A 56261-nucleotide genomic window follows, 5' to 3' on the forward strand; every position below is an offset into this window, starting at 1 on the left:
ACGAGCATACGGCGACCGCCAGGTCGCCGTTTCCATCACTGACTCCACGAGCATACGGCGACCGCCAGGTCGCCGTTTCCATCACTGACTCCACGAGCATACGGCGACCGCCAGGTCGCCGTTTCTGTGTTCGGGTCTCTGCTTCTCAGCGGCGGTCGTTCCGTGTGGCGGATGCGACGTGTTCGGCGTTGCCGTCGGCGTCGCGGTGGTGGATGGTGACGTGGTCGGGGAGGTCGCGTTCGAAGTCGACGGTTGCGCGGTAGTAGATTGCGCCGACGCAGTCTTGGCACGCTTCCTCGGGGTGGGTGGCGTCTAGGACGACGTGTGTCGTGTTCGTCTCGTCGACGTACGACGCCTCTGCTATCGAGAGTTCGTGGCAGGGGTTGGATGCGACGAACGTGCCGTGCACGCGGACGCGCTCGCCGTCGTACTCGATGGTCGCGTCGCCCCCGGCGTCGTTCGCGCACTCGCGGTCGTCGACGTCGACGCTGGTGCTCGCTATCTTGGGGTCGGTGCACGCGACGAGCGTGCTCGCGGTCCCGTAGTCGACGATATCGGTCTCGCCGAGTGCGTAACTCGTCCCGGAGTGGTTGCAGTCGAACCACTCGCGGCCGACCGCGACGGTGCCGAACGAGTCGCCGTCGACGAACGCGGTGAGCGCGTACCGCGTCGGCACCTGCAGTTCGATCTGGATGGTGTGGTCGGCGGGGACCGTGACGGGCCCGACGAACTCCGCCTCCTCGGTCGCGCCGTCGACGTGCGTGAATCTGACCTCGCGGTCGCGGTCGACGCGATTCCAGAACGTCAGCGAATGCGGCCGGTTCGCGTTCGGGAACGCGACGGATTCGCGGTCGCCGACACGGAACGTCTCGACTGGGTCGCCAGACGGGTCCCACTTCGGGTCCGTCGCGCGCTTGTCGCGTGCGTCGTCGTCGTGCGTCGTCTCCGTGATGGTCGTTCCCGGGGGGTCGTCGGGTTCGTGCGTGGTCAGTCCCGTTTCCGACCCGGTTCCCCGACCGGTCTCGAGGCCCTGGAGACAGCCAGCGGCGGCCGCTGCACCACCGGACGCGGCGAGTGCGGCGAGGAGCGTGCGGCGTTTCGTGCGTTTCTCGGTCATGCGGCTCATTGTTAGATGTCGTCGTTCCAGGCGGCGGCCGCGACGCGGCGGTCCTCGTCCCAGCTGCGGTGGTACACTTCGACGTGGTCGGGGAAGTCGTGCTCGTACCTGATGGTGGCCTCGTAGTCGATGGCGCCGACGCACTGCACGCAGCCGTCGTCGCTCGGGGTCGCCGCGACGACGACGCGCGCGGTCCGGGTCTTCTCGTCGTAGCTGAGGCTGGCGATGGCGAGGTCGTGACAGGGGTCGGGGGCCGGGACGGTGCCTTCGACGCTGACGACCTCTTCGCCGTAGCCTGCGACCGCTTGTTCGTCGTCGCGGTTCCCGCACGCGCCGTCGCCGGCGGTCAGCGACGCCTCGACGACGCTGGGTGCGGGACAGCCGGCGGCCGTGCTGACGACGCCGTAGTCCTCGATGGCGGACTCCCGGAGCGCGTATCGGCCCGCGGACTCGTTGCAGTCGAACGCGTCGCGACCGACGCGTATCTCGCCGAGCCGGCCGTCGTCGACGCTGACGAACACGTCGTACCGCGTCGGCACCTGGAGGTCGACCTGGAGCAGGCCGTCTTCGGGCACGCTCACGGGATGGATGCCTTGGAGCTCTTCGGTGCGGCCGTCCCCCCACTCGATGCGAACGCTGCGCTCGCGGTCGACCGCGTTCCAGAAGACGAGCGAGTGCGGCCGGTTGTTGTCGGGGAACGACAGGCCCTCGCGGTCGTTGATCGCGAGCGTCTCGACGGGCTCGCGCGCCGACGGCCAGTCCTCGCGGTCGTCGGTCGACCCCTGTTCGGTGGTCCGCTCGTCGTCGGTGGTCGCATCCGTGGTGGTGTCGCGGGTGGTCGTGGCGTCGTCGCGGGTCGTCGCAGCGGTCGTCGTCGCGCGAGTGGTCGTCCTCTCGTCGCCGGGCGTCCCGGTGCCCTGGAGGCAGCCGGCGGTGCCGACCGCGCCACCGGCCGCGCCGAGCGAGGCGAGGAGCGTGCGTCGCTTCATGCACGGAACGTCGACGGCCACGGGTGACTTTCTTCGGGTAGCTGAAACCCGCGTTTCACCGGAATCAGGGCGAGAGGCGTCGACGTGCGGCTACAGGACGGCGAGGAGTTCGTCGACGTCCTCGCGGGTGTTGTAGACGTGGAGGCTGGCGCGGACGACGCCGGCGGTCGGGATCGAGCGAATCTGGACGTTCGCGTCGGCGGCGCGTTCGACGGTCGCCTCCGGGTCGGGGTCGCTGAAGGAGACGAGCCCGGAGTGGTACTCGCGGGGCGAGACGAGCCGGTCGTCGCCGAGGTGCTCCTTGAGGTAGTCGGTGAGGTCGGCGTTGTGGGATTCGACGGTGTCCAGGCCGACGGATTCCATCATCTCGATGGCTTCTCGGAGGCCCGCGTAGGGCGCCGGGGCGACGGTCCCGAACTCGAAGCGCTTCGCGCCGCGCTCGTACTCGTAGGGGTCGGCGTAGGGGTCGACGAGGTTCCGGTACCCGAGCTGAGCGGGTTCGAGCGTCTCCGCGAACGCTTCGTCGACGTACATGTAGCCGGCGCCCCACGGGCCGAGGAGCCACTTGTGCGCGCTCCCGGCGACGACGTCCGCGCCCCAGTCGTGGACGGAGAACGCGTGCTGGCCCGTCGATTGAACGGCGTCGACGAGTACCCGTGCGCCGGCGTCCTGTGCGATCTCGGTGAGTTCGCGGACTGGGGCGAGCGCGCCGGTCGTCCAGCAGATGGAGGAGAACGTCGCGAGCGTCGCACCCTGGACGGCGTCGGCCCACTCGTCGGGGTCGATGCGGCCGCGGTCGGTCTCGACGACCCTGACTTCGACGCCGTACTCGTCGCGGAGTCGCCGCCACGGGAGGATGCCGGCGGCGTGCTCGGCGTCGGTGCGGACGACGACGTCGTCGCTATCCCAGTCCATCGCGAGCGGGAGGCGACTGATGCCGTCGGTCGTGCTCCCGGTGAGTGCGACCTCGACGGGGGCCGCGTCGACGTGCCCGGCGACGGTCTCGCGGACGTCCTCGAACAGGCCGAACGCGGGCTCGTACATCCCGGTGGTCGCGGGCGTCTCGTACTCGTGGTGCTCGTACCAGCCCTCGACGGCGTCGACGACGCGTCGCGGGCTGGGGCCGCTCGCGCCCGTGTTGAGGTACGTCGTCTCCCGGAGCACTGGCGTGTCCGCGCGGATGTCGGCGGGGTCCATGCCCGCAGTGTTGCACGCTTCGTACAAATCCCTGTGGGTCGGTTCCCGGGCGCAGGGATTCGGTCTGGACCAGACCCACCCCCGCTCGCGGACCACCCGGACTTAATTCGTCGCCGACCGCACGCTCTCGCATGCACTTCGACCACGCCGGCATCGCCACGACCGACGCGAACGACCTCGCGAGCCTCTACGTCGACCTCCTCGACGCCGAACGCGTCCACCGCGAGGAGTTCGACGGGATGCTCGTCGTCTTCCTCGAAACGGGCGACGGCTACCTCGAACTCCTCGAACCGCTCGACGAGGAGGGCGCCATCGCGCGCTACCTCCAGGACAGAGAGGGCGGCATCCACCACGTCGCGTACGCCACCGACGACGTCGAGGGCGCGCTCGCGAACGCCCGCGACCTCGGCGTCGACCTCATCGACGAGGACCCACGCCCCGGCGCGTGGGGCCACGACGTCGCGTTCTGCCACCCGAAGTCCACTGGCGGTATCCTCGTCGAGTTCGTCGAGCACTGACCGCGAACGAGAACCAGACCGCCGGCCGTCGCTCGACCGGTGACGACCGCGACCCGCTCAGCGCTTGCCGTTGCGCTTCGGGTTCGCCGGGCGCGTATCGAGCGCGTAGTCGTCGGGGTCGACGGGAACGAGACCCGTGTCGCGGTGGAAGTCGGCGTCCTCGGGGTCGACGAGCACGAAATCGGTGGTCTCCGCGTCGTCGGATTCGACGAGCACGAAGTCCGTCTCGACGTCCTCGATGACGGCCGGATAGTTCCGCGTCGGATCACCCGCCGGGACGAGGTCGGTGTCGCGGACGATGACGAACCCCGTCTCCTCGGTCTCGGGGTCCCGGACCACGAACCCCGTCTCGTCGCCGTTGACGACCGCGGGCCGGTCCGCATCGGACTCATCGACCGGCACGAGGTCGGTGTCGCGAACGATGACGAACCCCGTCTCCGCGCTCTCGTCCTCGTCCTCGTCGTCGCCCTCCCGCGTTTCGTCCGGTTCGACGAGCACGAAGTCCACGTCCCGCTCGTCGTCTGCTGCGTCAGGCATACGATAGATTACACCGGGACGGAACTTGAATCGTTCCCCGCTGGTGTTCGACCGCGACCCGCGGGTTCAGTGGTCGGCGACCGACGGCGTCGGTCAGTGCTCGTCGAGTTCGTCGAGCGCGAGCGCGAGCAGGTCGTCGACGTCCGCGGGGCGCTCGGTCCGCCACGCGGTCCGCGCGAGCTCCTCGTGCTGGACGTCGAGGGCGCCGGGGTCGGCGACCGTCGCGAGGAACCTGACCCAGACGCCGGTCGGCGCGCGCTCGCCGTCGTCGAACGTCAGCCGGTAGGCCGCGAGCGCGTCCACGGGGTCGACGGCGAGTCCGACCTCCTCGTGGACCTCGCGGACAGCGGTTGCCTCCGGCGTCTCACCGGGTTCGCGCCCGCCGCCGGGAACGTCCCACTCGGCGACGTCGTGGTCGGCGTCGTCCTCGCGGACGTCCGCGTACAGGACCGCGCCGTCGCGCTCGCGGCGGACGACCACGGCCGCACCGCCGAGCGCGTCCCGCTGCTTCGCCTCGACGAACGCGTTCGCGTCCGCCTGCTCGTACGTCCGGTCGTACACCGACAGTGGGCCGTACGCCGCCCGGAGTGCGTCGAGGTCGTACGCCGACTCCCGCGACGGCGACGGCGAGCCCTCAGGCATCGTCGTGCGTCGGTTCCTCGCGGCTGACGCTCGAATCGTCGCCGAGCGCGTCGGGTGTTCGTCCCTCGGCCGCGCCCTCTTCGGTCACGTCCGCACCGTCGAGCGTCTCCCGGACCCAGTCGCGGCAGTGGTCGTGGAGGTCGTCGGGGTCGGGCGGGGTCTCGAACCAGCGCGCTTCGAGTATCTCGTCGTCGCCGACGTCGAGCGCGGGTTCGGCCGCGTCGATGACGCCCTCGAAGTGGACGGTGAGCATCGTGAACGTCCGCTCGCGGTCGCCCTCGCGGTGGACCTCCGTCCGAACCGCCTCGTGGACGCCCGTCAGTGCGGGGTCGACGCCGGTCTCCTCGCGGACCTCGCGGCGCGCCGTCTCCGCGAAGTCCTCTCCGGCCTCGTGGCCGCCGCCGGGCGTCCCCCAGCGGTCGGGAGCGTCCGCGTGCCGGATGAGGAGCACGCGGTCGTCGACGTCCGTGACGAGCGCGCCCGCGTCGCCGCGCCACCCCGAGAGCGCGCGGTCGACACCCTCCGTGAAGTAGTCGGGCGCGTTCTCGCGGCTCGCCTCCCGGACCGGGAACTCGCCGAAGCGCTCGTGGAGCGCGGCGAGGCGCGTCGCCACGTCCGCCGCAGACACGACGCCGCCGAGGAGTTCGTCGCCACCGACGCCCGTCAACCCGACCACCTCCGCCTCACGCGCTCGCGGACTGCCTCGCGGTTCACGTACTCGGGCGGCATGGGCTTCGAACGGACACGAGGACGGGCCTAAGCCGCTTCGATTTCCGCCGGACGAGCCACGGAACGTCCCGCTCGGAGCGAGCCGACCGGCATCGAGAAGCCACCCGGACGCGTTCCGAGCGGCATGACCGAACCAGCAAGCGGTGGCGTGCGCGGACTCGGCGAGCTCGCGCTCCGCGTCGACGACCTCGACGCGATGACAGCGTTCTACCGCGACGTCGTCGGCCTGTCGGTCCTCCGCGAGTTCGACCACGCGACGTTCTTCGACGTCAGCGAGGGCTACGGCGGGCACACGACCATCGTCGCGCTCTTCGACCGCGCAGGCGAGGAGAGCGCGCTCGACGACCCCGACACCTCGTACACGCCGCCGGACGCCGCGGCGACGACCGTCGACCACTTCGCGTTCACCGTCGCGCGCGAGGACTTCGACGCCGAACGCGAGCGCCTCGAATCTCTCGGCGTCGCCCTCGAGTTCGCCACCCACGAGTGGGTGTCCTGGCGGTCCCTGTACTTCTCGGACCCCGAAGGAAACAGCGTCGAGTTCGTCTGCTACGACCCCGCGGTCGCGGACGACTGAAGCGGGCCGTCCGCTCGCGGCGTCGCTACCCGAAGCTCTCGACGTGGATGCCGTCGTCGTCGAGGCCCGCGTCGCGGAGCGCGTCCCGGACCGTCCCGCAGAAGTCGTTGAACCCGAAGACGAACGCGTCCCCGAGGTCGACGTGTTCGGCGGCCGCGTCCGCGAGCGCGCTCTCGCGGTCCTCGGCCGTCTCGTCGAGAAGTTCGACCGTCGCGCCCGCGTCGGCGAGCGCGTCGAGGCGGTCCTCGTGCGCGAACCCGTCGTCCTCGTAGACGAGCGCGACCTCGTGGCCGTGCTCGACCGCGCGCTCCGCGATGGCGACCGCCGGCCCGATACCCGGGCCGCCCGCGACCGCGAGCACGTCGCCGTCGTCGTCGTAGCACGTCTCCCCGAGCGGCCCCTTCATCGAGAGCTCGTCACCAGCCGCCAGGTCAGCGAGCCACGGCGACACGTCACCGTCCGGGTCGATCTCGACCGTCATCTCGAACGAGCCGTCAGTATTCGGCGACGAGATCGTGTAGTAGCGGTCCACCAGCTCGCCGTCGACCGGCGCCTGCACGACCACGAACTGCCCCGGGAGCGCCGAGAATCCCGCCGGTGTCTCCACGTCTATCGCGATCGTATCCTGCCCGACGTCGCGGACGCCCGCGACGACGACCTCGTACTCGTCCATACCCGAACGTTCCATGGTCGGACCAAAGGCCTTCTCACTCGCGCCCGAACGCCCCCGCTGGCCGCCGTCCCGACGACCTCCCGAGACCACCGACCATCACCGCCAGGCACCGGATTATCCAGCGGGTTGCCGGGTGTTTCAGAAGCCTTTTGCCAACTCCCACGGTAGCCCCACCACAACATGGCTGAGGACTTCAACTGGGCTATCGGAGGCGAGGCCGGCGACGGCATCAACTCCACAGGCAAAATCTTCGCCCAGGCGCTCTCCCGAGCAGGGCGCCACGTATTCACCTCGAAGGACTTCGCGTCGCGCATCCGCGGCGGGTACACCGCGTACAAGGTACGGACGAGCGTCGACGACGTGCAGAGCGTCGTCGACCGACTCGACCTGCTCGTGGCGCTCACGCAGCGGACCATCGACGAGAACCTCGACGAACTGCACGACAGCTCCGCGATCATCTACGACGGCGAACGCTCCTGGGAGGCCGACATCCCCGAGGAGATGTTCGCCATCGACGTTCCCCTGAAGAGCCTCGCCGAAGAGGCCGGCGGCGCCATCATGCGGAACATCGTCGCGCTCGGCGCGGCGTGCGAGCTCGCGGACTTCCCGATCGAGAACCTCGACGAAGCGCTCGAGAAGCGCTTCGGGGGGAAAGGCGAGAAGATCGTCGAGAACAACAAGCAGGCGGCTCGACTCGGCCAGGAGTACGTCCAGGAGGAGTACGGGAACGTCTCCACGGACGACTTCGACTTCTCGCTCGAGACGACGGACGCGGACTACGTCCTCCTGAACGGCGACGAGGCCATCGGGATGGGCGCCATCGCCGCCGGCTGCCGGTTCTACGCCGGGTACCCGATCACGCCCGCGACGGACGTGATGGAGTACCTGAAGGGCCGCATCGAGCACTTCGGCGGGCAGGTCGTGCAGGCCGAGGACGAACTCTCCGCGATCAACATGGCGCTCGGTGCCGCACGCGCCGGTGCGCGGTCGATGACCGCGACGTCCGGTCCCGGTATCGACCTGATGACGGAGACGTTCGGACTGGTCGCGACGAGCGAGACGCCGCTGGTCATCGCGGACGTGATGCGCTCCGGTCCCTCGACGGGGATGCCGACGAAGCAGGAACAGGGCGACCTCAACATGGCGCTGTACGGCGGGCACGGCGAGATCCCGCGGTTCGTCGTCGCGCCGACGACGATCGACGAGTGCTTCTGGAAGACCGTCGAGGCGTTCAACCTCGCGGAGAAGTACCAGGTTCCCGTCTACCTGCTCGCGGACCTCGCGCTCGCGGTCACCGAGCAGACGTTCTCCCCGGAGGCGTTCGACATGGACGCGGTCGAGGTCGACCGCGGTCGGGTCGTCGACGAGGACGACATCGACGAGTGGCTCGACGAGGAAGGCCGCTTCCAGCCCCACGCCGCCACCGAGGACGGCATCAGTCCGCGCGCGTTCCCCGGCACCGAGAAGGGCGCGCACATGAGCACGGGCCTCGAGCACAACGCGCTCGGTCGACGCACCGAGGAGAAGAGCGTCCGCCTGGAGCAGGTCGAGAAACGCCAGCGGAAGGTCGAGACCGCCCAGGAGCGCGAAGACTGGGACGTCCGCGAGTACGGCGACGCGGACGCGGACAACCTCGTCATCTCGTGGGGGTCGAACGAGGGCGCGCTCGTCGAAGCGCTCGACCTCATGGACGACGACCTGGACGTGCGCGTCCTCTCGGTCCCGTACATCTTCCCGCGCCCGGACCTCACCGAGGACGTGCAGGCCGCCGACGAGACGATCGTCGTGGAGTGTAACGCGACCGGGCAGTTCGCGGACCTCATCGAGCACGACGTCCTCGAGCGCGTCAAGCGCGTGAACAAGTACGACGGCGTTCGGTACAAAGCCGACGAGCTGGCTGCGGATATCACGGAGCGACTGGAGGGTCAAGCATGAGTAGCGACGTCAGATTCACTGATTTCAAGTCCGACAAGCAACCGACGTGGTGTCCCGGCTGCGGTGACTTCGGGACGATGAACGGCATGATGAAAGCGCTCGCGGAGACCGGGAACTCGCCCGACGACACGTTCGTCGTCGCCGGCATCGGGTGCTCGGGGAAGATCGGGACGTACATGCACGCGTACGCGCTCCACGGCGTCCACGGTCGCGCACTCCCCGTCGGCACCGGCGTGAAGCTCGCGAACCCCGACCTGGAAGTGATGGTCGCCGGCGGCGACGGCGACGGCTACTCCATCGGCGCCGGGCACTTCGTGCACGCCGTCCGCCGGAACGTCGACATGACGTACGTCGTCATGGACAACCGCATCTACGGCCTCACGAAGGGCCAAGCGTCACCCACGAGCCGCGAGGACTTCGAGACGAGCACCACGCCGGACGGCCCCCAGCAGCCGCCCGTCAACCCGCTCGCGCTCGCGTTCGCATCCGGCGCGTCCTTCATCGCACAGTCCTTCTCCAGCGACGCCCTCCGCCACCAGGAGATCGTCCAGAAAGCCATCGAACACGACGGCTTCGGGTTCGTGAACGTCTTCAGCCCGTGCGTCACGTTCAACGACGTCGACACGTACGACTACTTCCGCGACTCCCTCGTCGACCTCCAAGACGAAGGTCACGACCCCACCGACCGCGACGCCGCGAAACAGAAGATCCTCGAAGCCGACAAAGAATACATGGGCGTCCTCTGGCAGGACGAAACCGCATCCTCCTACGAAGACACCCACGACGTCGACACCAACATGAGCGAAATCCCCGACGGCGCCCCCGAAGACGGCATGGACCTCGTCCGCGAGTTCTACTAACCACCTTTTTCCTGCGGAGGGTGCGCCTGCGGCGCACCCCCGCTTGGAAAAACGTGGGCGAAAAACTCCCGAGCGCTCACTTCGTTCGCGCTCGGTGGGTGCGCTTGACGAAACCGCCCAGCGACCGCACCCGCAACCGCGACCGCACAGCGACCGCGCCCGCAACCGCGACCGCACAGCGACCGCGCCCGCAACCGCGACCGCACAGCGACCGCGACCGCGACCGCGCCGCCGCTACCGCGACCGTGTCGCTGCTGCGACTGAGGGACGGCGAGTTCGTCGGCGGAGGTTTACGTCTGCTGTAAACCTCTGGGTTGTGTGGTGGTCGGCCGCTTGCGTGCGGGGTCGTCGCTTGCCGAGGGGGTCGTGGTTGCGACGCCTGCCGACCATCGGGGGTGTTCGTTAGTCTTTAACCACCGCGAGCCGAATCAGCGCGCAATGAGTGCCCAGAGTGCGGAGAACGCGGACCTGACGACGGTCATCGGGCTGGAGGTCCACGTCCAGCTGGAGACGGACACGAAGATCTTCTGCGGGTGTCCGACGGAGCCGACCGACGACCCGAACACGCAGACGTGCCCGGTGTGTCTCGGACTCCCGGGCGCGCTCCCGGTGCTGAACGAGGCGGCGGTGGAGGCCGCGGTGAAGGTCGGGAAGGCGATCGACGCGGACATCCCGGAGGAGACGCGGTTCCACCGGAAGAACTACTTCTACCCCGACCTCCCGAAGAACTTCCAGATCACGCAGTACGACGAACCCGTGTGCGCTGACGGTGAACTCGAGATCAGCGTCGGCGGGGAGCGCCGCACCGTCGGCATCCGGCGCGCGCACCTCGAGGAGGACCCGGGGAGTCTCCAGCACGTCGGCGGGAACATCGACAACGCCGACTACACGCTCGTGAACTACAACCGCGCCGGCACGCCCCTGATGGAGATCGTGACGAAACCGGACTTCCGCGAGCCCGAGGAGACGCGCGCGTTCCTCGAGAAACTCGAGGAGGTCCTCGAGTACCTCGGCGTGTTCGACGCGAGCCGCGACGGCAGCCTGCGTATCGACGCGAACCTCTCGCTCGTCCCGAGCGACGAGGTCGACGACGACGGCACCATCAGCGAGGACGTGCTGGGCGCGGCGAACCGCACCGAAGTGAAGAACATCTCGAGTCACAAGGGCGCCGAGACCGCGCTCCAGTACGAGGAAGGCCGCCAGAAGGACCTGATGCGGCGCGGGCGCGCCGTCGAGCAGGAGACCCGGCACTTCAACGAGACGCACGGGTCGACGGTGTCGATGCGGTCGAAGGAGGAGGAGAAGGACTACCGGTACTTCGAGGAGGCGGACCTGCCGCCGCTCCAGGTGAGCCACTGGAAGGACGAGATCTCGATCCCGGAGCTCCCGGACGCGCGACGCGAGCGCTTCCAGGACGAGTACGGGTTGAGCGACGAAGCGGCGTCGAAGCTGACGTCGACGAAGCAGGTCGCGGACTTCTACGAGGACGTCGCCGCGGAGTACGACGCGGACCTGGCGGCGACGTGGGTCGCCGACGAACTCCTCGGCGAACTCAACTACCGCGACATGGCGGTGACGGACGTCGACGACCGCCTCGACGAGGTCAAGCGCCTCGTCGAACTGGTTGCCGCGGACGACATCACCGCGAAGAACGCGAAGGAGGTCGTGCTCCGCGGGATGCTCGACGACGGCGACGCACCCGACGACATCGTCGAGCGCGAGGACCTCGGGAAGACCGACGACGACGCGGTCGCGGCGGCAGTTACGGAAGCGATCGAGGAGAACCCCGACGCGGTCGCGGACTACGAGGACGGCGACGACGGCGCGATCAACTTCCTCGTCGGGCAAGTGATGGGGAAGACCGGCGGGAGCGCGGACCCGGGGACGGTGAACCAGAAGCTCCGCGCGGCGCTCGACGAGTAACGACCCGACGCGGTGCGGCAATCGGCTTGCTAGTCCAGGTCGGCGCCGGGGCGGTTGCCAACAACGCTTTCTCATTCGCTCTCGTCGTAGGTACTGATGAACGGGGGGTCCGGGGTCGAGTCTGACGCGGGCGTGGTGGGCGAACCCGTCGCGATACTCGTCGTCGGTGGGGACGACGAGCTCGCGAGGCGTCTCGAGTCACGGCTCGGTTCGGCGACGGAGGCGTCGGTCGAGGTGGCGAGCGACCGGACGGCAGCGCTCGCCGCGCTCGACGACGTCGATTGCGTGGTTCGAACCGGGCCCGTGAACGACGCGGACGCCGGCGAGTTCCTGGCGGCGGTTCGCGTCCGCGACGAGTTACTGCCGTGTCTCGCGTACGGGCCCGTCGAGGAGACGTGCTCGCTCCTGGAAGCGCTCGCGACCGGGTACACGGACGTCGTTCCGGCGACCGACAGCGGCTCGGTCGACGTGCTCTGCGACCGCATCGTGCGTGCGGTGACGGCGGCGCGGACGCGGTCGCGAGCGAACGAGCAGGCGGCGGCGTTGCGCGCGGAACGCGACCGGTTCGCGGCGCTGTTCGAGAACATCCCCGAACCGACCGTATTCTACGAGCTCGACGGCGACGACCCGGTCGCGTTGGACGTGAACCCGGCGTTCGAGGACGTGTTCGGGTACGACGCGCGGACGGTCCGCGGGGACGTCGTCGACGAGTACATCGTCCCCGACGACCTGCGCGACGAGGCCGCGGAGTTGAACGACCGCATCGCGGACGGCGAGCACCTCGACACGGAGGTTCGTCGGTCGACGACCGAAGGCGACCGCGAGTTCCTGCTGCGGGACGTCCCGCTCGTCGAGGGCGACCTGATGCGGGGGTACGCGATATACACCGACATCACGCTTCAGCGCGAGCGCGAAGCGCGACTCCGAGAGGCGACCGACCGCCTGGAAGCGCAGAACGAGCGCCTGGAAGCGTTCACGGGCGTCGTCAGTCACGACCTCCGACATCCGCTCTCGGTCGCGATGACGTACACGGAGCTCCTGGCGGAGCGATACGACGACGAGGACCTGAACGCCGTCGAGAACGCACTGGAGCGGATGGACGACCTCATCCAAGACCTGCTCGCGCTCGCCCAGCAAGGTGCGGCCGCACAGGACCGGGAACTCCTCGACCTGGAGACGGTCGCACGCGAAGCCTGGGCGGGCGTCGACACCGGCAACGCCACGCTCTCGGTCACGACCGGTGGCGCAGCGATCCGCGCAGACGAGAGCCGACTCCGGCAACTGTTCGAGAACCTGTTCGCGAACAGCGTCGAACACGGTTCGACTGGCTCCCGGACGTCGTCCGGGAACAGCGTGGAGCATGGCTCCACGAGCAGTCGGACGCAGTCCGACGACAGCGTCGAACACGGCGACGTCGCGGCTGCCGACGGCGCCGAACCCCTGGAGAGCGCTGACGGGGGCGCTGACGACGGCGAGCTACACGTGCGCGTCGGTACGCTCACCGACGACGACAGGGGGTTCTTCATCGCGGACGACGGCACCGGTATCCCCGCGAGCGAGCGAGGATCGGTGTTCGAGCAGGGATACTCGGGCGACGACGGCACCGGGTTCGGGCTCGCCATCGTGAAGGCGGTCGCGGACGCCCACGACTGGACGGTCACCGTCGAGGAGAGCGACGGCGGCGGCGCGCGGTTCGCGTTCACCGACGTCGACCTCGTCGCGTAAGCCGAGAACCCACCTCGGACACGCCGTGGGAGTCCCCCTCTCAGGCACACACACGCCGTGGGACTTCCCCTCTCACACACGTTGGTGTGCGCGTCCGCTCGCGTGAGCACGCGTCGGCGCGGGCGCAGTCGAGCACGCTCGCACGCCCCCGCCTTGGGTCGTCGCAGTCTGGCGATTTCGTCGCCCCGAAACGTTGAAACGGGCCTCCGCCGTATCCACGCTCAATGACAGCGACCCGGACCTCTGGGGGTGAGGCATGGAGTTAATCGTCACCGAGAAGGACAACGCCGCGAGACGCATCGCGGACATCCTCAGTGGCGAGAGCGCGACCGCCACGCGAGAGAACGACGTGAACGTCTACGAGTGGGGCGGCAAGCGCTGCGTCGGCCTGAGCGGGCACGTCGTCGGCGTGGACTTCCCGCCCGAGTACAGCGACTGGCGGGACGTCGAACCGCACGAGCTCATCGACGCGTCAGTCGAGAAGACGCCGACGAAGCAGAACATCGTCGCGACGCTCCGACTGCTCGCCCGGCGCGCGGACGTCGTCACCATCGCGACCGACTACGACCGCGAGGGCGAGCTCATCGGGAAGGAAGCGTACGAGATCGTGCGGGACGTCAACGACGACGTCCCCATCAAGCGCGTGCGGTTCTCCTCCATCACGGACCGCGAGGTCACCGAGGCGTTCGCCGAACCGGACGACATCGACTTCGACCTCGCCGCCGCGGGCGAAGCCCGCCAGATAATCGACCTCGTCTGGGGGGCGGCGCTCACGCGATTCCTCTCCCTGTCGGCGCGCCAGCTCGGTGACGACTTCATCAGCGTCGGACGCGTGCAGTCGCCGACGCTCCGACTCATCGTCGACCGGGAACGCGAGATCGAGGCGTTCGACCCCGAGGACTACTGGGAGCTGTTCGCGGAGCTCGCGACCGACGACGAGTCCTTCGAAGCGCAGTACTACTACCTGGACGAGGACGGGAACGAGGCCGAGCGCGTCCTCGACGAGGACGAAGCGGACGCGGTCCTGGAGGCGCTCCAGTCGGCGGCGTCGGCGACGGTCACGGACGTCGACCGGCGGACGCGCATCGACGACCCGCCCGCGCCGTTCAACACCACGCAGTTCATCCGTGCCGCCAGCAGCCTCGGGTACGCCGCCAAGCGCGCGATGAGCATCGCCGAGGACCTCTACACCGCGGGGTTCATCACGTATCCCCGCACCGACAACACCGTCTACCCGGAGGACCTCGACCCCGAAGAACTCCTCGACGAGTTCGTCGGGCACAGCGAACTCGGTGAGAGCGCCGAGAACCTGCTCGAAGCCGAGGAGCTCGCGCCGACGGAGGGCGACGAGGAGACGACCGACCACCCGCCCATCCATCCGACCGGCGAGATTCCGGTTCGGGGGAGCGACGTGGACGACGACGAGTGGGAGGTGTACGAGCTCGTCGTCCGCCGGTTCTACGCGACGGTCGCCGAGCCCGCGGAGTGGGAGCACCTCAAGGTCGTCGCGGACGCCGCCGACCACAACCTGAAGGCGAACGGGAAGCGCCTCGTCGAGGCCGGCTACCACGACGTCTATCCGTACTACTCGACGAGCGAGAACTACGTGCCGGACGTGAGCGTCGACGACGAACTCGCGCTCACCGACCCGCGGCTGGAAGCGAAGCAGACCCAGCCGCCGCGGCGCTACGGCCAGTCCCGCCTCATCGAGACGATGGAGGACATGGGTATCGGGACGAAGGCGACGCGCCACGAGACCATCGAGAAGCTCTACGACCGCGGGTACGTCGAGAACGACCCGCCGGTGCCGACCGCGCTCGCGAAGGCCGTGGTGGAGGCCGCGGAGGAGTACGCGGACCGCGTCGTCAGCGAGGAGATGACCGCACAACTCGAGCAGGACATGGACGCCATCGCCGCGGGCGAAGCGACGCTCGAGGACGTCACCGACGAGTCACGCGAGATGCTCGAATCCGTGTTCGAGAACCTCCGCGCGAAACAGGAGGAGATCGGGACGCACCTCCAGGAGTCCCTGAAGGCGGACAAGACCCTCGGCGAGTGCCCGGAGAGCGGGCACGCGCTCCTCCTCCGGCGGTCGCGTCGCGGCAGTTACTTCGTCGGCTGCGACGGCTATCCGGACTGCGAGTACACGCTCCCGCTCCCGAGCCAGGGGAAACCGCTCCTGCTGGACCGCGAGTGCGACGAGCACGGGCTCCGCGAGGTGAAGATGCTCGCGGGCCGCCAGACGTTCGTCCACGGCTGCCCGCTCTGCGCGAGCGAAGCCGCGGGCGAAGGCCCCGTCATCGGCGACTGTCCGGACTGCGGCGACGAACACGGCGGCGAGCTCGCGGTGAAGACGCTCGAAGCGGGCTCGCGGCTCGTCGGCTGCACGCGCTATCCCGAGTGCGAGTACTCGCTCCCGCTGCCGCGCCGCGGCGACGTCGAGATCACCGACGAGCGCTGCGAGGAACACGACCTCCCGCACATCGAGATCCGCGACGGCGAGGACGACGACGACCCCTGGGAGCTCGGGTGCCCGATCTGTAACTACCGCGAGTACCAGGAGCGCGAGTCCGAGTCCGGGACCGGTCTCGAAGCCGTCGACGGTATCGGCGCGAAGACCGCCGAGAAGCTCGCTGCCGCCGGCATCGAGAGCCTGGACGCGCTCGCGGACGCCGACCCCGACCAGGTCGCGGGCAGCGTCGACGGCGTCAGCCCCGACCAGGTCCGGACCTGGCAAGCGAAGGCCTGATTCGCCGGGCAGCCAGTCGTTCGTCGTTCCGAAGGTGCTTTACGCTCGCGCGGGACTTCTGGGGGTATGAGCGAGCCGTGGGCGGACTGGGAGCACGTCCTGAAACTGGACCCGGACAAGGAGTTGTACGAGGACGACACGTTCGCCGACGTGGCGGCGTGTGGGACCGACGCGCTCGAGATCGGTGGGACGCTCGGGATGACCGAGGAGAAGATGGTGTCGTACATCGAGGCGGCCGCGGAGTACGATATCCCGATCTATCAGGAGCCGTCGAATCCGAGCGTCGTGGTGGATACGCCGGCGCTCGACGGCTACCTCGTGCCCGTGGTGTTCAACGCGGGGGACGTGTTCTGGGTGACGGGCGCGCACAAGGAGTGGGTGCGTATCGAGAACGGGATGAACTGGGAGAAGACGACGACGGAGGCGTACATCGTGATGAACCCCGAAGCGAGCGTGGCCGAGTACACGGACGCGGACTGTGACCTCGCCGCGGACGACGTCGCCGCGTACGCGGAGGTCGCCGAGCAGATGTTCGGCCAGGACGTCGTGTACGTCGAGTACTCGGGGACGCTCGGTGATCCCGAGAAGGTTCGGGCGGCCCAGGACGCGCTCGAGGAGTCCACGCTCTTCTACGGCGGCGGTATCCACGACTACGAGTCCGCGAAGACAATGGGCGAACACGCGGACGTCGTCGTCGTCGGCGACCTCGTCCACGACCACGGCGTCGACGCGGTCACGGAGACCGTCAACGGCGCGAAAGACGCCTAAGACGGTCGACGGCACCGAAGACGCCTGGCCGGCAGATAGTCGCCGCGAACTGACAGCACCATCCCTTAATAGGGTGGTATCGTATCGCGGCGCATGATGCGCTCTCCGGTGGAAGCAGTGCAGGTACTGCATCGAACTGCTGCGACGCGGTGTCGGGTGAGTCGATGGTAGAGCTCCTGTTCTCGCTCGGGCGGCTCGCGGCGGCGTTGTTCCTCGTGGTCCTCAACGGGTTCTTCGTGGCGTCGGAGTTCGCGTTCGTCCGCGTGCGGTCGACGTCCGTCGACCAGATGGTCGAGGAGGGACGCGCGGGGGCGGGTGTCCTCCAGGACGCTCTCGAGCACCTCGACGACTACCTCGCGGCGACCCAGCTCGGTATCACGGTCGCGTCCCTGAGCCTCGGGTGGATCGGGGAGCCCGCGGTCGCCGCGCTCCTGGAGCCACTGTTCGGGTCGGTGCTTCCGGCGGAGACGACGCACCTCATCGCGGTCGTCATCGGGTTCAGCGTCGTGACGTTCCTCCACGTCGTCTTCGGCGAGCTCGCACCGAAGACGCTCGCCATCGCGGACGCCGAACGGATCGCGATCCTCTGCGCGCCGCCGATGAAGCTCTTCTACTACGTGTTCCTCCCGGGGCTGTACGTGTTCAACGGGACGGCGAACTGGTTCACGAGCCTCATCGGGGTGCCGCCGGCGTCGGAGACCGAGGAGACGCTCTCCGAAGAGGAGATCCGGATGGTGCTCGCGCGGTCGGGCGACAAGGGCCACGTGGACGCCGGCGAGGTCGAGATGATCGAGCGCGTGTTCGACCTCGACGACGTCACCGCGCGGTCGGTGATGGTGCCGCGCCCGGACGTGGTCTCCGTGCCGGCCGACGCGCCGCTGTCGGCGGTGCGGTCGCTCGTCGTCGAACACGGCCACACGCGGTACCCGGTCGTGGACGCCGAGACGGGCGACGAGACCGTCGGGTACGTCGACGTGAAGGACGTCCTGCGTGCCGGTGACGCCGACGCGAGCGGGTCGGTGACGGTGGGCGAGGTCGCTCGCGAGATGCCCGTGGTCCCGGAGACGATGGGCGTCGACGACCTCCTCGGCGAGTTCCAGTCCCAGCAGCGACAGATGGCCGCGGTCGTCGACGAGTACGGGTCGCTCGCCGGTATCGCGACCGTCGAGGACGCCGTCGAGGTGGTCGTCGGCGAGATACGGGACGACTTCGACGACGAAACCGCCGAGCGGGAGATCCGTCGTCGCGACGACGGCGCGTACGTCGCGGGCGGGTCGGCGCCGATTCCCGAGGTCAACGACGCCCTCGATTCGGAGTTCGAGGTGGGCGCGTACGGAACCATCGGCGGCCTGGTCTTCGACCGGCTCGGTCACCCGCCGGCGGTCGGCGACACCGTCCGGACTGGCGGGTTCGACATCGAGGTGACGGCGGTCGACGGGGCGCGCATCGAGTCGGTCGTCGTCACGGCCGCCCCCGACGACGAGGACGCGGCGAGCGAGGAGTGACCGTCGGACGCTCCCCCGAACGCCCCGGTCGTCGCGTGTGAGCACGGCGCGTACCGACGAAAGACTGTCTTTATTTGCCACCCTCGGGAACGAGTAGGTATGAGTTTCGAGAACCGGACGTACACGGCGGACGTGACACCTGGCGAGTCGGCGACGATTGCGGGCTGGGTGCACGAGGTCCGAGACCTCGGTGGCATCGCGTTCCTGATCGTTCGCGACAAGACGGGGAAGCTCCAGGTGAAGATAGAGAAGGACGAGATGGACGAGGAGCTCGTCGAGAGCGCGCTCGACGTCGCTCGCGAGAGCGTCGTCTCCTTCACGGGTGACGTGAAGGAGGAGCCGCGTGCGCCGACGGACGTGGAGCTCGTCCCCGAGGAGTTCGAGCTCGTCGCACCCGCGGACACGGAACTGCCGCTGGACCCGAGCGGGAAGGTCGACGCGGAGCTTCCGACGCGGCTCGACAACCGAACGCTCGACCTCCGGAAGCCCGAAGTGAAGGCGATCTTCGAGATCCGCGCGGAAGTCCTGCGTGCCGCACGCGAGTACTTCCGCTCGGTCGGTTGCACGGAGATCAACACGCCGAAGATCGTCGCGACGGGGACCGAGGGTGGCACGGAGCTGTTCCCGATCTCGTACTTCGGCGAGGAGGCGTTCATGAACCAGAGCCCGCAGCTGTTCAAGCAGTTGATGGCGGGCAGTGGCCTGGAGCGCGTGTTCGAGATCGGCCCGATCTTCCGTGCTGAGGAGCACAACACGCCCCGGCACCTGAACGAGGCGACCTCCATCGACTTCGAGGGGACGTTCTGCGACCACGAGGACGCGATGGACGTCGTCGAGGGCATCGTCGTCGCCGCGTACGAGGCCGTGAACGAGAACTGCGCCGAGCAGCTCGAAGCGCTCGACATGGCGGACGCGTTCGAGGTACCCGAGGGCGGGTTCCCGCGCTTGACGTACGAGGAGGCGCTCGACCGCATCAACGCGACGGGCGAGCTCGACGAGCGCCTGGTGTACGGCGACGACCTCTCCACCGAAGCGGAGCGCGCGCTCGGCGAGGAGATCGGGAGTCACTACTTCATCATGGATTGGCCGAGCGAGATCAAGCCGTTCTACATCAAGGATTACGACGACGACGCGGAGACGTCGACCGGGTTCGACCTCATGCATCCGTCGATGGAGCTCGTCTCCGGCGGCCAGCGCGAGCACCGCTACGACCCGCTCGTCGAAGGCTTCGAACAGCAGGGCCTGGACCCCGACGAGTTCGAGTACTACACGAAGATGTTCAAGTACGGCATGCCGCCGCACGCCGGCTGGGGCCTGGGCGCGGAGCGCCTCGTCATGACGATGCTCGGCCTCGGGAACATCCGCGAGGCCGTTCTGTTCCCGCGAGACCGTCAGCGGCTCAGCCCATAGGGCGGAGCCGCTGACAGGCGAACGGGAGCAGGGAGCGAATCTTCGATTCGCGACCGCGTTCCCGCGTGATTCCCAGTGGTCGAGCCCGGAGGGCGAGACCCTGGGAGCATGCGAGTGGCGCGTCAGCGCCTCTCGCTCAGTCGACAACGGCTCTCCCCGTAGGGGAGAACGTTGTCGGTCGGCGAGACCGAAGGTCTCGCCGAATCGCCAGCGTCTGAGTCCGTAGGGAGCGAGGTCGCGGAGCGACCTCGGAAACGCGAACGGCGACCGAAGGGAGCCGTGAGCGCGAAGACGTGGCGAGCCAGCGAGACGCTGACGCGTCTCGCGGTGACCGTCAGCGGCTCAGCCCATAGGGCGGCTGACAGGCGAGCGGGACTATCGAGCGGAGCGAGTGGTTCTTTCGGAGGTGTTCGGTGTGTGGGCCGTGGTGGCTGTTGCTTCGGAGTGAACTTGCTTTCACAGCATTCCAGGTTTATTTCACGTGTGTTTTTGTGGAACGACCTCGTGCGTGGCGGTATGGAACTCGTTACCGTGTTGTTCGTGCTGGCGGTGGTCGTCATCGTGGCGTGGTCGGGTGTCGCCGCGTGGGTGGTTCGCGAGGCGTCCGCGGCGGGCCCGGGGTCGGCCGCGAAGTGGGGGATGACGGTGCTGTGTACGGGGCCGGCGGGACTGGTCGCGTACCTGGCGCTCGGCAGTCCGAAGACGGGCGCGAGACGATAGGTCCTTGAACCGCGGGCGAGGTGTCGGTGGTATGGGCGAGGAAGCGACGGCGTTCGTCCCGGGGCACGTCACGGGGTTCTTCAGTTCGCATCCGGACGACGACCCGACGAAGGCCGGGTCGCGTGGTGCGGGGGTGACGCTCGCGGAGGGCGTGGACGTGACGGTACGGCCGGCGTCGGAGACGACCGTGTACCTGAACGACAGCACGATCGACGTCGAGCCGGTCGGGCGCGTACTGGACGCGCTCCAGGTCGAGGCGACGGTGTCCGCGGAGACGGACCTCCCGCTCGGGGCGGGCTTCGGCGTGTCCGGTGCGATGGCGCTCGGCGCGGCGCTGGCGGCGAACCGCGCGTTCGACCGGCGGCTCTCGGAGAACGAGCTCGTGACCATCGCGCACGGCGCGGAGGTCCAGTCGGGGACCGGCCTGGGTGACGTGGTCGCGCAGGCGAAAGGTGGCGTCCCCATCCGCCTGGAGCCGGGCGGGCCACAGCACAACCTCCTGGACGCGATTCCGGCACCGGCGCGCGTCGAGTACGTCTCCTTCGGCGAGGTGTCGACGGAGGAGGTGCTCGCGGGGAACACCGACCAGTTGAGTCAGGCGGGGAAGACGGCGCTGTCGCGAGTCGTCGGCGAGCCGACGCTCCGGTCGTTCGTGTACGCGTCGCGAGCGTTCGCCAGGGAGGCGGGGCTGCTCACGGACCGCGTTCGGGAGGCGATACTGGACGTGAACGACGTCGACGGGGAGGCGTCGATGGCGATGCTCGGCGACACCGTGTTCGCGCTCGGGACGGGACTTTCGGACGCGGGCTACGACCCGGTCGTGACGCGCTCGCATCCGGCGGGCGCGACGCTGCGCTGACGGCCGCTGCAATCGGTTCGGGGTCGATGCACGCACGAACACGAACGTGTTCTCATCGAAGAATAACCACTAGCGATTAGTATCCGAATATTATTACGGTTGATAGTCCTTCTGGCCAAGTGTGTTAGTCAATGTCTGGACTTCAGGGCGTCAATAACAGCCTGTTCCGGTTGTACGAGCAGTACGTGGGTGAGGCGGACTCGGCGAAGGACGTCTACGGGTACTGGGTGTTCATCGTGGGGTACCTCTCTGGGATGCTCGGCGTCCTCATCTACATCCTCGGGCCCGCGCAGGCGTCGGGGCAACAGTTCCTCCTTCGCGAGATATCGATAACCATCGCGTCGACCGGGCTCGCGGTAGCGTTGTTCGGAATCGTGCTCCTGTTGCCGGTGCGACAGCGCGGTATCCAGGCGAGCGTCGTCGGGCTCGCCGTCGCGCTCGGTGGCGTGACGTGGTTCGTGCTCGCGTACCCCGGTAGTTGGGCGCCGAATCAGGGGAATCCCGCGGTGATGGCGGTGTACGCGGTCGGCTGTGGCGCTCTTGCGGGGATCACCGCGCTCGTTCCGGTGTTGACCGGGGAGCGCGCGATGCTCGTGGAGAACGAGGGCATCGACGAGCATCCACCTATCATGCTCGGCGAGGCCGAGGAGGACGCGATGTTCGCGGTGCATCGCGACGACGCCGGCGACTGGACGTGGAACGTCGTGCACGAGGAGGCGATGGCGGCGGCGACCGGGAGCGCGAAGACGCGCCCGGACGCCGAGGACGCGATCGACGCGCTCAAGGAACAGATCGGGAACGCGCGACTGCTGGAGATCACGACCGCTGCGTTCCGGCTGTACGAGAACGCGGCCGAGGGCTGGCGGTGGATGCTGATGCGCGACGACGGGAGCGTCGTCGCGGAGAGTCACGGCGAGTTCGACGCGCGCGACGGCGCGGAGGGCGACGTGAGCTTCCTGAAGGACCGTGCGCCGACCGCGGAGGTCGTCGACATCGAGGGGGCGGCGTTCAACTATCGGCAGGACGACGACGGCTGGCACTGGGAGCTGCTGGACGACGACCGCCGGCCGTTGGCGTCGGGCGTGGCGGCGGCGAACAGTCGGTCGTCGTCGGTCGACGAGGCCGAGCGCGCGGGCGACCTGCTCGCGGCTGGCCGCACCATCGTCGTCGAGTCGTTCGGCGTGGAACTCTACGAGGCCGGTGACGGCTGGCGGTGGCGTATCGTCGACCCCGAGCAGCGCGAACTCGTGACGTCCCGGGATGCGTTCGACGGGCGACGGTCGGCGGAGGCCGCGGCCGAACGCGTGCTCGACGACCTCGGGGACGCGGGGACGACGGTCGCGGGCGACCCGACGTACGAGGTGTACGAGGACGACGACGCGTGGGAGTGGCGGCTGGTCGACGACGCGGACGACGTCATCGCGCGCCACCCGGAGCCGCGCGCGGACCGTGCGAGCGCGGAGGGGGAGGCGCGCGAACTCAAGTCCGGGGCGACGGACGCGGACGTCGTCGACGTGGACGGGGCGGCGTACGAGACGTACCCCGGGGCCGGGTCGACGGCCGAGAGCGAGGAGTGGCACTGGCGGCTCGTCACCGAGGACCGGTCGGTCGTCGCGGACAGCACGGAACCGCACGACTCCGACGAGGCGGCGCGCGAGGGAATCGAGCGCGTTCGAAGCCAGGCCGCGGAGGCGGACCTCATCGAGTTCGACGAGGCGGCGTTCCAGGTGTACGAGGCCGAGACCGGCGAGTGGCGGTGGCGGCTCATCGACGAGGACGGCGCCGTGATGGCGGACTCGGGGGCGGAGCACGACTCGCGCGGCGAGGCGACGGAGGCGATGTTCACGCTGAAGGAGAAGGCGCCGGACGCGGACATCATCGAGATCGACACCGCCGCGTTCGAGTTGTTCCGGGACGACGACCGCGGCGGCTGGGGGTGGCGGCTCATCGACGAGGCCGGGAAGCTCATCGCGGAGGACCCGCACGTGCACGATTCCCGGGCTGGTGCGCGCGAGGCGATGAACGAACTGACGTCGGACCTCCACGCGGACGTTCGGACGATGGACGCGCCGGCGTTCCAGACGTACACGGACGGCGAGGACTGGCGGTGGCGGTTCGTGCTCCCGGAGAACCGGACGGTGGCGGTGTCGGCGACGGCGCATCCGACGCGCGACGACCTCCACCAGTCGGTGTCGGAGCTGCGCGACGACGCGGCGGTCGCGTCGGTGTTCACGGTCGGCGAGCTGTCGGTGCAGCTCCAGGAGACCGACGAGTGGCGGTTCAAGCTCCTGGACCGCGACCGCGACGTGCTCGCGGACGGCGAGCAGTCCTACGAGACCGAGGACGCGGTCCGGGGGGTCGTGGAGGACCTCCGCGTGGACGCGTCGGACGCGCCGGTGTTCGTGCAGGACGCCGCGATGTGGGTGACGCAGGACGACGACGGCTGGCAGTGGGAGTTGCTGTCGGCCGACCGGGAGTCGCTCGCGACCGGTCCCGAAGCCCGGCGGTCGAGCTCGGAGGTCGTCGACCAGCTGGAGCGCGTGCAGCGGCTCGCGCCGGAGGCCGGCGAGGTCGACTTCGGCGTGGCGAGCTTCGAGGTGTACCCCGAGGACGAGGGCGACGCGCCGTCGTGGCGCTGGCGGCTCCTCGACGACGGCCGGACGGTCGTCACGGAGGGCGCGACGTCGTACCCGAGCGAGCGCGCCGCTCGTGAAGCGTTGGACGACGTCCGCGAACTCATCGGCGGTGCGAGCATCCTCGAGATAGATTCCGCGGCGTTCGAGCTGCACGCCGAGGACGACGGCTGGCGGTGGAAGCTCGTCGACGACAACGGCGACCCGATGGCGACGAGCACGCAGGTCTACGAGACGCGCGTCGAGGCGCGCGAGGCGATGAACACGGTGAAGGCCACCGCGCCGGACGGCTGGGTGAACTTCGCCGAACGACAGCGCGTCTGACCGGCTTCGCGGGGTCGACCCGTACTCGCGGCGGTTCCGACATTTTTTCACGCGTTCACCGTCGAGGAGTGGTATGAGCGAGGTGGACGTGCCGGAGGATCATCCGCGGTACGAGTCGTTGTTGACGCGGCACCGCATCGAGGACGGGGTGGCGAAGGGCATCACGAGCCAGCAGGGACTCATCGCGCAGGGGCGCGGCGAGGCGTTCGATTACCTGCTCGGCGAGGAGACGACGCCGAGTGCTGACGAAGCGGAGCGCGTCGCGGCGGCGCACCTCCTGCTCGCCGAGCACGCGGTGCTGTCGGTGAACGGGAACGTCGCCGCGTTGTGTCCGGGCGAACTCGTCGAGCTCGCCGACGTGGTGGGCGCGGACCTGGAGGTGAACCTCTTCAATCGGACCGAGGAGCGGATGCGCGCCATCGTCGAGCACCTGGAGGCCCACGGCGCGACGGACGTGAAGGGGCTGGCGGCGGACGCACGCATCCCGGGGTTGTCCCACGAGCGCGCGAAGGTGGACGCGGACGGCATCTACGACGCGGACGTCGTGCTCGTTCCGCTCGAGGACGGCGACCGCGCGGAGGCGCTGTCGGCGATGGGGAAGACGAACGTCGTCGTGGACCTGAACCCGATGTCTCGCTCGCCACAGACCGCGGCGGTTCCGGTCATCGACAACGTGGTGCGTGCGATACCGAACGTGACGCGGCACGCCCGCGACCTCGCGGACGCGACCGACGACGAGTTGCGCGATATCGTCGACGCGTTCGACGCGGAGGCGGCGCTCGCGGACGCCGAGGCCCGCATCCGCGACGGCGGCGACGGCAGCATCGACTGACGGAGCGGCGCGGTCTCGACGGTGGCGGGTGCGGTCGCGGCCGGCGTGCTGGCGGCCGCGTGCGGGAGGACCATGGAAGCCGAAAGGCGTTAGTTTGTAGACAATAGTTCGGTGGATAGAGATGCATATCGAATCGGGCGAACGGGAGGTGCGGTCGCGGTGACGGACCTGGCGGCGGACGCGGTCGACCGCCGACTCGACGACCCCGGTCGCGCGTACGACGCGCTCACGGGGCTGGATTCGTGGTTCGAGAACAAGCGCGTCCGGCGACTGCGGCGCGTGCTCTATCCCGCGTACCGCGTCGAGTACGCGTACGGGTCCGAGGCGGGGAGCGAGTCCGACGGCGCGGATGGGGACGGCGACCGGCGGACGGCGGTCGCGGTCCTCGACGGCCGCGAGGGCGATAGCGAGCGCGAACTGGCGCGGTACCGAGAGACCGTCCACGAGCCCGAACCGCTGGACGCGTCCCGGCTGGACCTCGGTACCGACGGTCGTGCGGGCACCGCGATGCCGCTGTCCTACCAGGTCGACGACGGGGACGCCGAGCGCGCGTTCCGCGAGCGCGCCGACGAGTGGCAGCGGCGAGCGAGCGCGAGCGACGAGACGAGCGGTCGCGTCGCCGACGCCATCGCGGACCGCCTCGGGTTCCCGAGCGACCTCGACCCCGAGGGCTTCGAGGGCGTCGTGGACGTCTCGCGGGTCTACCTGCCGTTCTGGTGCGTCGAGTACACCGCGAAGGGCGAGGACGAGACGTGGCTGCTCGGCGTGCGCGTCGACGACCGACGCGTCAGCCGACACCCGTGGGTCGCGCACCTCGTCGTCGACGAGCACGGCGACGAGTACCGACGCGTCGACCCGCTCGGTCACGGTGGCGGGGAGGACGCCAGCGTGGACAGCGAGTCGAGCGACGGCTCACTCGGCGACGTCGTCGGTGCTGGCGACCAAACGGCCGAGGGCGACGGCTCGACGTCCGGCGACGGTGCGTCCCAGCCTGGCGACGTTCGGACGCCGGACGGCGTGAGCGACGCGACGGCGTCGGCGTTCGACGCGGCGCCCGACCGGCGCTTCGAGGACGTCGGTGGGATGCACGACCTGAAGGCGGAACTCGAGGAGGGCGTGCTCGCGCCGCTCGCGACCCCGGAGCGCTACGAGGAGTACGGGCTCGGGGCAGTCAACGGCGTGCTCCTGCACGGCCCGCCCGGTTGTGGGAAGACGTACCTCGCGCGAGCGCTCGCCGGCGAGCTCGACCGGGCGTTCGGTGCGGTGACGCCCGCGGACCTCTCCAGCAAGTGGGTCGGGGAGGCCGCGGACAACGTCGCGGACGTGTTCGCGGTCGCGAAGGCGAACAAGCCCTGCGTGGTGTTCGTCGACGAACTGGACGCGGTGGCGGGCGACCGCGATAGGCAGATGACGAACACCGAACAGCAGATGGTAAACCAGTTGCTCGTCGAACTGGAGGACGCGGCCGACGAGGACGTCGTCGTCGTCGCGGCGACGAATCACGTGCAGGACGTCGACGACGCCATCCTCCGGTCGGGGCGGTTCGACAAGCACGTCGAGGTCGGGCCGCCGGACGCTGACGCTCGAAGAGAGATACTCGACGTCCACCTGCGCGGGCGACCGACGAGCGACGACCTCGACCTCGGGCCGGTCGTCCGGCAGTCGGCTGGGTTCGCGGCGAGCGACCTGGAGCTCGCCGTCGAGGAGGCCGCACGCGCCGCGCTCGACGCGGACGCGCCCGTCGGGACCGACCACTTGCTCGCGGCCGTCGACGACCTCGAGACGAGCATCGGCGACTGGCTCGACGAGTACGACGTCGGCACGCCGCCGAGCCGCGCCGGCGACCTCTCGGTGCCCGGTGACGTTGCCCTTCCCGCCACGGACGTCGTCGACACCGAGGTCGCGCGGGACTTCGAGGCGGTCCCGGGGATGACGGGAACGACGCGCGAGCTCGACGACCGCGTCGTCCACCCGGTCGCGAGCGCGGACGTCTACGACCGCCACGGTATCCCGGGGCTCGACGGCGCGCTCCTGTTCGGCCCGCCAGGCTGCGGGAAGACGTACCTCGCTCGCGCGGTCGCCGGCGAGCTCGACGTGCCGTTCCTGTCGGTGACGCCGTCGAAACTCGTCACTGACTGGCCGGGGTCGCCCGCGGAGGACGTCGCGGACGCGTTCGCGCTCGCGAAGGCGAACGCACCGAGCGTGCTCTTCCTCGACGACCTGGACACGCTCGCGGCCGCGGACCGCGGCCGCGGGAGCGCCGCGGAGCGCCGACTGCACGACCAGTTGACGATGGAGCTTCGCACCATCGTCGACCACGACGTGCTCGTCCTCGGCGCGACGCACCTCCTGAGCGACGTCGACGACGCGGTCCTGCACGCCGCGGCGTTCGACGAGCGCGTCGAGGTCCCGCCCCCGGACGCGGAGACGCGCGCCGCGGCGCTCGACGCGGCGGTCGACGACGCGCTCGCCGCGCCGACGCTCGACTGCGAGCGCGTCGCAGCGGCCGCGACCGGGTACGCCATCGCGGACCTCAAACTCGCCGCGGGGAACGCCGCGCGCGCCGCACTCCGCGAGAACGCCGAGGTCACGACGAACCGACTGCAGGCGGCCGTGGAGGCGACGCCGTCGACGCTCGCGAACTGGCCGGACCGCGAACGGTACAGCGAGAGCGAGCACGGGTCCACGCTCCGCTACATCGCCTGACTACCAGTGCGGTCGACGCTCCGCTACATCGCCTGACTACCCCCGCGGCTGGTTGGCCGTCCGTCGGCTCGACGCCGCCGTATCGTTTTCACGGCGGGGCTCGTATCGTGGTGTATGCCCGAGAAGCCGACGCTGTCGCTGCCGGGGAACTGGCGGGAGGTGAACGACGAGGAGTCGGTGGTCTTCTCGCTGCCGACGATGCGCGTCCGCGGGCACACGGTCGTCCACGAGGACGCGGACCTGCGGGACGCGGTCCGCGAGGCGACGGATGGCGCTGTCGACCAGCCGGTTCGGTTCGCGTTCGCGACGCATCTGGCGTTCGAGCCGCCGCTGCCGCCGGGCGCTGGGGTGGCGTCGGTGTTCCCGACGGTCCGAGAGGCTGCGGAGCGCGAGTTCGCGGCGGACCTCCGCGAGCGCGGGTTCGAGACGGTGTCCCGGGGGCGTCGTGACCGGACGCGGACCGACGAGGGCGTTCGCGTGGCGCTCCGGCAGTACGACGCGGCCGTGCCGGTGAACGGGGCGCGCGTGGACTGCGAGGGCTGGCTCGGCGTCTGGCACGACGCGGGCGACGTCTCGCTCGCCGGCGGCGCGTACGTCACGCGCCCCGTCGGCGGCGTCGACGTCGAGCCGGGTCGGTACCGCCGCGAGCTCCTGGAGGCGATCCGGACCGTGGAGTGAATCGACTCGGTTCGCATCCGGCGGCCGTCAGGCCGCCGGTTCCGGGTGGGTTCGGTTGGCATCCGGAGCGTGGAGTGAATCGACTCGGTTAGCATCCGGCGGCCGTCAGGCCGCCGGTTCCGGAGGGTTTCGTTCGGTACCGGCCCGTGGGCCTTTTCGATGTCGTCGATTCGGGAGCCGCGCGTACCGAAACCCATTTCTACCACCCGAGTATATCACTAGGTGGTATGAAGGACTTCGATTCGTTCAGCGACGTCGGCGAAGCACAGGTAACCCAGGCCATCGGCCAGGAATGGAGCGACGAGTTCCTCGACTACTCTGACACCGACGTCATCGTCGTCGGCGGCGGGCCCTCCGGCCTCATGGCCGCGAAAGAACTCGCCGAACGCGACGTCGACGTCATGGTCGTCGAGAAGAACAACTACCTCGGCGGCGGCTTCTGGCTCGGCGGCTTCCTCATGAACAAGGTCACCGTCCGCGACCCCGCCCAGAAGGTCTTCGACGAACTCGACGTCCCCTACGACGCCGCGCGCGACACCGACGACCTCTACGTCGCCAACGGCCCACACGCCGCGTCCTCGCTCATCAAAGCCACGTGCGACGCCGGCGCGAAGATCCAGAACATGACCGAATTCACGGACATCGTCGTCCGCGAAGACCACCGCGTCGCCGGCATCGTCATGAACTACACGCCCGTCCACGCCCTCCCCCGCGAGATCACGTGCGTCGACCCCGTCGCCGTCGAAGCCGACCTCGTCATCGACTCCACCGGCCACGACGCCATGGCCATCAACAAGCTCGACGAACGCGGCGTCCTCGAAGCCCCCGGCATCGAAGCCGCGAACGAACGCGGCCAAGTCATGGACTCCTCGGACGCCGACTCCTACGGCGCCCCCGGCCACGACTCCCCCGGCCACGACTCCATGTGGGTCGGCCAGAGCGAAGACCAAGTCGTCGAACACACCGGCCTCGTCCACGACGGCCTCGTCGCCTCCGGCATGGCCGTCGCCACCGCCTACGGCCTCCCCCGCATGGGCCCCACCTTCGGCGCCATGCTCGTCTCCGGCAAGAAAGCCGCCGAAGTCGCCCTCGACGAACTCGACGTCGACGCCCCCGACATCGAACTGAACAGCAACAACACCACCACCGCGCCCGCAACCGACGACGACTAAGCGACCATCTTTTTCCGGCGTCGGGTGTGCTCGCTGCGCTCACACACCGCTCCTTGGAAAAACATGGGTGAAAAACCTCCCGAGCGCGTCGCTCCCTCCGGTCGCTCGCGCTCGGTATAGGTGCGCTGGCGGCGACCGCGCCGCGACCACAACCGCAACCGCCACCGCGACCGCACAGCAACCGCGACCGCCACCGCACAGCAACCGCCACCGCGGCTGGGTTTACGTCTCGTGTAAACCTCGAGATGGCGTGACATGCCACCGACACCTATTTGATCGGTGGTGTCCTCGTTTCGGGTGCTATGTGTCGAACGCTGAGCGTTCGTGGTGGCAACCGCGAGTCCGGTGTGGCTCGCGGCTGGGTTCCGCGAACGTACTGAGAACCTGCTGTTCTGTGTAGTCGAATCACTCGATAGCGGCCGCGCTGGCCGACGTCGAACGGGTGTCGTTCTCGGAGGTGGTCGGGGTGCGTCGTAGCGACGCGTTCCTGGCGACGAGCCGGGAGGACCGCGGCGAAGAACGCGACGACGTCCGACTCGCGGTTCGGGCGGGGCTCGTCCGCCAGTTCGGGAGCGGCCTCTACGGGTTCGCGCCCACCGGCGAGCGCGTTCGCCAGAAGATAATCGACGTGGTCGCCGCGGAGATGGACGCCATCGGCGGGCAGCGCGTGAGTCTCCCCCAGCTCAACTACCGCGACGTGTGGGAGGAGAGCGGTCGCTGGGGGAGCTTCGAGGGCGAGATGTTCCGCCTGGAGAACCGCGACGGCGTCGAGATGTGTCTCGCGCCCAGTCACGAGGAGGGCGTCGTCCACCTCGTCGACGGCGTCGTCCGGTCGTACGACGACCTCCCCCTGCTCGTCTACCAGATCGAGTCGAAGCACCGCGACGACCACGCGCGAAACGGGCTCTTGCGGACGAAGGAGTTCACGATGAAGGACGCGTACAGCCTGCACGCGACCGAAGCGGGATTGCGGGAGACGTACCGCGAGGTCCGCGCCGCGTACTGTCGCATCTTCGACGCGCTCGGGCTGGACGTGGTCGTCTGCGACGCCGACAACTCCGTGATGGGCGGGAGCGCGAGCGAGGAGTTCGTCGCGCCCGTCGACGAAGACGGGACGCTCGACCTCGTCGCCTGCGAGCGCGACGACTGCCGGTTCGGCGTGACGGACGAACACCCCGAGTTCGGCGCGTACCGGCGCGAAGACGGCGAGGCCGTCGACGGAACCGACCGCGGGGGAACGAGCGGCGTCTGCCCCGACTGCGGCGGCGCGCTCGCCGCGACCGAGGGCGTCGAGGTCGGGCACGTCTTCCAGCTCGGCACGCACTACTCGGACGCGATGAACCTCGCGGTCGACACCGCTGACGGCGACCGCGCTCGCGTCGAGATGGGGAGCTACGGCATCGGCATCACGCGGATCGTGCAGACGCTCTGCCTCCAGCACGCCGACGCGGATGGCTGTCGCTGGCCCGTCACCGACCGCGGGACGGTCGCGCCCTACGAGGTCGCGGTCGTCCCCCTCGCGTACGAGGGCGACGTGAGACGGGCGGCCGACCGCGTGCACGACGAACTCGAGGCCGCGGGCGTCGACTGCCTGCTGTTCGACGACCGCGACCAGACCATCGGCGAGCGGTTCGCGGAGAGCGACCTCCTCGGCGTCCCCACGAAGGTCGTGCTCGGGAACCACTACGCCGACACCGGCGAAGTCGAACTCGAGACCCGGGACGGCGACACCCGCTACCGCGCGCTCGACGCCGCCATCGCGGAACTCGCCGGCTGAACGGCCCCGTCAGTCTTCGTCGTCGACGAGCGTCCACGCGTACTCGTCCTCCGTGACGAGGACGTCCGGCGAGAACGCGACGCGGACGTCGCTCGCGGTGACGTCCGCGTCGACCTGGACGGCGATCCAGCCGGTCGACGTCGCGCCGACGGTGAGTTCGCGGACGCTCCGATAGACGCCGTCCTCGTAGGACGCGGGGAGGCTATCGGGGCCGTCGACGGACTCGTTGAACGGACGCACGCCGGCGGACGGCGTCGCGGTCGCCCCGCCGTCGACGTGCTCGACGCCGACCTTCACGAACAGGAACTGCTCGCCGGCAGGCGCCGTCACGGTCTCCGTCCCGCCGTCGTCGGTCGCGCGCTCGTACGACTCCACGAACTCGTAGTCGACGACCCGGACCTCAACGGTCGCGTTGTCCTGGTCGAGTTCGACGCGCTCGCCGAGCGCGTACGTGTCGTCGCCAGCCGTGGTCGTCGCCGGTGCAGCGGAGTCGGTGGTCGTCGGGGCGAACGTCGGCGTGTCGACGCCCGCGGTCGAACAGCCCGCGAGCGCGACCAGCGCCGCGGCGACCAGCACGCCGACGACGCGTCGATTCGATGACATGGATCTACGACGCGGACGTGCCGCTTAGGCCTTCCCCCGGGTCGACGCGGCCGCGAGTCCGGCAGCGGTGCGATTCCCGGTCGTCGACCGCTCGACGACGACGGTGTTCCCGTCGCCCATCGACACGACCGCCGCGTCGACGAACGCGCGGTCGCCGGCGAGCAGGAGCGTCACCGTCTCGTTCACGCGAACGAGCCGGAAGGAGGCGTTCACGTCCCGCTCGCCCCGCCAGTCGTCGAACGCCGCCGCGAACTCGTCGGCGTCCCCGGTGGTGTCCCAGCGCATCGCCCACGTCAGGTTCCGCGTCTCCCCGCCGGGCCCGGAGACCATCCGGAGTTCGTCGCCGCCCCAGCCGGCGGCCGCGGTCGCGGACGCGTTCGCGTCGAGTTCCCCGCGGAGCGTCGCCCACACGTACGCCTCGCCCAATCGGTCGCCCGCGCTCTCGAACCAGCCCTCGCCCTCGACCGCGACCGCTATCGGCCGCACGGGCTCCTCGCTCGCGGTGAGGTTGTGCATGAGCTGTTCGGTGGTCTCGGGCGGGTTCGCGTACACCCAGGAGACGTTCGCGGGGTCGTCGAGGTGGTGCTCGGTCCAGCGCGCCCCGAAGTAGTACGGTGCGCGGAACACCCGCCAGCCGTCCGGGCCGTCCACGACCGCCTCGCGCACCATCCGCACCTGTCGCTCGACGCCGTCGCGCTGATAGCGCTCCGTGTACTCGCCCGCAATCCACACCGAGGCGCCCTCGACGGCGCCGCCGACGGCGAGCCGGCCGTCGGTCGTGACGGGGCTACTGGGCGCAGTCCACCCCTGCTGGAACTGGACGCTGTGGAACTGCTCGTGCACCACGACCTGTTCGACGACCGCGGGCGACGCACCCGCCGGCTGGACGTAGATGCGACCGTCACCGGTCGCGAGCCCGTGCGGGTCGTCCTCGGGATGCTTCACGAACTCCTCGAGGCCCAGGAGGACCTTCCGCGGGGTGTCTCGCGACCGGAAGTACTGACTGAGGTTCCGCGTGCCGAGCGTCGGCTTGTCGGCGTCCACGCCGAGCATCGCGGTGAGGTTCCGGAACGTCTCGGTGTCGTTCACGGCCAGCGATTCGGGGTCGGGCACGCCATCGCCGTCGTCGGTCGGGTCGGCGCTCGTCGACGTCTCGTCGGCCTGCGAGGGCGCGTCGGTCGTCGACGTGGCGGTCGTCGCGTCGCTATCCGCTTCCGGTTCGGTCGCGTCGTCGGTCGCGGTCGGCGCGTCCGTCGGGGTCGTCGGGCCGGTACACCCGGCGACGACGAGGAGGGCGACGACCGCGAGCACGGGGAGGGCTCGCATGGTTGCAGCTCTCTCGCGATGCACAAAAGGCTCGCGGAGCTATCGCGCTTCTACGCTGATTCGCTCGCACCGGGGATGCGACCGCCGGTGACGCGGACGACGCCGAGGAGGTGCTCGCGGTGGAACGTCGCGCTGGCGCGCTCCCGGAGCGCGTCCCGGGCGGCGGTGACGCGGTCGCGGAGGACGTCGTGTGGTGACGGGTCGTACCGGAACTTGAACGTCGGCGGCGTCGAGACGACCGTGAGCGCGCGGAACGCCGCGTTCAGCGGGCGCGCGACCGCGCGGTCCGAGAGCGCGCCGTCGACGAGGACGACGTGGCCCACGTCCGGAGGGGCTTCCGGGTCGGCGGTCGTCTCGCGGTCGGTCGCGACCACGTCGCACCAGTCCGCGACCGCGCTCGCCGGGTCCTCCAGCATCCCGACGACGAACGACGCGAGCACGCCGTCGACCCGTCCGTCGACGGGTGGTCGCGTCGCATCGCCCTGGACGACGTGGACGTTCCGCCAGCCGTTCGCGGCCACGAGTCGCTGCGCTCGCGCGAGCATCCCGCCCGTGAGGTCGACGCCGACGACGGTCCCGGTCGGGCCGACCGCCTCCCGAAGGTAGGGGAGGTTCGCGCCCGTCCCACAGCCGAGGTCGACGACGGTGTCGCCACGAGAGAGGTCGAGCGCCGCGACGGCCTCCCGACGCAGCCGGCCGATACCGGGCGTGAACCGCGCGAGCCCGTCGTACAGCGTCGCCCAGCGCCCGTAGAACGACTGTACGGACGTCGCACGCTCCGCGCGAGCGTCGGCGCGCGGGCCGCCACCGCCACCGCGCGAGCCGCCGTCGCCGCCGCCACCGCGCGAGCCGCCGTCGCCGCCGTCACCGCGCGGGCCGCCACCGCCGCCGTCACCGCGCGGGCCGCCTCCGCCGCCGCGCGGACCGCCTCCGCCGCCGCGGGTCGTCATCGCACGACGTCCCGCACCGCCTCCGCCGCACTCACCGAATCCTCCGCGAGCACGTACACGATGGGTTCCACGCCGTAACTCCCCGTCTGGTAGAGCACGGTCGCCTCCGGACGCTCACTGAGTGCGTCCGCGACAGCCGTCTCGATGTCGTCCTCGCCCTCGAACTCGACGGTCTCGCGGCCCTGCGCTTCGAGCGCCGCGAGCACGTCCTCGTCGTACCGGACGTTGATCGCCGCCGTCACGTCCGCACCCGCCGCGCGCGCCGCGAGCAGGACGCTCGCGACGTACTCGCTCACGCCGAACTCCGGCTCCGCCGGCACCGTCGCCCGCCCCTTCACGTCCACGATGCGGCCCGGGACGCCCGCGACGTCGTCGATGGAGTCCGCGTCCGGCGTGCACGCGACCAGGTTCGTGCCGACGTTCGGGATGAGGCGCGCGAACCCGCTCGCGTTCTCCAAAACGCGTAGCCCACGACGGAGCGAGGAGAGCACGCGCTCGGCGGTCCGCAGGTCGCTCTCCGGGTCGTGGATCGCGAAGTCGCTCCCGTACTCCGCGAGTTCCGGGACCTCGTCGCGGTGGATGGTCGCGAGCAGGTCACCGCGCTCGAGCCGTCGGATGAGGACCTCCGCCTCGACGAGCGCCTGCACCGGACTCATGTCGCCCGCCGCCAGCCCCTCGCCGACCGTCTCGACGAGCTCCTGCACGCGGTCGTCGTCGAGGATGGCGTCGTTCCGCGCGACGTCACCGTGCGCGTACTTCGACACCGCCGACTGCGAGATACCGAGCGCTTGCGCGACCTCGCTCTGCGTGAACCCGCGGTCGCGGAGGTCCGCGGCGAGCATCGACCGGTACGTCGGCAGGAACTCGTCGACGACGACCTCCTCGATGAACTTCATCGCCCGCCTCCCCCGGCGTCGTCGCCGGCATCGCTCCCGGCGCGACCGGACGCGGCATCCACGCTCCCGTCGTCCCCGGCGAGCTGGTCGCCGCCGAACTCGCTATCGGACCCGATGCGCGACGCCTGCGGGCCGTCCTGGTCCTGGTACTTCGACCCGCGCTCGCTGCCGTAGGGGCGCTCCGCGGGCGTCTTCAGCTCCGTGAAGATGAGCTGACTGATGCGCATCCCCGGTGTGAGCGCCACGGGCGCCGTCCCGAGGTTCGACAGTTCGAGCGTGATCTGCCCGCGGTACCCGGGGTCGACGACGCCCGCGGTCGCGTGCACGACGACCGCGAGCCGCCCCATGCTCGACCGCCCCTGGACGTGCGCGATGAGGTCGTCGGGTATCTCCACGCGCTCGTAGGTCGTCCCGAGCACGAAGTCGCCGGGGTGGAGGATGAACTCCTGGTCGGGGTCGACGACGGTCTCGCTGACGTAGTCGTCGACCTCCTGCTCGGCGTTCGGGTGGATGCAGGGGATGTTCGCGTGCTGGAACTCGAGGAACTGCGCGCCCAGTCGCAGGTCGACGCTCGCCGGCTGTACCTGGAGGTCCGGGTCGTCGAGCGGTTCGACGACGAGGTCGCCGCCGTCGAGGCGCTCGGTGATGTCCGCGTCCGACAGTATCATGCTCGGCACGAGGACGGCGCGCTCCTAAAACCACCCGGTCGTACCAGCGACCACGGGACTCGGACCCACGGTCGTTCTTTATGCCGGAGCGCGCCGAATCCACACCCATGGCACTCGACCTCGAGGTACCCGACCCGCCCGACCTGTCGAACCGCGGGACGCCCCGCGACTTCGAGACGACCGACGCGGACGAACCGCCGGATTTCCACCGCGAGGACCTCGAGACGCTCCTGCACGACGCCGCGTGGACCGTGGGGTTCGAGGAGTGGCTCGACCGGACCGACCTGACCGTCGACCACGTCGAAGCGGTCTCGGCGCTCGGTCTCTTCCAGGCACTCGACTTCTACTGGGACCCGACCGACGACCGGGTTCGCCACGACGTCCCCACGATTCCGGCGGACTGGCGAGAGCGCGCCGAGACCGCAGCCCTGGACTCGTCGGACATCTCGCTCGTCAGGTCGGAACTGGCGGACCTCGGCCGGACCGTCCGCGAAGCGCTCGCCGACGAACTCGAGCGAAGCGACGAGGTGTCCGCGTCGCTCTGGGTGGACGACCCGTACGGCGACCGCGACGAGTAAGCCGACCGAGACCCGTACGGCGACCGCGACGAGTAAGCCGACCGAGACCCGTACGGCGATCGCGACGAGTAAGCCGACCGGGGCCTGGAGGCCCATCGGGACCGTCGCGTCCCGAGAACCGGTCGAGGACGGCCAGGTCCGTCGAACCCTCGAACCAAAACGCCGCTCGTGCTGGTGGACGCGAAGGGGAGTGACTTTGAACGAGGGCCGCCTTCGGCCGGGTATGAAGCAGGTCATCGCCGCACGCACGGACCTCGACATGGGCCGCGGGAAGCTCGCGGCGCAGGTCGCGCACGCGTCGCTGTCGGCGTACGAGGACGCCGACTCGCGGACGCGCAAGGCATGGAAGGGCGAGGGACAGAAGAAGATCGTCGTGAAGGTAAGCGGCGAGGACGAGTTGTTCGACGTGGCGAGTCGCGCGGAACGCGAGGGCCTCCCGCACGCCGTCATCCGCGACGCGGGCCACACCCAGCTGGAGCCGGGGACGCCGACGACGTGCGCGGTCGGCCCCGGTCGGGACGACGTGGTCGACAACGCGACCGGCCATCTCTCGCTGTACTGATGACCGAGACCGATACGCCGGACGTGACCGATTCGCCGGACGTGACCGATACGCCGGACGCGACCGGTTCGCCGGACATGACCGACTCGCCGCGCGTCCTCGTCGCCGGGGAGACGCTCGTCGACCTCGTCGCACCCGACGAACCGATGGTGACCGCGGACGCGTTCGACGCTCGCGTCGGCGGTGCGCCCGCGAACGTCGCCGCCGGGCTCGCGGCGCTCGACGAACCCGCGTGGCTGTGGACGCGAGTCGGCGAGGACGGGTTCGGCGAACGCTGTCGGCGCACGCTCGACGCGCACGGCGTCCCCGACCGGTTCGTCGAGGTCGACGCCGAGCGCGAGACGACGGTCGCGTTCGCCGCACGCGAGACCGCGGGCGACGACGACCTCGCGTTCACGTTCTATCGCGGCGCCGACCGACACCTCGGCGAGTCGGCCGGACCCAGCGAGACCGGAGTTCCAGACGACGAGGGCGCGACCGACCCGGTTGACGCGCTCGACGGCGTCGACGTCGTCGTCGTCGGCGGCATCGCGCTCGCCAGCGAGCCCGCGCGCTCGGCGGTCCTCGACCTGGCCCGAGCGGCCGCGGACGCCGACTGCACGCTCGTCTTCGACCCGAACGCTCGCCCGGCCGCGTGGCCCGACGACGACTTCCAGACCGTCACCGAGCAGGTGCTCGCGCTCGCGGACGTCGTGAAGGCGACCCCGGCGGACCTCGCCGCCGCCGGGTTCGACGTCGCGAGCATCACGCCCGGCGCGGACGACACCGAGCCGAGACCGGCGAGCGCGCCGGCGCTCGCCGAAGCCGTCTGCGAGCGCGGCCCGCACACGACGTTCCTGACGCTCGGGAGCGACGGCGCGGCCGCCGCGAGCACCCACCGGTCGCCGTTCGGCCGCGGCGGCGCCACCCATCACGGGTACGACGTCGACGCAGTCGACCCGACCGGCGCCGGGGACGCGTTCCTCGCCGCGGTCGTCGCCGAACTCGCCACTGGCGCGACCGACCCGTACGCCATCCTGGACGTCGCGACCGCCACCGGCGCGCTCGCGACCACGAACCCCGGGGCGCTGCCGTCCTTGCCCGACCGCGACGCCGTGGACGCGCTCGTCGCCGACGACAGCATCGGCGGCGACGGAGGCGGAGCATGACGCGCGACGCCCACCCTCGCGAGCGAGCGGTCGGCATGGACGTGTACGCGAGCGACGTCGACGGCGTCGGCGGCCGCCTCCGCGACCGCGACGAGCACTTCCGCGTCGTCGAACGCGAGGCGTTCGCGACCGAACCCGTCGACGCCCCCACCGGCGACTACCCCTACCTCGTGTGTCGCGTCACCCTCCACGGGTGGGACACGAACGACTACGCCCGCCGGCTGAGCGACGCGATGGGCATCAGCCGGGAACGCGTCTCCTGGGCGGGCACGAAGGACAAGCACGCCGTCACCACCCAGCTATTCAGCGTGCAGGGCGTCGACCCCGACGACCTCCCCGACGTCGACGGCGCCGACCTCGAGGTGGTCGGGCGCGCCGGGCGCGACATCTACTTCGGGGACCTCGCCGGGAACGAGTTCCAGGTCCGCGTCAGCGACGTCGACCACCCCGAGAACGCGGCCGGGGTCACGGACGCACTCCAGGAGTGGGGTGGCGTCGACGAGACAGGGGACGTGGATGGCGATCGCGAGGTCGCCGTCCCGAACTTCTTCGGCCAGCAGCGATTCGGAAGCCAGCGCCCGGTGACCCACGAGGTCGGCCTCGCCATCGCGCGCGGCGACTGGAAGGGCGCGGTGCTCGCGTACGTCGCGAACCCGAACGACGCCGAACGCGAGGGGACGCGCGAGGCCCGCGAGATAGCCGGCACCGAGGACTGGCAGGCGGCGCTCGACGCGTACCCGCGTCGCCTCCGGTACGAGCGCACGATGCTGCACACGCTCATCGAACGCGACGCGAGCGAGCCCGCGGACTACCGGGCGGCGCTCGAAGCGCTCCCGTCGAACCTCCAGGCGCTGTTCGTGCACGCCGCCCAGTCCTACGTCTTCAACAGGGTCCTCAGCGAGCGCCTCCGCCGAGGCATCCCGTTCCATCGCCCCGTCGCGGGTGACGTCGTCTGCTTCGCCGACGCGGACGCGCCCGACGACCTCCCCGTCCCCGACACCGACCGAGCGCAGCGCGTCAGCGACCGACGCGTCGACACCATCGCCCGCCACTGCGAGCGCGGCCGCGCGTTCGTCACCGCGCCGCTCGTCGGGACCGACACCGACCTCGCCGACGGCGAACCCGGCGAGATAGAACGCGACGTGCTGGAGGACGTCGACCTCGAACCCGGCGACTTCGACCTCCCCGGCGAGTTCGACAGTTCGGGGACGCGCCGCGCCATCCAGATAACGACGCCGATGACGGTCGAGGAACCAGAAGACGGCGACGCGCTCGACTTCTCGTTCGCGCTCCCCTCCGGGAGCTACGCGACGACGGTGCTCCGCGAGTACTGCAAGGTCGACCCGCTCGACCTGACCTGAACGACCGCGCACTCCCGAGTGCGAGGCTACTCGATGGTGAGGTCGCCCGGTCGACTGCGAGCTTACTCGATGGTGAGGTCGCCCGGTCGACTGCGAGCTTACTCGATGGTGAGGTCGCCCCCGTCGGTCGCGTCCTCGTCCCACTCCAGCTCGAACTCGACCTCTATCTCCCCCGAGCCGCCGGACTTCGACGTCTCGCGTTCGACCTCCACCTCGAACTCGACGCGCGCCGGCGGCGCGAGCGTCACCGACTCCCCGCCGGACTCCAGCGTGAACTCCTCGCCGGAGTCGAGGTGGTCCGCGACCGTCCGGAGGTACGCCGCGACCTCGGTCGTCTGCATGTCCCGCTCGAACTCGAACAGCGTCTCCTCGGGCATCCCCCAACGTACGCGGCGAGGCGTAATGGCTGTATCTACGCCTTTCGAGGGCTCGGTTCCGACGGGCGGTGGCGTCCGGTCCCGACGACCAGTGGCGCTCAGCCGCCCCCGAGTTCGCGCTCGCAGCGCCCGAGCCACTCGTCCTCGTAGCGCTCCGCGCTCCAGGTCTCGCCGACGAGGTCCCGCACCGAGTTCACGCCGCGCTCTCTACACCAGTCGCGACAGGTTCGATAGACCGCGAGGTCGACATCGTCGTCGCTCGTCGCGTCACGGACGCGGAGCGACCGCTCGCCCGCGAGGAGCGCGCACACCGCTCTGGTGTGGCCGTCCAGGAGGAGCCACGAGTCGTTCGCGTGCGCCGCCCCCAGTCCCTCGTTCGCGGGGTGTTCGACGCGCGCCACCGGGAGCGCCTCGTACTCGGGGTCGTCGACGTCGAACCACGAGAGGACGCCCCGGAGCTTCGCCGCGCTCAGGCAGTACTGCGTCGGCTCGGGCGTGCCGATGGCGAGCGTGAACGCGTCGTCTCCGTCCCCGACCATCGAACCGGGTCAGGACGCCGTGCTGACTATCTTCACGACGTCGCCCTCCTCGAGTTCGCGGTCCTCGCCGACGTCGCGCCCGCTGCGGGCGTCGACGGCGTGCAGGTAGCCGTCGCCGATGTCCGAGTGCACGGCGTACGCGAGGTCGACGGGCGTCGATTCTCGAGGCAGGAGGAAGGCGTCGGGGAGGACGTTCCCTTTCGCGTCCGTCCACTTGCTCTGGTCCTGCACGGGGAACAGCGTGATGCGGTCCAGCAGGTCGTAGACCGCGTAGTCGATGGCACTCTGGACGCCGGTGCCGCCGTACTCGGTCATCGCGTCCCGGAGCCCCTGGAGGCGCTCGCGCTGCGCGTCGGTGACGTCGCCGAGAATCTCGAAGTCCGCGTCACCGGGGTCGTAGTCGACGACGCCCGCCTCCGCGCCCTTCCGCAGGGCAAGCTCGCCCTCCGCAGTCGCGGGGATGACCGGTTTGTCGAGATCCATGAGCGCCTGGACGTTCTCCTCGGGCGCGACGTCCATCTTGTTCGCGACGACGACGATCGGTTTCGTGCGTTCGCGGACGAGCCGCGCGAGCGTCTCCCGGTCGTCGTCCGTCCAGTTCTTCGGGTCCGCGGGATAGTCCATCTCGCGCAGGACCGCCTGGACGTCCGCTGGCCCGGCACCGAACCCGGTGAGCATGTCGCTGAGGGCGTCGTCCATGTCGAAGTCCGGCGACCGCGACTTCCGCTCGATGCCCTCCCAGTTCCGGTCGACGATGCCCGCGAGCCAGAGGTCCATCTCCTCCTCGATGAAGTCGACGTCCTCGATCGGGTCGTGCGTCCCGATGTCGACGGGTTCGCCCTCGGCGTTCGTGCCGCCGGAGGCGTCGACGACGTTCACGATGACGTCCGCGTTCGTGAGTTCGTCGAGGAACTGGTTCCCGAGGCCCTTCCCCTCGTGCGCGCCGGGAACGAGCCCGGCGACGTCCAGCAGTTCCACGGGGACGTAGCGCTTCCCGTCGTGGCAGTTCTCGTTCCCGCAGCGCTCGTCGCGGTCCAGGCACGGACAGTCGGTGCGAGCGTGCGTGACGCCGCGGTTCGGGTCGATGGTCGTGAACGGATAGTTCCCGACGTCGACGTCGGCCATCGTCGCCGCCTTGTAGAACGTAGACTTGCCCGCGTTCGGCTTGCCAGCGAGCGCGATAGAGAGCATACCACACGATTGCGCCGGCCGGCGAAACACTCTTTCGGTCGGCAATCGCGAACTCGGCCATGAAGCGGGCGACCGTCGACTCCTCGCGCGGCCGCGACGCCGTCGGCGAAGCGCTCGACGCGAACGCGCTCGCCGCCGTCCGCTACCGGCTCGCGCCCGGCGAGGGGTTCCCGAGCGGCCTGCACGCGCACCACGACCAGGAGGAGGTGTTCGTCGTGCTCGAAGGCGAAGCGACCTTCGAGGTCCTCCCGCCCGCGGAATCGTGGGACGACGGCCGCCCGACCGGCCGCGAGGTCACCGTCGCTGCAAGTGAAGCGGTGCGGTTCGCGCCCGGCGAGTTCCAGACCGGCCGGAACCCCGCGACCGCCGACGAGGCCGTCGTCGCGCTCGCACTCGGCGCGCCGAAAGGCACGAGCGACGTCCGCGTCCCCGCCGCGTGTCCGCGAGCCGAGTGCGATGCACTCGCGCTCCGACTCGGCACCGGTGGCGCCACGTTCACGTTCGACTGCCCGGCGTGCGGCGACTCGTTCGCGCCCGCGCCCTGTCCCGCCTGCGAGAGCGGCGACCTCGCCATGCACCTCGACGCGGACGGCCACCCCGTCGCCAGGTGCGCGGACTGCGAGTGCGAGTTCGAACGCCCACCGTTCGAGAAGTGACCGGTTCCAGACGCACCGTTCTCGCCGGCAGAGAATCACGGCCGCGCTATATCGCCCCGACGTGCGTCCGTACTGGTATGTCCACGACACACGACCACTCGAAGACCCAGGAACTCGCCGACTTCAAGAACACGATGAACGACTTCGTCGCGGAAGCCCCCGAGATCAAGGAGTTCTCGGCGTTCGTCGAGGGCGCCGAAGCGACGAACGTCATCGACCACAAGACGAAGGAACTCGTCTCGCTCGCCATCGGCGTCGCCGTCCGCTGCGACCACTGCATCCTCTGGCACACCGACGCCGCGCTCGACGCCGGCGCCACGCACGACGAGATCGTCGACGTCCTCAAGGTCGCGGTCGTCATGGGTGGCGGCCCCGCACTCACGTACGCCGTCGACGCCTACGACACGCTCCGCGCACTCGAGAGCGACCGCGCCGAGAACTGAACTCGCGTCGAACCCAGCGGACAGCGGTCCGCTACTCGACGCTCCGTCCGCTCAACCCGAGCATCTGGACTTCGCCGCGGGCGCGCATCCGGCCGTCGACCTCCGCGTTCTTCGAGAGCTCGAGGTCCTTGCAGCCGATGTCGCCCAGTACCTTCGCGCCGGGCGCTATCTTCACCTTCCCGTTCCGCGTCGTGACGTCGCCGTGGATGCGCGTGCCCTCGCCGACGACGATGTCGCCTTTCGCGCGGAGACTCCCGAAGACGTTGTTGTTCTCGCCGATGTCGATCGATTCCGCGCGGACGTTCCCGTGGATGCGGCAGTCGTCGCCGATGGTCGCAGGCGTCGACACCCGCCACGCGTCGTCGTTCACGGTCGCGCCGCGCGGGACGACGAGCGGGTCCTCCTCGACCGCCTCCGTGTCGAACGCCTCGTCAGCGAACGCCTCGGCGGCCTCGTCCTCGCCCATGAGCACGAGCTGCTTGAGGTACATGAACAGGAAGACGACGGTCGGCATCGGGTTCCGGATGACGATCCAGCCGTTCGCCTCGAACCCCTCCTCGATGTCGACGTCGTCGCCGACGTCCAGGTCGCCAGCGACGCGGAGTTGGCCGCCGACGTGCACGCGCTCGCCGACGTACGCGTCCCGGCCGACGAGGACGTTCCCGGAGACGTCGCTCCACATGTCCAGCCGGAGGTCGCCTTCGGCTTCGACGTTCCCGCCGATGGTCACGCCCTCGCCGCACAGCACGTTGTGCCCACGGAGCCCGAACTCGATGGTCGAGCGCCCGCCGACGACGACGTCGCCGGCTGTGACGAGGTCGTGTTCCTCGACTGTCGTCTCGTCGGGGATCTTGAGCTCGTCGAGCGGGTCCGTGTGCAGTGACACGCGTGTACGTACGTCCCTCGGGGGTCTTAAAGTTCGCGCGAGCGTCAGACGCGAGTCAGACGGGCGGCGTCTCGTGGTTCGAGCACCCAACTCGAGTCGCGAGTTCGAGGGACGCGACAAGCGAGAGAAATAACTGCGTTCGCGGTCAGTTCTCGGGTATGACGACGCTCGCTTTCGACGAGGACGGGGTCGACGTGGTGTACGAGGGGACGGAGTTCCGGATGGAGCGCGACCTCATCGAGGAAGCCACCGACAAGGACTACTACGACGTCACCGACCACGAGGTCATGAAACTCGTCGCCGAGCAACCGAACCTCACCGGCGAACCGCGGCTCGTCCGCGACATCGTCCGGGACTGACGTCGTCGCACCGACGTCAGCGTTCGACGTCGCGAGGTCAGTCGACCCGCAGCGATCGCGGGTCGAACCGCTCGTTGACGCCCTCCCAGTGGTACTGGTCGCGGTCGGCGCGCGTGTCGAGGTACACCTCCACGCCGTTCCCGCCCGGGTCGTCGAAGTACAGCGCCTTGCTGATGCCGTGGTCGACCGGCGACACCGGCACGTCCCGTTCTCGCAGGCGTTCGTAGACCGCGGCGAGCGCGTCGCCGCTCGCGACCTCGAACGCGGTGTGGTAGAGGCCGACGCCGGGTCCGGGTGGGTCGGCGTCCGCGCCGACGCCCTGGAGCGCGACGTCGTGGTGGCGGTCGCCGAAGCTCAGGAACGCGAACGAGCCGTGGCGTTCGGTCACGTCGAGGCCGAGCACGTCGCGGTAGAACTCGACGGCGCGGTCGACGTCGCGGACCTTCAGATGGACGTGCCCCACGAGGTGCGCGCCGTCCTCGCCGCTCGAAGAACTGTCGCTCATGGGGAGTCTACGTCGTTCGTCGACTTAGCGGGCCGGGCGGCGGCGACTTCCTCCGACTCCCAGTCATCGGCCGTCTACTCCAACTCCCAGTCATCGGCCGTCTACTCCGACTCCTCGTCGCCGGGGTCGTAGCGGTCGCTCGCCGCGGTGAACCCGGCCTCGTCGAGTTCGCGACTCCGGCGGTCCTCGGCGACCGCGAGCGCCTCCGCGCTCGGGTTCGCGTCGTCCGTGATGCGCGCCCACGAGTCGTGGACCTTCGAGTGACACCAGCGACAGAGCGCGACCGTTATCTCGTGACTCGGGCCGCCGTCGGTGTCGTCACCGTCCGGAGTGTCGGTTCCGTCGGCGGCTCCGTCGCCGGTTTCGAGCGGTGCACCCGTCGCGTCCGCGGCTCGACGGGCAGCGTCGTCGGCGTACGACAGGTGGTGTTCCTCGATGAGGGGGCGGTCGTCGTCGTGCGCCATCCGGCGCTCCTCGAGCCCGCAGCGCGCGCACCGCTTGCCGCTCGTCGTCGACCTGAAGTGCGGGCAGTCGCGCCACGCCCAGTCCGGGCCGACGTCCGCGACGACCGGGCACGCGAGGTCGTCGCGGCGGCGGTCGCGCGCGAACTCGGGGTCGTGGCGGGGGTGCTCGAACGCGTACCGGCACGTGCCGTCGCTCGTCAGGTGATCGCAGACGTCGACGTGCTCGTAGGGGTCGTCCACGCCAACGCCCGTGCCCTTCGGCGTCTTCTCCATGCGTCGAGAACGGATTCAGTTTCGAGTGGTCGGTCGTCGTCGTTACTGGACGGCTTCGGTCGCCTCGCGCATCGCCGCGAGCGCTTCCTTCAGCGTCTCGACGTCAGTGGCGTACGAGATGCGCGCGTACCCCTCGCCGTGCGACCCGAACGCCTCCCCGGGGACGACGACGACGTCGCGCGCGAGCACCTCGTCCACCCAGCCGTCGGGGACCTTCGGCATCGCGTAGAACGCCCCCGAGGGCGTCGGGACCTCCAGGCCCATGTCCTCGAGGCCGTCGAGGACGACGTCGCGGCGTTCCTCGAACTGCGCGACCATGTCGTCGACGACGTCCTGCGGGCCGCTGAGCGCGGCCTCCGCGGCGTACTGCGCCGGGGCGCTGGCGCACGCCTGGATGTACTGGTGGACGCGGAGCATCCGCTCGATGCGCGGCGTCGCACTCGTCACCCACCCGAGTCGCCAGCCCGTCATCGAGTACGTCTTCGAGCACGCGCTCACGACCGCGACGTTGTCGGACTCGGCGAACGCGAGCGGCGTGTGGTGCTCGCCGTCGAACACGATGTGCTCGTACACCTCGTCGCTGATGCAGAGGACGTCGTGCTCGTCCGCGATGCGCGCGAACTCCATCATGTCCGCCTTCGACTGGACCGCGCCCGTGGGGTTCGCGGGCGAGTTCACGACGAACGCCGCCGTGTCCTCGGTGATGGCGTCCTCGACCGCGCCCGGGTCCATCGTGAGGTCGTCGCGGAGCGGCACCGGCACGGGCTCGCCGCCCGCGATGTGCGTGAGGTTCTCGTACGCGACGAACCCGGGGTCGGGATAGACGACCTCGTCGCCGGGGTCGACGTGCGCTTGCATCGCGAGATGCAGCGCCTCCGACCCGCCCGCGGTCGCGATGACGTCCTCCGGGTCGACGTCCAGATTCTGGTCCTCGCTGTACCGGCCCGCGATGGCTTCGCGGAGCGCCAGCGTCCCCTTGTTCGACGTGTACGCGTCCGCCTGTCCGGACTGGATGGCGTCCACTGCTGCCTGCCGCGCGTGCTCGGGCGTCGGGAAGTCGGGCTGGCCGAGCCCGAGGTTGATGGCGTCCTCGCCGGCCGCCTCGAACACCTCGCGGATGCCGCTAATCGAGACCTTCGTCGCTCGCTCTGCGAACTCCGTCATACCTGAACGCGCGAGCGCCGCCACCGTAATCCTACCGTGAGAACGAGTACCGAACGAGTCGACTCGATGGTCCCTGCGGAACGACCGCTACTGGTACATCCGGAGCGGTTGCGCCTGCGAGGACTCCTCCTCCTGGGCTTGCTGCATCTTCGCGGCGAGCTGCTCCTTCTTCTCGCGGATGTCCTCCGCGTGCTCCACGAGGTCCGAGACGTCCACGTCGACGTTCGCCAGCGGCGAGATGCCGTGCTCGATGAGGACGCGACTCGCCTCCGGGTCCGGGAACTGCGGGTCGCTCTCGACGACCAACGCCACGCTCTCCAGGTCCTGCTCGGCGGCGCGGTTGACGAGCGCGCCCGTCGGCCCGGAGATGACGCCGCTCTCACTCGGCAGGTCAACGTCCAGTTCGTCCAGCAGCGAGCCGCCACCGCCGGTGCCGACGCCGTGCATCGCCGGCGGCGCGTCGTCCTTCTGCGCACCCATCCCGCTCAGATAGATCGGCGTCACGTTCGCGTCGACGAGCCACGTCGTGAAGCAGTCCGCGAACTCGCGGACAGCCTCCTTGTTCACGGGGATGTCGCTCTGGAGGACGAGCAGGTCCGCGTCGGCCGCCGCGTAGATGCGGACCGGCGGCCGGACGTCGCGTTCACCGTCGTGATACACCGCGACCGGCGCGAGCGACTCGCAGTGCACCGTCGCGTACAGGTCCATGTCGAGCGTCTCGACGAGGTGGTCCGCCGCGATCTTCCCGACCAGTCCCACACCCGGAAGACCCTCCACGAGGAAGGGGTCGTCGAGGCTGACGTCCAGTCGTTCCTTGACGTGTGCCATGCGCGAACCCACGCCGGGCGCCCCGATAAAACCGAGGGCGGTTCGGCGTCGTCCATCGCCGCCGCCCACCCGACAGTGCCTCGCCAACTCAGCGCCGCATCTCGTCGTAGAGCGCGTCGGCGCCCGCCGCGTCGACGCTCCCGCGGTAGAACCGGACGTCGTCGAGGCGCCCCTCGAAGTGCCCGTCGTACCCGCCGTCGTCCCCCGACGGCGGGAACCCCATGCGTACCCCGTCGATGCCGGCGGCGCGCCGTGGCTGGTATCCCTGGTCCGCGTCGACAGCGGTCGCCGCGACCTCGGTCCCGTCGACGAACAGCCGCGCCTCGGCGCCGGGTTCGAGCGACGCGACGACGTGGTGCCACGCACCGGCGTCGAGCACGCGGTTCGCGGGAACGGACGCCTCGTAGTCCATCCGGTAGGTCCGCGCGTTGTACCGCGACACCCGGACGTTCCCGTTCCGGAGACTGACCGTGATGCCGCTCCCCGGCGAGACCGCGTACCAGTCGTCGAGCGCCGCCGGCGCCATCCAGAACGCCGTCGTGACGGGGTCACCGACGTCGAAGTGCTCGCCGAGCGCGTCGTACGGCAGGTCGTAGTAGCCCGCCCGCGACCCCGACCCGCGACCGCGGAAATCCAGGACGGTCCCGCGGTCGTCGTCGACGAACGCCAGCCCGCTCGCCGCCGGCTGCCCGTCGACGTCGTTCACCGAGTCCGCGAACGAGCCGTCCAGCGCGTGCCGGACCACCGGTTCGAGGCCCGCAGGCCCATCCCCCGGGGTCGTTTCCGTCTCCGTCTCCGCCTCAGTCTCCGTCTCAGTCTCAGTCTCCGTCTCTGTCGCGGTGTTGGTCTCGGCCTCGGTCGCTGTCTCCGCTTCGGTCGCGGCGTCGGCCTCCGTCGCGGTCGCCGACGCGATGGCCGTCCTCGTCGTTCGTCCGGTCGTGGCCGCACGCGTCGTCGTTCCCTCTCCCCCACTCGTGAGTCTGAGGCACCCACCACTCAGTAGTGGCGCGAGCACGCCACCGACTCGAAGGAGCCGGCGTCGCGTCCGCCCCGAACTATCGTCGGTCACGCCCGACACCTTCGTCGGCGAGTACTTTCCATCATCGCGTGACCGATTCCGTCATCCCGTGAACAGCGCCAACGCAAGCACCCATCGCTCGCGCTCGGCGACCGCGACCCGAAACCGACAAGCGACCGCCCGCGCTACGGCGGGGCATGGAAGTCTTCGAGCGGTACCGGGACGTCGTCGACGACTACGACGCGTTCCTCGCCGCGTGCGAACGCGGTCTGCCGATGGCGGTGCGCGTGAACACGCTCCGCGCGACGCCCGACGAGGTCGTCGACGCGTTCGAGGCCGAGGGCATCGCCGTCGACCGCGTCGACTGGCATCCCCACGTCCTCGTTCCCGACACCGACAAGCCCGGTACGACGTGGCCGGCGTACCACGGCTGGGCGCACGGCCAGGAGGAGGTGTCGGCGATCCCGGCGACCGTCCTCGGCCCCCAGCCCGGCGAGCGCGTCTGGGACGCGTGCGCCGCCCCCGGGAGCAAGACCACGCAGCTGTCCGCGATGATGGACGACGAGGGCACGGTGGTCGCGAACGACAACAACCTCGGCCGGCTCTCCGCGCTCCGGTTCAACACCGAGCGCCTCGGCGTCACGAACACCGTCGTCACGAACCAGGACGCCCGGAACTTCTCCCTGAAACCGTTCCGGGACGAGGACGAGGACGACGAGGACGTCGCGTTCGACCGCGTGCTCGTCGACGCCCCGTGCTCGTGCGAGGGCACCATCCGGAAGAACCCGGACGCGCTCGACAACTGGAACCTCGGACACGTCGAGCAGGTCGCGAGCGTCCAGAAAGGCATCCTCCGGCGGGCCGCGCAGGTGACGCGACCCGGCGGCATCATCGTCTACTCGACGTGCACGTTCGCCCCCGAGGAGAACGAAGCCGTCCTCGACCACGTCCTCGCCGAGGAACCAATCGAAGTCGTCGACTACGACCTCCCCCTCGAGCACGTCGACGGCCTCACCGAGTTCGACGGCGAGGAGTTCGACCCACAGGTACAGAAAGCGAAGCGCGTGTACCCGCATCACAACGACACGGGCGGGTTCTTCACCGCGAAACTCGAGGTGACCGCAGAATGACCGACGAAGCAAGCGCGAACGACGACGCCGACGCGAACGACGACGCGGACGCGAACGACGAGACCGTATTGGACGCCAACGACGGCCAGCAGTTCGACCGACTGCCCGCGACCGCGGCCGACCGGACCGTCGAGGGCCGCGCGACTCGCGAGGGAGTCCTCGACTGGTGGGAGGAGCGGTTCGGCGTCGACCCCGAGGTGTTCGAGGGGCACTCGTTCTGGGAGAAGGGCGCAGGGAAGGTCTGGGTGTTCGCCGGCGACCTCCCGGACCCCGCGCGAGACGTCGAGGCCGCCGGGATGACGTTCCTGCGGACGCGCCAGGAGCACTGGAAGCCCACCACGGACGCCGCACAGCGGTTCGGGCGGCACGCGACGCGGAACACCATCGCGCTCGACGACGACGAAGCGAAGCGGTTCGTCGCCGGCGACGACCAGGACCTCGACTGGGACGGCGACTGGGGGTACGTCATCCCCGTGCACGACGTCGCCGGCCGCCAGGAACCGCTCGGCGTCGGTCTCTACGTGTACGACGAACTGAAGTCGATGGTCCCGAAGGGCCGCCAGCGCGACGTCTAACCCGTCCCCCCATTGGGGACGGTTCCAGGCCGTAGCAACTGGTTACAACCATTCTTGGACGGTTCCGTGGTACTAGGACTCGTGGGTCCAACGACCCGCGTCCACCAATGTCCCTCGACCAGATAGCACGCGACAAGGGAGCGCTCGTGACAGCCACGCCAGACCACTCCATCGAGGACGCCGCGAAACTGATGGCCGAACACGAAGTCGGCTGTATCGTCGTCGAACGCGACGACGAACCGATCGGTATCGTCACCGACCGCGACGTCGCCCTCGGCGTCGTCGCCGCCGAGAAGGACCCCGCGAGCACCACCGTATCGGACGTCATGACTCGCGAGCCCGTCACGGTCCACGTCGACGACGGCGTCTACGAACTCACGGAGGCGATGCGCGACAACAGCATCCGACGGATGCCGGTCGTCGACGACGACGGCACGCTCGCCGGGATCGTCACGCTCGACGACGTGTTCGTGCTCGTCGCCGACGAGATGCACGGCCTCTCCGAGGTCATCCGCGCCGAATCACCACCGTACTGACCGACCGCCGGAACCAGGGCCGCACCGACCGACCCAGGGTTCATCCGCGATGGGGCGGCCACGGTCGACGTGACCTGACCGCCAGCGGGGCGCACCACGCCGTCGCACGATGCCAGTGCGCCCCGACCCCGTCCACCACCCACTCCGAGCCGTGAGAAACGACCAGCGGTGGGCGGTCGCACCAGGCATCGTCAGTAAGCCCCTCACCAGTCGCGACAACGTTCGACCAGAGAGAACCCGTCACTTCTCGCGGACGGTTCCACCCGAAAGTCCAGTCCACTCGACGCGGTACCCGAGCGTCGAGAGCGCCGCGCTCGCGTCGTCGAGCCCGTACTCGTCGAGCACCGCCTCCGCGTCCCCGTACGCCATGCCGTCCGCGAGCTCGCTGGCGGCGTCGTCGAGGACCGCGGGCCGGACGAGCGTCCGCCCCACCAGTTCGTGCTCGGGGAACGCGACGTCCGCGAGCGCGTCCTCGCTGACACCCTTGCGTTCGGCGAGCGCAGCGAGCGTCACCACGTCGTCCGCGGGCGTCAACGACCCGGGGAGCGCCGCCGCCGCGTCCGCGACCAGGTCCCGCTCGTACTCGCGGAGGACGTCCACGACGTCCTTCACGCGCACCGAACCCGAGTACGGCACCACCGCCGCGTCCGTCGACGCCACGTCCTCGCCGACGCCAAGGGACTCGTCGACCGCCACCACCATCTCGACGTCCTCAACGTCCGCGAGCTGGGAGAGCTTCTTCTCCACGTACTCGGGCGTCCAGAACCCCATCACCTCGAAGAACACCCTGAAATCCGGGCCAGCGTCCGAGTCACCGCCGGGCGCGTAATCGAACGCGAAGTCCGGGATCATGACGCGATACCCGGTCGCGAGCGGCTCCGGCTCCCGGGACAGCACCCAGTCGAGGTCGAGCCCTTCGAATCGCGCCGCGAAGTCCGCCTCGACGCCCGAGTCGAAGGAGACCTCCGCAACGGGTTCCGCGTCCGGCACGCGCACCGGGTCGTCGTCCGAGAGGACGAGCTCGCGCTCGGTCCCGTGGTCGTCGACGGTGGCTTCGAGCCGCCACTCCGACGCCTTCGCGACCGTCCGGAGGAGCCGCGCGAACCGCGTCCCGTAGCGACGCGACCGCGAGAACAACGCGTCCGGGCCGGTGACGACGACCTCCCGGACGGTGGGCGAACCGTCGGCCACGCCGTCGTCGTCCGACTTCCGTATCTCGTACATGAGTCGCAGGCGCTTGACCGCGGAGACGAGCGCTTTCGGGTCAGACGAGCGCACGCGGACCTCGACGGCGTCGAACAGCGCCGTCTGCGCGAGCGAGAGGTTGTACTGCGCGAGCAACCCGTCCGGGTCCCAGGGTGCGTCGAACGACGCGAGCACCTGTCGTTCCTCGAGGTCCGCGAACAGCGACGCGTCCACGTCGTCGACGGCGACCGCCAGCGAGTCCGCGGCGCGGTCGAGCGCTCGCTCGCGCTCCGCGGGCGTGACGACGCCGTCGAGTTCCTCGGCGGCGACGAACGCCGCCCGGCGTACACTCGACGGCGTAACCGGCGCTCGCGTCTCGAATCGCGCCGCGTGCTCGCAGCACTTCGCGAGCCCGCGAACGAGCTTGAAGTCCTCGGCGTCCCCCTCGAGCTCTCGGAGCGCGCCGTCGAGGTCACCTCGCGTCTCGTCGACGTGCCCCTGGAACGTCCCGACGACGCGCGCCGCCAACGGACGGTCCTCCCGGTCCGCGAACACCGGCTGGTAGCCACCGCCGCGGCGCGACACCCGGAGGAGGTCCTTCGTCAGCACGTCCACGAGTCCGAGGCGCGGCGACAAGGATGTGACGCCTCACCGTCGACCGACGACGACGGAGGGCCACGCTGGAGGAGCCGAGCGGGCGGTGGAGAGCACAAAGGTTTCATGCGGCGTCGCGGTTACTGGCGAGTATGCGCCGTCGTCGCGTCCTCACCGCGCTGTCGTTCGCCGCCACCGGGCTCGCGGGCTGTACCTCCGGGCCGGCGAAGTCCGGCCCGAAGTGGGGGCCGCCGGAGACCGAACCCGGGACGCCGACCAGGGACGATTCCACGACCCGACCGACGACGAGTCCCGGGTTCGGGCTGCAAGCGAGTTTCGCGTACCAGACGAGTACCGCGACGGACGGGTTCGCCATCACCGTCACCGTCCGGAACACCGTCGACCAATCGCGTCGCGCCATCCTCGTCGTCACCTGGAGCGCGGGCGACGACTCCCGGACGGAGGAACGACGCGTCTCCCTCGACCCCGGCGAGTCGACGAGCTACGAGATGACGTTCCCCGAGGTCGGCGACCTCTCATTCAGTTGGCGCGACGCCTGACGCGTCGACACCCTGTCCATCGAGCACGCCCCACCCGAGACGTCACGGCGTCATCGGCGGCGGCTGGCGACGCGCTCTTCGGCGGTATCCTGACTCACTATCTCGTAGAGTCGCGCGGTCTTCCCGTCCCGTGGCCGGAGGATGCGGCCGAGGCGTTGCGTGAACTCGCGTTCGCTCCCGCTCCCCGAGCAGACGACGCCGACGTTCGCCTCGGGGACGTCCACGCCCTCGTCGAGGACGTTCGAGGACACGATCCGGGAGTACCGGCCGTCGCGGAACCGCTGGAGGACCTCCTTGCGTTCGCTCGCGCTCGTCTGGTGCGTGATGACGGGGACGAGGAAGCGTTCGGCGACGCGGTACGCGAAGTCGTTGTGCGCGGTGAAGACGATGACGCGGTCGTCGCGGTGGCGGTCGAGGACGTCACCGAGTGCGTCGACCTTCGCTTCACTCCCGAGCATGATGCGGCGGGCGCGTTCCTTCGCGAGTAGCGCCTCGCGCGCCGCGGGGTCGTTCCCGGAGCGCTTGACGAGCTCCTGGTAGTCGCTCCCGCTCCGCATCTGGATGCCGGATTGGGCGAGGTAGTCCGTGAACGTCTCCTGGTTCGCCTCGTAGCGTTCGCGTTCGTCGGGCGTGAGGTCCACCTCGACGCGCTTGACGTCGTACGGCGCGAGGTGCTCGCCCGCGAGGTCGTCGACGCTCAAGCGGTGGACGAGCGGCCCGACGAGTTCCGCGACGACCTCGTGGGCGTCGTCCGGGCGCTCGAACGTCGCCGTGAGACCCATCCTGGCGGGTGCGGCGAGGAGTCGCGCGACGTCCCGATAGCCCTCGCCGCCGAGGTGATGGACCTCGTCGAACACCACGAACCCGAACCGGTCGCCGACGTCCTCGGCTTTGAGGTACGCGGAATCGTACGTCGACACCGTGATGGGTTCGAAGCGCTGCTGGCCGCCACCGAACTGGCCGATTGGGACGTCGAACTCGGCGTCGAGTTCTCGACGCCACTGTTCGAGGAGGTCGATGGTCGGGACGACGACGAGCGTCGGCGTCGACAGCGCCGCCATCGCCGCGATGGCGATGACTGTCTTCCCGCTCCCCGTCGGCAATTCGAGGTTCCCGCGGCGGTCGGCGTCCGTCCACGCGTCCAGCGCGTCCTCTTGATACGACCGGAGTTCGTACGTCGTGTCGAGCGCCGGGAGCGAGTCGAGGTCGAGAACGCGGTCGTCCACGTCGACGTCGGCGGCGGCGAGCGCGTCGCGGACGGCAGCGTACGCGACGGCGGGTGTGCGGTAGCCGCCGCTTCGCGGGTCGGCTTCCATCTCCGGGACGGCGTCGAGGACGGCGTCGGGGACGTCGCCGTCGACCCGCACGGACCCGTTCTCGAACCGGAGCACGACGGTCACGCCAAAACGTCCGAGCGCCCGCCAGTTAAGCGAGTCGCTCCCGCGACTCGACCGCTGTCACTGCACCCGATATTCCGGATTCCCTCGCTCGTCGAGGGTACGCGACCGACGGCCGTGCGTTGGCGCGGCCGACGTACCTGAATCCTTTTATCCGAAGGGAGGTTTTGTTTCGACCATGAGCGAAGACGAGGGTTCAGTGGACTCCACGGCGGACGCCGAGGAGGCCGACGACGCGGCATCGGTCGACGATGCCGCGTCGGGGGACGAACAGGCCGCGGCGACCGGTGGGGACGCCAGCGAGGAATCGAACGCGGGGGCCGAGGAGGCGTCGGCGCAGGTGGACGACGACGGGTTCGTCACCGCCGAACCGGAGTCGGTCGAAGCGGACGAGGCCGCCGGCGAGGACGGCGACGGGACCCCCGTGAGCGATGACATCGTGGACCGCGTCGCCGAGTACGACGACGACGCTGCCGCAGAGGTGCGTGCACTCGTCGAACGGGCGTTCGAACTGAAGACCGAAGCGCAACGCGTCCCGGAACTCGAAGCGCGAGTCGACGACCTCGAGGACGACGTCGAGGAACTGCGTGAGGAACGCGAGGACCTCAAGTCGAAGCTCCGCCGGAAGCAAGCGGACTTCAAGAACTACAAGGAGCGACAGAAGCGAAAGCAAGAGCAACTCAAGGAGCGTGCGACCGAGGACCTCGTCGAGCGACTCGTCGGCGTTCGCGACAACTTGAAGCGCGCGCTCGATCAGGACGTCGACGACGACGAGAGCATCCGCGGTGGCGTCGAGATGACGCTCAAGGAGTTCGACCGCGTGCTCGACGAGGAGAACGTCGAGGAGATCGCGCCCGACAGCGGAGACGACGTCGACCCGCAGCGCCACGAGGTGATGGTGCGCGTCGACAGCGACCTCCCCGAAGGGAGCATCGCCGAGGTGTTCAATCCCGGGTACGAGATGGCTGGACGAGTGATTCAGGCCGCGCAGGTGACGGTGAGTAACGGTGCGGAACACGACCCCGAGTCGAGCGACGACGCCGCGGACGAGACTGCCGAGACCGACGGCGCCGGTGACGACGAAGGCGAGGAGGCCGAGGAGGCCGTGGCGCTCGGCGGAGAAGTCGACGACGGCGACGCCGATTCGAACCCTGACGCCGGTCAGGCGAGCGACGAGGACATTAGTGCAGCGCTCGACGACGAGTAGTATCCAGACACCGACCCGTAATTTACCTTTTTCAGACGTTTGAACGCCCCTATGCAATTTTATTCGCGTAGAGGTTCTGTAAAGCAACTTTTAAAACGGTCAGGTGTGTATAGTGGAGTAACATGGCGAGTAACAAGATTCTCGGTATCGACCTCGGTACCACAAACAGCGCGTTCGCGGTGATGGAGGGTGGCGACCCGGAGATCATCGTGAACAACGAAGGCGATCGGACGACGCCGAGCGTCGTCGCGTTCACCGAGGACGGTGAGCGCCTCGTCGGGAAACCCGCGAAGAACCAGGCGATCCAGAACCCCGACCGCACGATCTCCTCCATCAAGCGCCACATGGGCGAGGAGGACTACACGGTCGACATCGACGGCGAGGAGTACACGCCCGAGCAGATCTCGGCGATGACCCTCCAGAAGATCAAGCGAGACGCCGAGGACTACCTCGGCGACGACGTCGAGAAGGCCGTCATCACGGTCCCGGCGTACTTCAGTGACCGACAGCGGCAGGCGACGAAGGACGCCGGCGAGATCGCCGGGTTCGACGTCGAGCGCATCATCAACGAGCCGACCGCGGCCGCGATGGCGTACGGCCTGGACGACGATTCGGACCAGACCGTGCTCGTGTACGACCTCGGTGGCGGGACGTTCGACGTCTCCATCCTCGACCTCGGCGGCGGCGTGTACGAGGTCGTGGCGACGAACGGGGACAACGACCTCGG

Annotated in this window: 54 protein-coding genes (1 of these 54 only partly in view); 31 read left to right on the forward strand and 23 right to left on the reverse strand. The window is 69.6% G+C overall.

What is annotated here, in order from left to right; all coding sequences use genetic code 11:
* Nucleotides 1-145 precede the first annotated feature (145 nt).
* The 3 genes from VYJ16_RS00790 to VYJ16_RS00800 all read right to left on the reverse strand — a co-directional run bounded on the left by VYJ16_RS00790 (nt 146) and on the right by VYJ16_RS00800 (nt 3303).
* On the reverse strand, nt 146-1126 hold the full coding sequence (locus VYJ16_RS00790; protein ID WP_336348419.1) for a hypothetical protein: 981 nt from the start codon (nt 1124-1126) through the stop codon (nt 146-148).
* Nucleotides 1127-1128: 2 nt separating this feature from the next.
* A complete protein-coding gene (locus tag VYJ16_RS00795; RefSeq protein ID WP_336348420.1) occupies nt 1129-2106 on the reverse strand; it encodes a hypothetical protein in 978 nt (325 codons plus the stop codon).
* 90 nt (nt 2107-2196) lie between these two features.
* A complete protein-coding gene (locus VYJ16_RS00800; protein WP_336348421.1) occupies nt 2197-3303 on the reverse strand; it encodes an aminotransferase class V-fold PLP-dependent enzyme in 1107 nt (368 codons plus the stop codon).
* Between the two features lie 131 nt (nt 3304-3434).
* Between VYJ16_RS00800 and mce the strand changes: the two genes are divergently transcribed.
* Entirely contained in the window at nt 3435-3821 is a 387-nt protein-coding gene (mce, locus tag VYJ16_RS00805) for a methylmalonyl-CoA epimerase (protein ID WP_336348422.1), read from the forward strand.
* 57 nt (nt 3822-3878) lie between these two features.
* Here mce and VYJ16_RS00810 read toward each other — a convergent pair whose 3' ends face one another.
* The 3 genes from VYJ16_RS00810 to VYJ16_RS00820 form a co-directional block, all read right to left on the reverse strand.
* Entirely contained in the window at nt 3879-4358 is a 480-nt protein-coding gene (locus VYJ16_RS00810) for a hypothetical protein (RefSeq protein ID WP_336348423.1), read from the reverse strand.
* A 93-nt stretch (nt 4359-4451) separates the two neighbouring features.
* Entirely contained in the window at nt 4452-5000 is a 549-nt protein-coding gene (locus VYJ16_RS00815; protein WP_336348424.1) for an NUDIX hydrolase, read from the reverse strand.
* Nucleotides 4993-5676: an NUDIX hydrolase gene (locus VYJ16_RS00820; protein WP_336348425.1), complete on the reverse strand. Its 684-nt coding sequence runs from the start codon at nt 5674-5676 to the stop codon at nt 4993-4995. Before VYJ16_RS00820 ends, VYJ16_RS00815 begins: the two co-directional genes overlap by 8 nt.
* A gap of 177 nt (nt 5677-5853) precedes the next feature.
* On the opposite strand from VYJ16_RS00820, the gene VYJ16_RS00825 reads away from it, so the two are divergent.
* Entirely contained in the window at nt 5854-6306 is a 453-nt protein-coding gene (locus tag VYJ16_RS00825; protein ID WP_336348426.1) for a VOC family protein, read from the forward strand.
* 25 nt (nt 6307-6331) lie between these two features.
* On the opposite strand, the gene VYJ16_RS00830 is transcribed toward VYJ16_RS00825, so the two are convergent.
* The gene (locus tag VYJ16_RS00830) at nt 6332-6979 is read right to left on the reverse strand and encodes an FAD-dependent oxidoreductase (RefSeq protein WP_336348427.1); all 648 of its coding nucleotides are present in this window, start codon (nt 6977-6979) and stop codon (nt 6332-6334) included.
* A 180-nt stretch (nt 6980-7159) separates the two neighbouring features.
* On the opposite strand from VYJ16_RS00830, the gene VYJ16_RS00835 reads away from it, so the two are divergent.
* The 16 genes from VYJ16_RS00835 to VYJ16_RS00910 all read left to right on the forward strand — a co-directional run bounded on the left by VYJ16_RS00835 (nt 7160) and on the right by VYJ16_RS00910 (nt 31555).
* Nucleotides 7160-8914 carry a 2-oxoacid:acceptor oxidoreductase subunit alpha gene (locus tag VYJ16_RS00835; RefSeq protein ID WP_336348428.1) on the forward strand — a complete coding sequence of 585 codons (1755 nt, stop codon included), beginning with the start codon at nt 7160-7162 and terminating at the stop codon, nt 8912-8914.
* Nucleotides 8911-9774 carry a 2-oxoacid:ferredoxin oxidoreductase subunit beta gene (locus VYJ16_RS00840; RefSeq protein ID WP_336348429.1) on the forward strand — a complete coding sequence of 288 codons (864 nt, stop codon included), beginning with the start codon at nt 8911-8913 and terminating at the stop codon, nt 9772-9774. Before VYJ16_RS00835 ends, VYJ16_RS00840 begins: the two co-directional genes overlap by 4 nt.
* A 438-nt stretch (nt 9775-10212) precedes the next feature.
* A complete protein-coding gene (gatB, locus tag VYJ16_RS00845; RefSeq protein WP_336348430.1) occupies nt 10213-11697 on the forward strand; it encodes an Asp-tRNA(Asn)/Glu-tRNA(Gln) amidotransferase subunit GatB in 1485 nt (494 codons plus the stop codon).
* A 96-nt stretch (nt 11698-11793) separates the two neighbouring features.
* On the forward strand, nt 11794-13422 hold the full coding sequence (locus VYJ16_RS00850; protein ID WP_336348431.1) for a receiver/sensor box histidine kinase: 1629 nt from the start codon (nt 11794-11796) through the stop codon (nt 13420-13422).
* A 256-nt stretch (nt 13423-13678) separates the two neighbouring features.
* Nucleotides 13679-16171 carry a DNA topoisomerase I gene (locus VYJ16_RS00855; RefSeq protein ID WP_336348432.1) on the forward strand — a complete coding sequence of 831 codons (2493 nt, stop codon included), beginning with the start codon at nt 13679-13681 and terminating at the stop codon, nt 16169-16171.
* Nucleotides 16172-16237: 66 nt separating this feature from the next.
* Nucleotides 16238-16939 (forward strand): phosphoglycerol geranylgeranyltransferase, encoded by a 702-nt coding sequence (locus VYJ16_RS00860; RefSeq protein WP_336348433.1) that lies wholly within the window; start codon nt 16238-16240, stop codon nt 16937-16939.
* A 164-nt stretch (nt 16940-17103) separates the two neighbouring features.
* Complete coding sequence (locus VYJ16_RS00865) at nt 17104-18444, forward strand: hemolysin family protein (protein WP_336348434.1); 1341 nt, start codon at nt 17104-17106, stop codon at nt 18442-18444.
* 99 nt (nt 18445-18543) lie between these two features.
* Nucleotides 18544-19854: an aspartate--tRNA(Asn) ligase gene (gene aspS / locus VYJ16_RS00870; protein WP_336348435.1), complete on the forward strand. Its 1311-nt coding sequence runs from the start codon at nt 18544-18546 to the stop codon at nt 19852-19854.
* A 516-nt stretch (nt 19855-20370) separates the two neighbouring features.
* Complete coding sequence (locus tag VYJ16_RS00875) at nt 20371-20574, forward strand: hypothetical protein (RefSeq protein ID WP_336348436.1); 204 nt, start codon at nt 20371-20373, stop codon at nt 20572-20574.
* Nucleotides 20575-20605: 31 nt separating this feature from the next.
* Nucleotides 20606-21433, forward strand: coding sequence for a pantoate kinase (locus tag VYJ16_RS00880; RefSeq protein WP_336348437.1), 828 nt, complete (start codon nt 20606-20608; stop codon nt 21431-21433).
* A gap of 131 nt (nt 21434-21564) precedes the next feature.
* Nucleotides 21565-24390 (forward strand): DUF1508 domain-containing protein, encoded by a 2826-nt coding sequence (locus VYJ16_RS00885; protein ID WP_336348438.1) that lies wholly within the window; start codon nt 21565-21567, stop codon nt 24388-24390.
* 73 nt (nt 24391-24463) lie between these two features.
* Nucleotides 24464-25222, forward strand: coding sequence for a 4-phosphopantoate--beta-alanine ligase (locus tag VYJ16_RS00890; RefSeq protein ID WP_336348439.1), 759 nt, complete (start codon nt 24464-24466; stop codon nt 25220-25222).
* Nucleotides 25223-25381: 159 nt separating this feature from the next.
* Nucleotides 25382-27928 carry an ATP-binding protein gene (locus VYJ16_RS00895; RefSeq protein WP_336348440.1) on the forward strand — a complete coding sequence of 849 codons (2547 nt, stop codon included), beginning with the start codon at nt 25382-25384 and terminating at the stop codon, nt 27926-27928.
* Nucleotides 27929-28042: 114 nt separating this feature from the next.
* Nucleotides 28043-28606, forward strand: a complete 564-nt coding sequence (locus tag VYJ16_RS00900) for a DUF6517 family protein (protein ID WP_336348441.1) — start codon at nt 28043-28045, stop codon at nt 28604-28606.
* A gap of 227 nt (nt 28607-28833) precedes the next feature.
* Nucleotides 28834-29778: a sulfide-dependent adenosine diphosphate thiazole synthase gene (locus tag VYJ16_RS00905; protein ID WP_336348442.1), complete on the forward strand. Its 945-nt coding sequence runs from the start codon at nt 28834-28836 to the stop codon at nt 29776-29778.
* 466 nt (nt 29779-30244) lie between these two features.
* A complete protein-coding gene (locus tag VYJ16_RS00910) occupies nt 30245-31555 on the forward strand; it encodes an aminoacyl--tRNA ligase-related protein (RefSeq protein WP_336348443.1) in 1311 nt (436 codons plus the stop codon).
* A gap of 9 nt (nt 31556-31564) precedes the next feature.
* Here the strand turns inward: VYJ16_RS00910 and VYJ16_RS00915 are convergent, their stop codons facing one another.
* Genes VYJ16_RS00915 through dcd form a run of 5 tightly spaced genes read right to left on the reverse strand, consistent with a single transcriptional unit; the run spans nt 31565 to nt 35998 of the window.
* On the reverse strand, nt 31565-32158 hold the full coding sequence (locus VYJ16_RS00915) for a hypothetical protein (RefSeq protein WP_336348444.1): 594 nt from the start codon (nt 32156-32158) through the stop codon (nt 31565-31567).
* A gap of 24 nt (nt 32159-32182) precedes the next feature.
* Nucleotides 32183-33484 carry a hypothetical protein gene (locus VYJ16_RS00920; protein ID WP_336348445.1) on the reverse strand — a complete coding sequence of 434 codons (1302 nt, stop codon included), beginning with the start codon at nt 33482-33484 and terminating at the stop codon, nt 32183-32185.
* A 50-nt stretch (nt 33485-33534) separates the two neighbouring features.
* Nucleotides 33535-34434, reverse strand: coding sequence for a class I SAM-dependent methyltransferase (locus VYJ16_RS00925; protein ID WP_336348446.1), 900 nt, complete (start codon nt 34432-34434; stop codon nt 33535-33537).
* On the reverse strand, nt 34431-35330 hold the full coding sequence (locus tag VYJ16_RS00930) for a thiamine-phosphate synthase family protein (RefSeq protein ID WP_336348447.1): 900 nt from the start codon (nt 35328-35330) through the stop codon (nt 34431-34433). The genes VYJ16_RS00925 and VYJ16_RS00930 overlap by 4 nt, the downstream gene beginning before the upstream one ends.
* Nucleotides 35327-35998 (reverse strand): dCTP deaminase, encoded by a 672-nt coding sequence (gene dcd, locus VYJ16_RS00935; RefSeq protein ID WP_336348448.1) that lies wholly within the window; start codon nt 35996-35998, stop codon nt 35327-35329. Before dcd ends, VYJ16_RS00930 begins: the two co-directional genes overlap by 4 nt.
* Nucleotides 35999-36105: 107 nt before the next feature.
* Between dcd and VYJ16_RS00940 the strand changes: the two genes are divergently transcribed.
* The 4 genes from VYJ16_RS00940 to truD all read left to right on the forward strand — a co-directional run bounded on the left by VYJ16_RS00940 (nt 36106) and on the right by truD (nt 39647).
* Nucleotides 36106-36576, forward strand: a complete 471-nt coding sequence (locus VYJ16_RS00940; RefSeq protein ID WP_336348449.1) for a DUF7992 family protein — start codon at nt 36106-36108, stop codon at nt 36574-36576.
* A gap of 223 nt (nt 36577-36799) precedes the next feature.
* Nucleotides 36800-37138, forward strand: coding sequence for a peptidyl-tRNA hydrolase Pth2 (gene pth2 / locus VYJ16_RS00945; protein WP_336348450.1), 339 nt, complete (start codon nt 36800-36802; stop codon nt 37136-37138).
* Nucleotides 37138-38286 (forward strand): carbohydrate kinase family protein, encoded by a 1149-nt coding sequence (locus VYJ16_RS00950; protein WP_336348451.1) that lies wholly within the window; start codon nt 37138-37140, stop codon nt 38284-38286. The genes pth2 and VYJ16_RS00950 overlap by 1 nt, the downstream gene beginning before the upstream one ends.
* Nucleotides 38283-39647 (forward strand): tRNA pseudouridine(13) synthase TruD, encoded by a 1365-nt coding sequence (truD, locus tag VYJ16_RS00955; protein ID WP_336348452.1) that lies wholly within the window; start codon nt 38283-38285, stop codon nt 39645-39647. Before VYJ16_RS00950 ends, truD begins: the two co-directional genes overlap by 4 nt.
* 98 nt (nt 39648-39745) lie before the next feature.
* On the opposite strand, the gene VYJ16_RS00960 is transcribed toward truD, so the two are convergent.
* From VYJ16_RS00960 to VYJ16_RS00970, 3 genes are all read right to left on the reverse strand, one after another.
* Nucleotides 39746-40024 (reverse strand): amphi-Trp domain-containing protein, encoded by a 279-nt coding sequence (locus VYJ16_RS00960; RefSeq protein WP_336348453.1) that lies wholly within the window; start codon nt 40022-40024, stop codon nt 39746-39748.
* A 98-nt stretch (nt 40025-40122) separates the two neighbouring features.
* Complete coding sequence (locus tag VYJ16_RS00965; RefSeq protein WP_336348454.1) at nt 40123-40563, reverse strand: hypothetical protein; 441 nt, start codon at nt 40561-40563, stop codon at nt 40123-40125.
* A 9-nt stretch (nt 40564-40572) separates the two neighbouring features.
* The gene (locus VYJ16_RS00970) at nt 40573-41754 is read right to left on the reverse strand and encodes a redox-regulated ATPase YchF (RefSeq protein WP_336348455.1); all 1182 of its coding nucleotides are present in this window, start codon (nt 41752-41754) and stop codon (nt 40573-40575) included.
* A gap of 59 nt (nt 41755-41813) precedes the next feature.
* On the opposite strand from VYJ16_RS00970, the gene VYJ16_RS00975 reads away from it, so the two are divergent.
* Together VYJ16_RS00975 and VYJ16_RS00980 are read left to right on the forward strand one after the other, a co-directional pair.
* Entirely contained in the window at nt 41814-42410 is a 597-nt protein-coding gene (locus VYJ16_RS00975) for a cupin domain-containing protein (RefSeq protein WP_336348456.1), read from the forward strand.
* Nucleotides 42411-42487: 77 nt separating this feature from the next.
* A complete protein-coding gene (locus VYJ16_RS00980; RefSeq protein ID WP_336348457.1) occupies nt 42488-42853 on the forward strand; it encodes a carboxymuconolactone decarboxylase family protein in 366 nt (121 codons plus the stop codon).
* A gap of 31 nt (nt 42854-42884) precedes the next feature.
* On the opposite strand, the gene VYJ16_RS00985 is transcribed toward VYJ16_RS00980, so the two are convergent.
* Nucleotides 42885-43739, reverse strand: a complete 855-nt coding sequence (locus VYJ16_RS00985) for a polymer-forming cytoskeletal protein (protein ID WP_379761776.1) — start codon at nt 43737-43739, stop codon at nt 42885-42887.
* A 158-nt stretch (nt 43740-43897) separates the two neighbouring features.
* On the opposite strand from VYJ16_RS00985, the gene VYJ16_RS00990 reads away from it, so the two are divergent.
* Complete coding sequence (locus VYJ16_RS00990) at nt 43898-44098, forward strand: DUF5800 family protein (protein WP_336348458.1); 201 nt, start codon at nt 43898-43900, stop codon at nt 44096-44098.
* A 37-nt stretch (nt 44099-44135) separates the two neighbouring features.
* Here VYJ16_RS00990 and VYJ16_RS00995 read toward each other — a convergent pair whose 3' ends face one another.
* The 5 genes from VYJ16_RS00995 to VYJ16_RS01015 all read right to left on the reverse strand — a co-directional run bounded on the left by VYJ16_RS00995 (nt 44136) and on the right by VYJ16_RS01015 (nt 48401).
* Entirely contained in the window at nt 44136-44603 is a 468-nt protein-coding gene (locus VYJ16_RS00995; RefSeq protein WP_336348459.1) for a VOC family protein, read from the reverse strand.
* Between the two features lie 101 nt (nt 44604-44704).
* Nucleotides 44705-45340 carry a DUF7097 family protein gene (locus VYJ16_RS01000; RefSeq protein ID WP_336348460.1) on the reverse strand — a complete coding sequence of 212 codons (636 nt, stop codon included), beginning with the start codon at nt 45338-45340 and terminating at the stop codon, nt 44705-44707.
* A 42-nt stretch (nt 45341-45382) separates the two neighbouring features.
* Complete coding sequence (locus tag VYJ16_RS01005; RefSeq protein ID WP_336348461.1) at nt 45383-46504, reverse strand: pyridoxal phosphate-dependent aminotransferase; 1122 nt, start codon at nt 46502-46504, stop codon at nt 45383-45385.
* Nucleotides 46505-46591: 87 nt separating this feature from the next.
* Entirely contained in the window at nt 46592-47332 is a 741-nt protein-coding gene (locus VYJ16_RS01010; protein ID WP_336348462.1) for a proteasome assembly chaperone family protein, read from the reverse strand.
* Between the two features lie 88 nt (nt 47333-47420).
* On the reverse strand, nt 47421-48401 hold the full coding sequence (locus VYJ16_RS01015; RefSeq protein WP_336348463.1) for a LamG-like jellyroll fold domain-containing protein: 981 nt from the start codon (nt 48399-48401) through the stop codon (nt 47421-47423).
* Between the two features lie 146 nt (nt 48402-48547).
* On the opposite strand from VYJ16_RS01015, the gene VYJ16_RS01020 reads away from it, so the two are divergent.
* The 3 genes from VYJ16_RS01020 (at nt 48548) to VYJ16_RS01030 (ending at nt 50591) form a co-directional block, all read left to right on the forward strand.
* Nucleotides 48548-49480, forward strand: coding sequence for an RsmB/NOP family class I SAM-dependent RNA methyltransferase (locus VYJ16_RS01020; RefSeq protein WP_336348464.1), 933 nt, complete (start codon nt 48548-48550; stop codon nt 49478-49480).
* Nucleotides 49477-50055, forward strand: coding sequence for a DUF7122 family protein (locus tag VYJ16_RS01025; RefSeq protein WP_336348465.1), 579 nt, complete (start codon nt 49477-49479; stop codon nt 50053-50055). The genes VYJ16_RS01020 and VYJ16_RS01025 overlap by 4 nt, the downstream gene beginning before the upstream one ends.
* Nucleotides 50056-50162: 107 nt before the next feature.
* Nucleotides 50163-50591, forward strand: a complete 429-nt coding sequence (locus tag VYJ16_RS01030) for a CBS domain-containing protein (protein ID WP_336348466.1) — start codon at nt 50163-50165, stop codon at nt 50589-50591.
* Nucleotides 50592-50831: 240 nt separating this feature from the next.
* Here VYJ16_RS01030 and VYJ16_RS01035 read toward each other — a convergent pair whose 3' ends face one another.
* Nucleotides 50832-52385: a DUF790 family protein gene (locus VYJ16_RS01035; RefSeq protein ID WP_336348467.1), complete on the reverse strand. Its 1554-nt coding sequence runs from the start codon at nt 52383-52385 to the stop codon at nt 50832-50834.
* A gap of 137 nt (nt 52386-52522) precedes the next feature.
* On the opposite strand from VYJ16_RS01035, the gene VYJ16_RS01040 reads away from it, so the two are divergent.
* Nucleotides 52523-52930 (forward strand): hypothetical protein, encoded by a 408-nt coding sequence (locus VYJ16_RS01040; RefSeq protein ID WP_336348468.1) that lies wholly within the window; start codon nt 52523-52525, stop codon nt 52928-52930.
* A 50-nt stretch (nt 52931-52980) separates the two neighbouring features.
* Here VYJ16_RS01040 and VYJ16_RS01045 read toward each other — a convergent pair whose 3' ends face one another.
* A complete protein-coding gene (locus tag VYJ16_RS01045; RefSeq protein ID WP_336348469.1) occupies nt 52981-54330 on the reverse strand; it encodes a DEAD/DEAH box helicase family protein in 1350 nt (449 codons plus the stop codon).
* 175 nt (nt 54331-54505) lie between these two features.
* Here VYJ16_RS01045 and VYJ16_RS22140 point away from each other — a divergent pair, with 175 nt between their 5' ends.
* Complete coding sequence (locus VYJ16_RS22140) at nt 54506-55534, forward strand: nucleotide exchange factor GrpE (RefSeq protein WP_379761777.1); 1029 nt, start codon at nt 54506-54508, stop codon at nt 55532-55534.
* Nucleotides 55535-55656: 122 nt separating this feature from the next.
* Nucleotides 55657-56261, forward strand: the 5' end (the start) of a protein-coding gene (gene dnaK, locus VYJ16_RS01055) for a molecular chaperone DnaK (RefSeq protein WP_336348470.1). Its footprint extends 1288 nt past the window's final position; the window shows 605 of its 1893 coding nt (coding positions 1-605); its start codon is at nt 55657-55659; its stop codon lies beyond the right edge, outside the window.

The sequence above is a fragment of the Halorubellus litoreus genome (assembly GCF_037081675.1).
Lineage (GTDB): Archaea > Halobacteriota > Halobacteria > Halobacteriales > Natrialbaceae > Halorubellus > Halorubellus litoreus.

Excerpts from the sequence above, each read along its gene's own strand:
- VYJ16_RS00790 (WP_336348419.1), bottom strand. The coding sequence starts at position 1,126 with ATGAGCCGCATGACCGAGAAACGCACGAAACGCCGCACGCTCCTCGCC.
- VYJ16_RS00795 (WP_336348420.1), bottom strand. The coding sequence starts at position 2,106 with ATGAAGCGACGCACGCTCCTCGCCTCGCTCGGCGCGGCCGGTGGCGCG.
- VYJ16_RS00800 (WP_336348421.1), bottom strand. The coding sequence starts at position 3,303 with ATGGACCCCGCCGACATCCGCGCGGACACGCCAGTGCTCCGGGAGACG.
- mce (WP_336348422.1), top strand. The coding sequence starts at position 3,435 with ATGCACTTCGACCACGCCGGCATCGCCACGACCGACGCGAACGACCTC.
- VYJ16_RS00810 (WP_336348423.1), bottom strand. The coding sequence starts at position 4,358 with ATGCCTGACGCAGCAGACGACGAGCGGGACGTGGACTTCGTGCTCGTC.
- VYJ16_RS00815 (WP_336348424.1), bottom strand. The coding sequence starts at position 5,000 with ATGCCTGAGGGCTCGCCGTCGCCGTCGCGGGAGTCGGCGTACGACCTC.
- VYJ16_RS00825 (WP_336348426.1), top strand. The coding sequence starts at position 5,854 with ATGACCGAACCAGCAAGCGGTGGCGTGCGCGGACTCGGCGAGCTCGCG.
- VYJ16_RS00830 (WP_336348427.1), bottom strand. The coding sequence starts at position 6,979 with ATGGACGAGTACGAGGTCGTCGTCGCGGGCGTCCGCGACGTCGGGCAG.
- VYJ16_RS00835 (WP_336348428.1), top strand. The coding sequence starts at position 7,160 with ATGGCTGAGGACTTCAACTGGGCTATCGGAGGCGAGGCCGGCGACGGC.
- VYJ16_RS00840 (WP_336348429.1), top strand. The coding sequence starts at position 8,911 with ATGAGTAGCGACGTCAGATTCACTGATTTCAAGTCCGACAAGCAACCG.
- gatB (WP_336348430.1), top strand. The coding sequence starts at position 10,213 with ATGAGTGCCCAGAGTGCGGAGAACGCGGACCTGACGACGGTCATCGGG.
- VYJ16_RS00850 (WP_336348431.1), top strand. The coding sequence starts at position 11,794 with ATGAACGGGGGGTCCGGGGTCGAGTCTGACGCGGGCGTGGTGGGCGAA.
- VYJ16_RS00855 (WP_336348432.1), top strand. The coding sequence starts at position 13,679 with ATGGAGTTAATCGTCACCGAGAAGGACAACGCCGCGAGACGCATCGCG.
- VYJ16_RS00860 (WP_336348433.1), top strand. The coding sequence starts at position 16,238 with ATGAGCGAGCCGTGGGCGGACTGGGAGCACGTCCTGAAACTGGACCCG.
- VYJ16_RS00865 (WP_336348434.1), top strand. The coding sequence starts at position 17,104 with ATGGTAGAGCTCCTGTTCTCGCTCGGGCGGCTCGCGGCGGCGTTGTTC.
- aspS (WP_336348435.1), top strand. The coding sequence starts at position 18,544 with ATGAGTTTCGAGAACCGGACGTACACGGCGGACGTGACACCTGGCGAG.
- VYJ16_RS00875 (WP_336348436.1), top strand. The coding sequence starts at position 20,371 with ATGGAACTCGTTACCGTGTTGTTCGTGCTGGCGGTGGTCGTCATCGTG.
- VYJ16_RS00880 (WP_336348437.1), top strand. The coding sequence starts at position 20,606 with ATGGGCGAGGAAGCGACGGCGTTCGTCCCGGGGCACGTCACGGGGTTC.
- VYJ16_RS00885 (WP_336348438.1), top strand. The coding sequence starts at position 21,565 with ATGTCTGGACTTCAGGGCGTCAATAACAGCCTGTTCCGGTTGTACGAG.
- VYJ16_RS00890 (WP_336348439.1), top strand. The coding sequence starts at position 24,464 with ATGAGCGAGGTGGACGTGCCGGAGGATCATCCGCGGTACGAGTCGTTG.
- VYJ16_RS00900 (WP_336348441.1), top strand. The coding sequence starts at position 28,043 with ATGCCCGAGAAGCCGACGCTGTCGCTGCCGGGGAACTGGCGGGAGGTG.
- VYJ16_RS00905 (WP_336348442.1), top strand. The coding sequence starts at position 28,834 with ATGAAGGACTTCGATTCGTTCAGCGACGTCGGCGAAGCACAGGTAACC.
- VYJ16_RS00915 (WP_336348444.1), bottom strand. The coding sequence starts at position 32,158 with ATGTCATCGAATCGACGCGTCGTCGGCGTGCTGGTCGCCGCGGCGCTG.
- VYJ16_RS00920 (WP_336348445.1), bottom strand. The coding sequence starts at position 33,484 with ATGCGAGCCCTCCCCGTGCTCGCGGTCGTCGCCCTCCTCGTCGTCGCC.
- VYJ16_RS00925 (WP_336348446.1), bottom strand. The coding sequence starts at position 34,434 with ATGACGACCCGCGGCGGCGGAGGCGGTCCGCGCGGCGGCGGAGGCGGC.
- VYJ16_RS00930 (WP_336348447.1), bottom strand. The coding sequence starts at position 35,330 with ATGAAGTTCATCGAGGAGGTCGTCGTCGACGAGTTCCTGCCGACGTAC.
- dcd (WP_336348448.1), bottom strand. The coding sequence starts at position 35,998 with ATGATACTGTCGGACGCGGACATCACCGAGCGCCTCGACGGCGGCGAC.
- VYJ16_RS00940 (WP_336348449.1), top strand. The coding sequence starts at position 36,106 with ATGGCACTCGACCTCGAGGTACCCGACCCGCCCGACCTGTCGAACCGC.
- pth2 (WP_336348450.1), top strand. The coding sequence starts at position 36,800 with ATGAAGCAGGTCATCGCCGCACGCACGGACCTCGACATGGGCCGCGGG.
- VYJ16_RS00950 (WP_336348451.1), top strand. The coding sequence starts at position 37,138 with ATGACCGAGACCGATACGCCGGACGTGACCGATTCGCCGGACGTGACC.
- truD (WP_336348452.1), top strand. The coding sequence starts at position 38,283 with ATGACGCGCGACGCCCACCCTCGCGAGCGAGCGGTCGGCATGGACGTG.
- VYJ16_RS00960 (WP_336348453.1), bottom strand. The coding sequence starts at position 40,024 with ATGCCCGAGGAGACGCTGTTCGAGTTCGAGCGGGACATGCAGACGACC.
- VYJ16_RS00965 (WP_336348454.1), bottom strand. The coding sequence starts at position 40,563 with ATGGTCGGGGACGGAGACGACGCGTTCACGCTCGCCATCGGCACGCCC.
- VYJ16_RS00970 (WP_336348455.1), bottom strand. The coding sequence starts at position 41,754 with ATGCTCTCTATCGCGCTCGCTGGCAAGCCGAACGCGGGCAAGTCTACG.
- VYJ16_RS00975 (WP_336348456.1), top strand. The coding sequence starts at position 41,814 with ATGAAGCGGGCGACCGTCGACTCCTCGCGCGGCCGCGACGCCGTCGGC.
- VYJ16_RS00980 (WP_336348457.1), top strand. The coding sequence starts at position 42,488 with ATGTCCACGACACACGACCACTCGAAGACCCAGGAACTCGCCGACTTC.
- VYJ16_RS00990 (WP_336348458.1), top strand. The coding sequence starts at position 43,898 with ATGACGACGCTCGCTTTCGACGAGGACGGGGTCGACGTGGTGTACGAG.
- VYJ16_RS00995 (WP_336348459.1), bottom strand. The coding sequence starts at position 44,603 with ATGAGCGACAGTTCTTCGAGCGGCGAGGACGGCGCGCACCTCGTGGGG.
- VYJ16_RS01000 (WP_336348460.1), bottom strand. The coding sequence starts at position 45,340 with ATGGAGAAGACGCCGAAGGGCACGGGCGTTGGCGTGGACGACCCCTAC.
- VYJ16_RS01005 (WP_336348461.1), bottom strand. The coding sequence starts at position 46,504 with ATGACGGAGTTCGCAGAGCGAGCGACGAAGGTCTCGATTAGCGGCATC.
- VYJ16_RS01010 (WP_336348462.1), bottom strand. The coding sequence starts at position 47,332 with ATGGCACACGTCAAGGAACGACTGGACGTCAGCCTCGACGACCCCTTC.
- VYJ16_RS01020 (WP_336348464.1), top strand. The coding sequence starts at position 48,548 with ATGGAAGTCTTCGAGCGGTACCGGGACGTCGTCGACGACTACGACGCG.
- VYJ16_RS01025 (WP_336348465.1), top strand. The coding sequence starts at position 49,477 with ATGACCGACGAAGCAAGCGCGAACGACGACGCCGACGCGAACGACGAC.
- VYJ16_RS01030 (WP_336348466.1), top strand. The coding sequence starts at position 50,163 with ATGTCCCTCGACCAGATAGCACGCGACAAGGGAGCGCTCGTGACAGCC.
- VYJ16_RS01040 (WP_336348468.1), top strand. The coding sequence starts at position 52,523 with ATGCGCCGTCGTCGCGTCCTCACCGCGCTGTCGTTCGCCGCCACCGGG.
- VYJ16_RS22140 (WP_379761777.1), top strand. The coding sequence starts at position 54,506 with ATGAGCGAAGACGAGGGTTCAGTGGACTCCACGGCGGACGCCGAGGAG.